The following is a 57,671-nucleotide window of genomic DNA, read 5'->3' on the forward strand; positions in this document are numbered from 1 at the left end:
CGCAGCTCGCCGGCCTGTTCGTCGTCGAGTGCCGCGAAGAGTGCGGCGCGCCGCAGAACGTCGTCCACGTGCTTCCTCCTTCTCGGCCGCCCGGCGATCAAGCCGGTCGGCGCAAGTTCCGTACAGTGCTCTGCATCACCAAGCATGGCGCATGTCGCTCCGATCATATGAGGAGGGGGTGCGCCGAGGTGTGCTGCGCGGGGCCATTCGTACCGCCGGAGCGGCCTGCGGGCGGCTCGTGCGGGCGCGCGGAGCGGCGTGGCGGGCGGTGCCGGCGACCCGTGCGGCCGGTGTCCGGGTCCGGCGCGGTGGTCTCGCGGTGTTCGCAGGTCAGCCGGGACGCGCGCGGTCCGGTGCGCGGGGGCGCCGGGACGGGGGCGCCGAGGTCCATGAGGTGATCGGGGCGGTCGCGGGCCGCCAGGATTCGGCTCCGGCTTAATCAGTGGAGCACGGGCGGCCGGGGGCGCAGGATCCGGTCCTGACGAGTCCATGAGTCCACGAGTCCACGGCCCGAAAGACGGTGACCCCGTATGTCCGCCTCCCAGTCCACCGGCACCCCCACCCCCGAGCTTCGCGAGCGGGCCCTGCGGCTGCGGGCGCTCGTGGCCGACGGGGTGCTCGTCCTGCCGAACGCCTGGGACGCCGGCAGCGCCGCCGTGATCGCCTCCGCCGGGGCCGCGGCGATCGCCACCACCAGCGGCGGCGTCTCCTGGTCGCTCGGTCGCGGCGACGGCCAGCAGCTCGGCCGGGCGGACATGGCCGAGGCCGCCCGCCGGATCGCCTCCGTCGTCGACCTGCCGGTCACGGTCGATGCCGAGGGCGGCTACGGGGCGGCCCCCGCCGAGGTGGCCGAAACCGTGCGGGTGCTGGTCGGGGCCGGCGCGGCCGGGATCAACCTGGAGGACTCGGCGGCGGCCGGCGGCCCGCTCTTCCCGGTGGCCGAGCAGGCCGCGCGGCTGGCCGCCGCCCGGGCGGCGGCCGCGGCGGCGGGCCTGCCCGAGCTGCTGGTCAACGCCCGGACGGACGTCTTCCTGTTCGGGATCGGCCCGGAGGAGGGCCGGCTGGACGAGGTGCTGGTTCGCGCGGCGGCGTACGCGCGGGCGGGTGCGGACGGCCTCTTCGTCCCCGGCCTGCTGGACCTCGACGCGTTGGCCCGGCTCTGCGCCGCGTCCCCGCTGCCGGTGAACGCGATGACGGGGCCGGGCGGGCCGACGGTCGCCGAGCTCGCCGCCACCGGCGTCCGGCGGATCAGCGTCGGCACCGGGCTGGCCGAGGCCGCGTACAGCGCCGCCCACCGCGCCGCCGCCGAACTGCTCGGTACGGGCGCCGTGACCGGGGCGCCCGGCGCGCTGGGCTACGGGGAGCTGGACGCGCTGTACCGGCGCTGACCGGCAGGAGCTCACCGGCACGCACAGGGGAGGTGCCGGTGGCCCGGGCCGGGCGGCCTCAGTGGTCGTCCGGCTCCGGGAGCGGGGCCAGCTCGGGCGGCCCGTCGACCGCGGCGGGCAGCCCGAGCAGGCGCCGCATCGCCCGCCGGGTGCGGGCGGCCGCGGCCGCGTCCCGGTAGAGCCGGCGGGCGTGGTTGAGCGCCAGGACCTGCCCGGTCAGTTCGAAGACCACCTGCTCGGCGTCCGGCTCGGCGGGCAGCTGACCGGCGGCGATCGCCAGCTCGGTCTGCCGGCGCAGCTCGCGCTGCCAGACGGCGTTCCGGGCGGCCACCGCAGACCGGACCGGCCCGCGCTCCCGGTCGTCGAACTCGGAGGTCACGGCGGTGAAGAAGCACCCGCCGGGCAGCAGGTCGCGCTCCAGGTAGGAGACCCAGGCCTCGCACTGGACGAGCAGCCGCGGCAGCCCGGGCTCCGCGCCTGCGGCCGCCGCGCGCTGCACCACCTCGCGGACGAACAGGGCGACGGCCTCGTCGACCACGGCGAGCTGCAGGGTCTCCTTGGTGCCGAAGTGGCCGAGGACGCCGGACTTGCTCATCGACAGGTCGGTGGCGAGCCGGCCGATGGTCAGCCCCTCCAGGCCCTCGACCGAGGCGAGGTCCAGCCCCCGGCGCAGGATCGCGGTGCGGGTCCGGCGGGCGTCGGCGACGGATCTTCTCGGGCTCACCGGGCCAGTGTAGCCAGCCCCGGGCCTTTAGAGTCCGACCGTTCGGACGCTATAGTCCCGGCGTGACACCCCCTCACGGAGGAGCAGACATGTCGGGATCCCGGATCGCGGCCCTGGGCCACCACCAGCCCGCCCGAGTCCTCACCAACGACGACCTCGCCCGGCTGGTCGACACCAGCGACGCATGGATCCGGCAGCGCACCGGCATCGTCACCCGGCGAATCGCCGACACGGAGTCCGTCACCGACCTCGCCTCCGCCGCCGCCGGCAAGGCCCTCGCCTCGGCGGGCCTGGCGCCGGAGGAGATCGACATGGTGGTGGTCGCCACCTGCTCGGCCAGGGACCGCTGCCCGAGCATCGCCACCCAGGTCGCCGGCCGGCTGGGCATCCCCTCGGCCGTCGGCTTCGACGTCAACAACGGCTGCGCGGGCTTCTGCACCGCGCTGGCCACCGCCGACCACGCCGTCCGGGCCGGGGCCGCCCGGCACGCCCTGGTGATCGGCGCCGAGCGGATGAGCGACGTCACCGACTGGACGGACCGCTCCAGCTGCGTCCTGCTCGGCGACGGCGCCGGTGCGGCGGTCCTCAGCCACGATCCGACCGGTCGGGGCGTCGGGCCGGTGGTCTGGGGCTCCGACCCGACCCGGGGCCACGCCGTCCGGCTGGACGACGGCTGGCAGCCGAAATTCCGTCAGGAGGGCCAGACCGTCTACCGCTGGGCCACCACCGCGCTGGCCCCGATCGCCGAGGAGGCCTGCCGGCGGGCCGGGATCACCCCCGCGGACCTCGGCGCGGTGGTCACCCACCAGGCCAACCTGCGCATCATCGAGGCGGTGGTGGACCGGCTCGGCGTGCCCGGCGCGGTGGTCGCCCGCGACGTCGTCGAGTCCGGCAACACCTCGGCCGCCTCCGTCCCGCTCGCGCTGTCCAAGCTGGTCGAGCGCGGCGAGGTGCCCGCGGGCACCCCCACCCTGCTGCTCGGTTTCGGCGGCGGCCTCTCCTGGGCCGGCCAGGTCGTCGGCTGCCCCTGACCGCGATGGTGGCGGCCGTCCGGAGCGGCCGATACGGATCTTACGAACGGGCCGGTTCGGGCCTACGGTCCGTCATATGACCTCGACGGCACCCTCCCGGACCGCGCCCGGCACCCGCCCCCGGCTGGTCACCCGGCCGCTGCTGCTGCGCTTCGTGTCGATCCTCGGCGCTTCGACCGGGTTCAACCTGCTGCTCTCCGTCGTCCCGCTCTACGCCGAGGAGTCCACCGGGGGCGGCAACGCGGCCGGGCTCGCGACCGGCGCGCTGATGCTGACGACCGTCCTGGGCGAACTGGCCACACCCCGGCTGGTGGTCCGCTTCGGCTACCGCTCGGTGCTGGCGGTCGGCCTGTTGCTGCTCGGAGCGCCCGCGCTGGTGCTGACCGCCGTCGACGGCGGCCTCGTCTGGATCACGGCGGTCTGCCTGGTGCGCGGGCTGGGCTTCGCCTTCACCATCGTCGCCGGCGGCGCGCTGACGGCGGCCCTGATCCCGGCCGAGCGGCGTGGTGAGGGGCTGGCGCTGGTCGGCGTGGTCTCGGGCGTGCCGTCGCTGCTGGGCCTGCCGCTGGGCGTCTGGCTGGCGGCCCACGTGGGCTACACCCCGGTGGCCGTGACCGCCGGCGCCGTGGCGCTGGCCGCGATCGCCGCCGTCCCCGGCTTGCCGGACCGCGAACCGTCCGCCGAGCCGGCGGTGGGGGTGGTGGCCGGCTTCCGGTCGGCCGGGCTGCGCCGCCCGACCGTGGTCTTCGGCGCCACCGCGCTGGCCGCCGGGATCATCGTGACCTTCCTGCCGCTGGCCGTCCCGGCCGGGTCCGCGGGCCTCGCCGCGGTGGCCCTGTTCGTCCAGCCGGCCTCGGCGACGGCGGCCCGCTGGGCGGCGGGCCGGTACGGCGACCGGCACGGACCGGAGCGGCTCGTGCTGCCCGCGCTGCTGCTCTGCGCCGCGGGCACCCTGCTGATCGCGCTGACCGGCAGCGCGGTCGCCGTGGTGGCCGGCGCGGCGGTGTTCGGCATCGGCTTCGGCGCGGCCCAGAACGCCACCCTGACCATGATGTACGCGAGGGTCTCCAAGGCCGGCTTCGGCGCCGTCACCGCGTTGTGGAACGTCGCCTTCGACGCGGGGATGGGCGTCGGCGCGGTGGCCTTCGGCGTCCTCGCCGGTCCGCTGGGCTACCCGTCCGCCTTCGCCGTGACGGCCGTGGTGATGCTCGGCGCCCTCGCCCCCGCCCGCCGCGACCGCCGCGCCGCACCGGCCGTGGCGGCCGCACCGGCGGGGCCCGCGGTGCCTCCCGCGCCCACGGCGTCGCCGGCGCCGCGCACGCCGGCGGACCAGCCCTGCGGGCCGTCCTGACCGGGCGCCGCGCAGGGGGCGTCCGAACCGTCCGCGGCCCTGCGTCGATGGCTGATCGTCCGCGGCCCCGCGTCGATGGCTGATCGCCCGCGGGGTCAGGGCTGTTCGGCGTAGCCTTCCTGCATGGCAGAGAGCAAGGTCCGGAAGGCCGCAGCCAAGCCGGCGGTGAAGGTGGCTGTGAAGCCGAGGAAGCCGGAGTCGAAGCTGGCGATGGTGCGGCGGGCCCGGAGGATCAACCGGGAACTGGCGGAGCTGTACCCCTACGCGCACCCCGAGCTGGACTTCGACAACCCGTTCGAGCTGCTGGTGGCCACCGTGCTGTCGGCGCAGACGACGGACCTGCGGGTGAACCAGACGACGCCCGCGCTGTTCGCGAAGTACCCGACGCCGGAGGACATGGCGGCGGCGGTGCCGGAGGAGCTGGAGGAGGTCATCCGGCCGACCGGGTTCTTCCGCAACAAGGCGAAGTCGCTGATCGGGCTCTCGATCGCGCTGCGGGACGAGTTCGGCGGCGAGGTCCCGGGCCGGCTGGCCGACCTGGTCACCCTCCCCGGGGTGGGGCGCAAGACGGCGAACGTGGTGCTCGGCAACGCGTTCGGCGTGCCCGGGATCACCGTGGACACCCACTTCGGGCGGCTGGCCCGGCGGTTCGGGTGGACGGCGGAGGAGGACCCGGTCAAGGTCGAGGCGGCCGTCGCGGAGATCTTCCCGAAGTCGGAGTGGACGATGCTCTCGCACCGGGTGGTCTTCCACGGGCGGCGGATCTGCCACTCCCAGAAGCCGGCCTGCGGGGCCTGCCCGATCGCGCCGCTCTGCCCCTCCTACGGGGAGGGCGAGACGGATCCGGAGAAGGCGAAGAAGCTGCTCAAGTACGAGATGGGCGGCCACCCCGGCCAGCGGCTGAGGCCGCCCGCGGACTACCCGGGCGAGGCGGCGGCGCGGGCCGACGCCGTCGCCCACCAGGGCAAGGTCGCGGACCTGGCGGTGGCCGAGTGACGGCGCACGGCCACGACCGGGGGCCCGGGCAGGCCCTGCCGGGACGGATCGAGCGGGACGGCCTGCCGTCCTGGCTGGAGCCGGTCCGGGACGCCGCCGAGCGGGTCCTGCCCGAGCAGCTGAGCCGCTTCCTGCCGCCCGCCGAGGGCGGTCGCGCCGCGGCCGTCCTGATGCTCTTCGGCGAGGGCGGGACCGGCCCCGACGTGCTGCTGATCGAACGGGCCCGGTCGCTGCGCTCGCACGCCGGGCAGCCCTCCTTCCCCGGGGGCGCGCTGGACCCGGAGGACGGCGACCCCGAGGGCTCCGGCCCGGTCGCGGCGGCGCTGCGGGAGGCCTGGGAGGAGACCGGCCTGGACCCGTCCGGGGTGCAGGTCTTCGCCGCCCTGCCCGCCCTCTACATCCCGGTCAGCCGCTTCGTGGTCACCCCCGTGCTCGGCTGGTGGCGCGAGGAGTCACCGGTCCGTCCGGTGGACGCGGGCGAGACCGGCGCGGTGTTCCGGGTGCCGATCGCCGAGCTGACCGACCCGGCCAACCGGGTCCGGCTGCGCCACCCGTCCGGACACCTGGGGCCGGCCTTCGCGGTCGGCGGCCGGCTGGTCTGGGGCTTCACCGCCGGGGTGATCGACCGGGTGCTGCACCACAGCGGCCTGGAGCTGCCCTGGGACCAGACCCGGATCGTCGACCTCTCGGACGAGGCGCTGGCGCTGGTGCAGGGTGACCGCGACCGCTCCCGTGCGCTGCTGAGCGGCGACGCCAGGACCACGTGAACGCCCGACTGTGTGGCCCCGGCGCCCGCCGTGGGAGGGTGTCGGAGTGAACGTCCTGGATCTGCTGCTGATCGCCGCCGCCGTGGGATTCGCCGTGTCGGGCTACCGGCAGGGCTTCGTGGTCGGCGTGATGTCGGTCCTCGGCTTCCTCGGCGGCGGCCTGATCGCCGTCCAGCTGCTCCCGCTGCTGCTCGACCACCTCAGCCCCGGCACCACCGCCTCGGTGGTGGCCGTCGTGGTGGTCATCGTGCTCGCGGCGGTCGGCCAGGCGGTCACCACCCACTTCGGCTGGAAGCTGCGCGGCCACATCGACCGCCGGCCGGCGAAGGCGCTGGACGCCGCCGGCGGCGCGGTGGTCAACGTGATCTCGATGCTGCTGGTGGCCTGGCTGATCGGCTCGGCGCTCGCCGGCACCTCCCTGCCCACGGTCTCCAAGCAGGTCCGCACCTCGGCGATCCTCGGCGGCGTCCAGGACACGCTGCCCTCGGACGCGCCGAACTGGTTCTCCGACTTCTCCAAGGTGCTCGCCCGCAACGGCTTCCCGCAGGTCTTCAACCCCTTCGAGCACGAGCCGATCACCCAGGTCGACACCCCCGATCCGGCGCTGGCCGCCAGCCCGGCCGTGGCCAGGGCCAAGCAGAGCCTGGTCAAAGTGGTCGGCACCGCCACCGCCTGCAGCAAGACCCTGGAGGGCAGCGGCTTCGTCTTCGCGCCGCACCGGGTGATGACCAACGCCCACGTGGTCGGCGGGGTCGACGAGCCCACCGTGCAGATCGGCGGCGTCGGCCAGCTCTACGACGCCACCGTCGTCCGCTACGACTGGCAGCGCGACATCGCGATCCTGGACGTGCCGAAGCTGAACGCTCCCGCGCTCTCCTTCGCGGGCGAGGCGAAGACCAACGACAACGCGATCGTGGCCGGCTTCCCCGAGAACGGCGCCTTCAACGTCCAGCCGGCCCGTATCCGCGGCCGGATCCAGGCCAACGGCCCGGACATCTACCACCGCGGCCAGGTCGTCCGCGACGTCTACTCGGTGCGCTCGCTGGTCCGCCAGGGCAACAGCGGCGGCCCGCTGCTCACCCCGGACGGCCAGGTCTTCGGCGTGGTCTTCGCCAAGTCGCTGGACAGCGCGGACACCGGGTACGTGCTGACCGCGGCCGAGGTGCGCGAGGACGCCGAGAAGGGCAGCACCGCGGCGACCCGGGTGGACACCCAGGGCTGCGCGCTCTGACGCGGCCGGCCGTCGCCCTCGTGTCGGCCGGTCAGGACCTGCCCGCTGCGATCCGGCCGGTCCGACCTGGCTGATCCGATCCGGCCGGTCAGGACCTGCCCGCTCCGACCTGGCCGATCCGATCCGGCCGGTCCGACCTGGCTGTGGGCCACCGGTGTGTCCGATGTCCGCCACGTCGTCGGCCCCGGCTGGTAGCGTCGGCCGCGCTCACCCGTTCGGCTCAACCGGGTGCCGTCCCGGGGTGGGCCGAGCGGAGGTCGGCGGCGTCCGATGATGGGTCACTCGCACGCGGTCAGCGGGGCGATGCTGTACGCGGCCTCGGCACCGTTCCTGCCGCCGCTGCTGCTCGACACCGCCCTGCAGCCGGCGGACATCCTGATGGGCACGGTGCTCTGCGCCGGCGCCGCCCTGCTCCCCGACCTCGACCACCACGACGGGACGATCGCCAACTTCCTCGGCCCGGTCTCCCGGCTGCTCTGCCGCCTCGTGGCCTGGATCTCCGGCGGACACCGGCACGCCACCCACTCGCTGCTGTTCGTCGCGCTGATGGGGGGCGGCACCTGGGCCGGCGTCACCTACCTGGGCCGGAACTTCACCCTGGGCATGACGTTCTTCCTCCTGGCGCTCGCGATCCGCGCCCTGCGGCTGCACCCGCCGGGCGACGGCCCGACGGCGTGGATCACCATCATCGGCCTCGCCGCGCTGGGCACCGCCGGGATGAACAGCTGGATGCCGAACGCCCCCGGCTGGCTGCCGTACGCGGTGGCGCTGGGCGCGCTGGCGCACCTGCTGGGCGACTGCCTGACGAAGAAGGGCGCGCCGCTGCTCTGGCCGCACAAGGAGCGCTACGAGGTGGTGCTGATCAAGCGCAGCGGCAACAGCGTCGAGACGAAGGTGCTGGTGCCGATCATGTCGGTGGCGACCTTCGTGCTGCTCTGGTTCACCGCGGTGTCACCGACGTGGGTGAACTGACCCGGGTGGGCCGACCGCCGCGCCGGTCCGGTCGCTGAACCGGACCGGCCGCGGGGTCGCCGGTCGCTCGGACTGTCGGATCGGGCCGGGCCGCGTCCGGCCCCGGTTCTCGTTCGCGCCGCCCCGGCGCGGAGGCTCAGCTCTCGCGCCGTAGCCGCGCGCCCACCCAGCGGGCGCGGCGGCCGAGGATGCGCGGGATGCCGAGCTGCCGCTGCGCCGTGCTCCGGCGGCGGTCGGTGCCGTCGTGACCCAGGTCGTCCGCCCAGTCGGGGCGGTGGCCGGACCTCTGCGAGCTGTTGTGGCGTCGGCTGCGCGGAGCGCTGCCGTGATCGGGCATCCAGGTCATACCGCAATGGATGCCCCTGGGTCGGCCGGGATAACCGCCCGGGGTGTCGTCAACATGGCCTATGCGTTTGTCATATGAGCGCAATATGAAGGGAGTTGGGCTCCGCTTCCGCGTCCGGATGCGGAGGCTCTCAGTCCTTGTGGCGGCCGATCCAGTCCAGTAGCTCGGCGGTGAACTGCTCCGGCGCCTCCTCGTGCGGGAAGTGCCCGATCCCGGGCAGCAGCCGCCACCGGTACGGAGCGGCCACGTACTCGCCGCCGCCCAGCGCGGTGTGCGACAGCAGCACCGGGTCGGCGGCGCCCTGGACGTGCAGGGTGGGCGCGGTGATCGGCTTCTTCATCCGGCGGGCGAACTGGATGCCGTCCGGGCGGGCCATCGACCGCAGCAGCCAGCGGTACGGCTCGATCGAGCAGTGCGCGGTGCTGGGGATCTGGATCGCCTGCCGGTACGCGGCCACCGCCGTCCGGTCCAGCTGGTTCGGTCCCGTCCAGGCGTCCAGGTAGCGGCCCACCAGCGCGGCGTCGTCGGCGACCAGGCGGCGTTCCGGTATCCACGGCCGCTGGAAGCCCAGCACGTGCTCGAAGGCGGCCATCTGGCGGCGGTCCGTCAGCAGCGCCCGGCGGAGGTCCCGGGGGTGCGCGGCCGAGACCACGGTGAGGCTCTGGATCACCGACGGCCGCATCACCGCCGCCACCCAGGAGAGCGTGCCGCCGGAGGCGTGGCCCACCAGGTGCGCCCGGCGCTCGCCGAGCGAGCGGATCACGCCGGTGATGTCCAGCGCGAGGTTGCCCGGGTCGTAGCCGCGGGGGGTGCGGTCGCTGCCGCCGATGCCCCGCAGGTCCAGCGCGACGGCCCGGTAGCCGGCCTCGGCGAGCGCGGTCAGCTGGTGGCGCCAGGCCCACCAGTACTCGGGCCAGCCGTGCACCAGCAGGACCAGCGGGCCCTCGCCCAGCTCGGCGATGTGGAACCGGGCGCCGTTGGCCGCCAGGTCGCGGTGCTTCCACGGACCCGCCTGCCGGACGTCCCAGGGCGCCGCTGGCACGGCCCCGGTGGGGCCGTCCTCGCCCGCCCCTGGCGCGTCGACCGCCTCCTCGGCGGCGTCCTGACCGTGGTCGACGCCGTCCTGACCGGGCGTGCGGTCGGGGCCGGAGCTGGCGGACGGCTGCGCGGGCACGGGCTTCTGGTCGAGCGGCATACCGAGAGCGTGTCACATCGGCGCGCCGGGTACGTGGTCGGCACTCGCTCCCGGGGCGTCCCGACCGCACCGGACGGGACCGGAGCGGAGCGAACCGGACGCGCCCCGGCCACCGGGCGCGGGGTGGATGAGCGCGAGGTGGCCGGGGGCGCGGGGCGTTTCGGTCGGTGCCTACGGGATGCGGCCGAGGGCCCGGTCGATCTCCTCCTGGGTGGCCGGGCGGGGGCGGGCGTTCTTGAGCACGTCCGCGGTCTTCTGGGCGCCCTCGATGGTGCGGTGCGGCTTCTCGATCCGCTTGAACGAACGCAGCGCCAGCAGCCCGAGCAGCAGCGCCAGCAGCAGGTACGCGCCGGCCACGATCAGGAACGACCAGCCGAGCGACAGGCCCAGGGCGTGGATCCCGTACGCCGCCGCCGCGCTCAGCATCGGCACCGCGGCCAGCGCCACCACGCCGGCGACCGTCAGCGACACACCCCCGGAGACGCCGCGCTTGACGTCCGCGCGGAGCTCCGCTTTCGCGAGCGCGATCTCGTCGTGGACCAGGGCGGACAGGTCGGTGGTGGCCGCCGCGAACAGCTGCCCCACCGAACGCTCGCCCTCGTAGGGCGCCCGGCCGTTGCTGGACGGGTCTGCGGCTCCTGCGGGCATCAGCGGTTCTCCTCTGCGGCTGTGCGGCACGACGCCGCCGGGCGGTGCGGCTCCCGGTCGTTCCGGGGGCCGTCATCGGGGACCGCTCCGGGGATCGGGGCGGCCGGCGGCGTCTGTGGACTGTCGACAGCTCAGAATCATGCCCCTACCGGTCAGTCGCACACCACTCCGGGGCCCCGCCCGGGGTACGTGTCCCGTTCGGGGAGAGCGCGCCCGGCCGTGGCGGGCGCGCTCCGTCGGGCGGGGCGGGCCGCCGCAGTGATGCCGGGGGCCACCGCCTTCGGCCCCCGCCGCCTCGCACCCGTCGGCGGACCGTCAGCGGGCGGGCCCGGAGCCGGGTCCCGGTCCGGTGCCGCCGGGGCCGCTCTCGGCCGACCGGCGGGCCGCCTCCGCCACCCGGGCCTGCCAGGCCGGATCGTCCTGCTGGTAGACGTCGGGGATGCCGTCGCCGTCCACGTCGCGGTCCTCCTCCTCACAGAGTTCCCGGTAGTGCCGGTTGCGCAGCTTCAGCAGCACGGTGGCGACCAGCGCGCAGAGCAGCGAGCCCACCAGCACGGCAGCCTTGGAGAGGTCGGCGAGGTCGGCGTCGTCGGGGAAGGCCAACTCGCTGATCAGCAGGGACACGGTGAAGCCGATCCCCGCGAGCACCGAGACCGCGAACATGTCGGCCCACTTGAGCTGCGGATTCAGCTCGGCCCGGGTGAAGCGGGCGGCCAGCCAGGTGCCGCCGAAGATGCCGACGGTCTTGCCGACCAGCAGACCGAGGACGATCCCGAGCGGGGTGGCCTGCGTGAACACGTCGGCGAGGGCCGACCCGGAAATCGCCACCCCTGCCGCGAACAGCGCGAACACGGGGACGGCGAACCCGGCCGAGAGCGGTCGGACGAGGTGCTCGATGTGCTCGCCGGGGGAGTACTTCTCGTCGCCCACCCGGTGGCAGCGCAGGATCAGGCCCATCGCGACGCCCGCCACCGTGGCGTGCACGCCGCTCTCGTGCATCAGCGCCCAGATCACGAAGGCGAGCGGGACGAACAGGTACCAGCCGTGCACACCGCGCCGGTGCAGGAACCAGAACAGGACCAGGCCGGCGAAGGCCAGCCCCAGCGCCCAGAACTTGATGCCGGAGCTGTAGAAGACGGCGATGATCAGGATCGCGATCAGGTCGTCCACCACGGCGAGGGTGAGCAGGAAGGCCCGCAGCGCGGAGGGCAGATGGGTGCCGACCACGGCCAGCACGCCGAGTGCGAAGGCGATGTCGGTCGCGGTCGGGATCGCCCAGCCGCCCGGGTGGCCGCCACTGCCGGAGTTGGCGAGGGCGAAGATGATCGCGGGCAGGGCGACGCCGCAGACCGCGGCTATGACCGGCAGCATCGCGGCACTGGGACTGCGCAGCTCGCCAGCCACGAACTCGCGCTTGAGCTCGATGCCGGCGACGAAGAAGAAGATGGTCAGCAGACCGTCCTTGGCCCAGGAACCCAGGCTGAGGTCCAGGTGGAGCGGCGTGGACGGCCCGATCGTGTAGTCGAGGACGCTCTCGTACGCGGCCGGCCAGACGTTGGCCCAGATCAGTGCGACGACGGCAGCGATCAGCAGCAGCACGCCACCGACGGTCTCGGTGCGCAGGGCGTCGGCGATGTAGGTCCGCTCGGGGAGGGGAAGTCTGCCGAGGAACTGGCGTCGCCGGGTCGGCTCGTTGACGGGCTGCTGGTCGGTCACGCGGGGACCTCCTCGGGCGGGGGAACGGTGTACGGATGCACCTGTGGTGCAGTGCCGACCAGACTTCCCGGCGCGCCCTGTGACGCGACCGATTCCCGGAGGAGATCTTGTTGCGTCTTTGACAGTCTAGCCGGAACCGGAGTGGGATATCCGCATTGTCATAATTCAGGACGTAGGCCTTGGTGTCCCGTGCTGCACTCGGCCGCGGCACCCGAATGGAGTCGGCCGCGTGCAGACGGGTGAACGCCTTCCTGTCGTCGATCGCAGTGCCACCCGATCGGGTGGCGCGACTCCCCGTTGCCCTCCTGTGGGACCTGACGATGCCCAGACCGCCCCTCTTACTGGCCCCTGCCGTCCGACCGACCGCTCCGCAGGAGCGCTGACCGGTGAACGGCTCCACGTACGCCCCCGGGCGCCGCCGACCCCGTTGTCGCCGCCGCTGCTCCGGCCACCGCCACCGCCACCGTCACCGAGCCCGGCCCCGAACTCGGTCGTCTGCTCCGCCCGTTGTTCCGTGCCACCGCTCCGGGCAGCGGCTCCGCCGTCGTGGTGATCCGCGGCGATGAACGGACCGTCGCCTGTCGCGGCCACTCCGACCGCTCCGACCGCTCCAGCGAGCGCCCCGTCCGTGCCGACACCCGCTTCGCGCTCGGCTCCGTCACCAGGACCTTCACCGGACTGCTGCTCGCCGAGATGGCCACCCGCGGCGAGGTCGGCTACGACGACCCGATCGACCGCTACCTCCCCGCCGGCGCCGCGCCCGGGTACCCGCGCGAGCGGCCGATCACCCTGCTCCACCCGGCCACCCACACCTCGGGACTGCCCCGGCTGCCGGTCGGACTGCTGCCGGCGATGGCCCCCCGGTGGTTCACCAGCCCCTACGCCACGTTCGGCCCGGCCCACCTGCTCGGGGCGCTGCCCCGCACCCCGGTCCGCGGTACTCCGGGCGCGCAGGTGCGCTACTCGAACCTCGGCTTCGGGCTGCTCGGACTGCTGCTGGCCAACGCGGCCGGGCAGCGCTACGAGGACCTGCTGGAGGCCAGGGTCTGCGGGCCGCTCGGCCTGGTGGACACCTCCTGCGGCCCGGGCCGCGAGGACGCCGCCGGATACCGGCGCGGCCGGCGTGTCCCGTCCTTCCGGCTGCCCGCGCTGCCCGGCGCCTCGGCGCTGCGCTCCACGGTGGACGACATGCTCCGCTATCTGCAGGCGCATCTGGCGCTGGACGCCGTCTCGCTGCCCGCCCGGGCCGACGCTTCGGTGCTGCGGAGGGCGCTGGGCGAGGTCCGGCGCCCGCGAGTGGATCGACGGCGGGGAGGGGCACGGATCTGCCTGGGCTGGAACCACCGCTCGGTCCCGACGGCTCCGGAAGCGGGCCGCCCGGCGGCCGAACCGGCCGGCAGCCCGCTGGGCGACGACCTGCGTGACGGTCTGCGCGGCGTCACGGGTGGTGGCGTCGGTGGTGTCGGTGGTGTCGGCGACGGTATCGGTGCCATGGTGGCTGTTGCCTCGGGTGGCACCGGCCGGGAGTTCGACGACGAGGTGGCCGATCACGCCGGAGTCACCCGGGGGTTCACCACCTTCGTCGGATTCAGCCCGCGTGCGCAGGTGGGACTGGCGGTGATGGCCGACACGCTGCCGCTGCGCAGCCGGAGCTTCGCCCAGAGCGCGTACGACACCCTGCGCACGCTGGTCACCGAGCGCCGGTCGCAGGGGGAGTGATCCCGCCGAAGCGGATCCGCGCGAAGCGCCGGGAGGTGCGGGAGGCTCCGCGCCGCCGGTAGCGGACAGCGGTGCCCCGGGTGGTCACGATCGCCCGGGGCACCGCATCGTTCGACGGGGTGTCAGCCCTCGCTGCCTGCGGGCGGCAGCTGGGACTGGATCAGGCTCATCACCGAGCTGTCGGCCAGCGTGGTGGTGTCGCCGACCTCGCGGCCCTCGGCGATGTCGCGCAGCAGGCGGCGCATGATCTTGCCGGAGCGGGTCTTCGGCAGCTCGCCGACGACCTTGATCTGCTTCGGCTTGGCGATCGGGCCGAGCGTGCGGCCGACGTGCGCGCGCAGTTCCTCGACCAGTTCGGCGCTGTCGGTGGCGGTGCCGCGCAGGATGACGAAGGCGACGATGGCCTGGCCGGTGGTGGCGTCGGCGGCGCCGACCACGGCGGACTCGGCGACGGCCGGGTGGCCGACCAGGGCCGACTCGACCTCGGTGGTCGAGATGTTGTGGCCGGAGACGAGCATGACGTCGTCGACCCGGCCGAGCAGCCAGATGTCGCCGTCCTCGTCCTTCTTGGCGCCGTCACCGGCGAAGTACCGGCCCTGGAAGCGCGACCAGTAGGTGTCGATGTAGCGCTGGTCGTCGCCCCAGATGGTGCGCAGCATGGACGGCCACGGCTCGGTGAGCACCAGGTAGCCGCCGGATCCGTTGGGGACCTCGTTGGCCTCGTCGTCGACGACGGTGGCGGCGATGCCCGGCAGGGCGCGCTGGGCGGAGCCCGGCTTGGTCTCGGTGACGCCCGGCAGCGGGCTGATCATCATGGCGCCGGTCTCGGTCTGCCACCAGGTGTCCACGATGGGAGCCTTGCCGCCGCCGATGTGCTCGCGGTACCAGACCCAGGCCTCGGGGTTGATCGGCTCGCCGACGCTGCCCAGCACCCGCAGCGAGGAGAGGTCGAACTTCGCGGGGATGTCGTCGCCCCACTTCATGAAGGTCCGGATCGCGGTGGGCGCGGTGTAGAGGATGGTCACGCCGTACTTCTGGACGATCTCCCAGAACCGGCCCTGGTGGGGGGTGTCCGGGGTGCCCTCGTAGATGACCTGGGTGGCGCCGTTGGAGAGCGGGCCGTAGACGATGTAGGAGTGTCCGGTGACCCAGCCGATGTCGGCGGTGCACCAGTAGACGTCGGTCTCCGGCTTGAGGTCGAAGACGGCGTGGTGGGTGTAGCTGGCCTGGGTGAGGTAGCCGCCCGAGGTGTGCAGGATGCCCTTGGGCTTCCCGGTGGTGCCCGAGGTGTAGAGGATGAAGAGCGGGTGCTCGGCGTCGTGCGCCTCGGGGGTGTGCTCGGTGGACTGACGCCCGGTGATCTCGTGCCACCAGACGTCGCGGCCCTCGGTCCAGGAGACCTCCTGGCCGGTGCGGCGGATCACCAGGACGTGCTCGACGCCGTCGGCCTTGGTCAGCGCCTCGTCGATGGCGGGCTTGAGCGCGGACGGCTTGCCGCGGCGGTAGCCGCCGTCGGCGGTGATGACCAGCTTGGCCTGGGCGTCCTGGATCCGGGAGGCGACGGCGTCGGCCGAGAAGCCGCCGAAGACCACGGAGTGGGTGGCGCCGATCCGGGCGCAGGCCAGGATCGCGACGACCGCCTCGGCGATCATCGGCAGATAGATCGCCACCCGGTCGCCCTTGGCGACGCCGAGCTCCAGCAGCGCGTTGGCGGCCTGCGAGACCTCGTCCTTGAGCTGGGCGTAGGTGATCGAGCGGCTGTCGCCGGGCTCGCCCTCGAAGTGGATCGCGACCCGGTCGCCGTTGCCCGCCTCGACGTGGCGGTCGACGCAGTTGTACGCGACGTCGAGCTTGCCGTCCGCGAACCACTTGGCGAACGGCGGGTTGGACCAGTCGAGCGTCTCGGTGGGCTCCACGGCCCAGGTGAGGCGGCGGGCCTGCTCGGCCCAGAAGCCCAGGCGGTCCTCGGAGGCCTGCGCGTACGCGGCCGCGGTGACGTTGGCGGCTGCGGCGAGCTCTGCCGGCGGGGCGAAGCGCCGCTCCTCCTTGAGCAGGTTGGCCAGGCTCTCGTTGCTCAACGCGCACTCCTCATCGAGTCATGATCGGGGTCAATCCCGTGCGTGGGGATTGTCCCGTGTGTCCCAGCGCACAGCTCACCAGGCGAAGTGGTCGGTTGACAAGAGGCGCCGGGTAATTGGTGTAGACCTTTGACCGAGAGTCGAACAGTAGGCCGAAGGAGGAGAGCCTCGGTGGCGGTACGGAGAACTGGGCCCGTGCCCCGGCCCGCCCCGGCGGGACACGGGCCCGGCTCTCAGGCGGCCAGCCGGGGGTCGCCCCCGGTGACGGCTGCCGTGGCGAGGTCCGCGCCGGGGGCGGAGACCTCTTCGATTTCACTCATTCGCCCGGGCGTGTCGCAGGGTGCCGGGCCCGCCGTGCCGCCCAGGGCCTCGACCGGACTGAACCGGCCGCTCTCCCGGTCGAGCACGTAGGCCTGGGCGGTGGCGAAGTCGAAGTACATCCCCACCAGCCGCAGGCTCCCCTCGGCGACCCGGCGCTCCACGGCGGGGTTCGCCATCAGCTGGTCCAGCTGCTGGACCACGTTGGTGATGCAGAGCTGCTCCACCACGTCGGCCACCGGGCGGCTGGCGAACTCGGCGGGCACGCGGCGCAGCCGGTCGAGCGAGCCGCGGCCGTTGCGCAGCCAGCGGGTGAGCGCGGTCGGCGGCCCGGGGCGGTCGTGGACGCCGTCCAGCAGGGCCTTCATGGCCCCGCAGCCGGAGTGCCCGCAGATCGTGATGGAGCGCACCTCCAGTACCTCGACGGCGTACTGCACCGCGGCGGCCACCGAGTCGTCGGCGGCGCCCGGCTCGAACGGCGCCGGTACGAGGTTGCCCACGTTGCGAACGGTGAACAGGTCGCCGGGCCCACTGTTGGTGATCATGCTGGTGACCAGGCGCGAGTCGGAGCAGGTCAGGAACAGCTGGGAGGGCGTCTGGCCTTCGCGGGCGAGCCGGGCGAGCTCGGGGCGGACCAGCGGAGCGGTGTGCAGCTGGAACACCCGGACGCCGTCCAGGAGCCGGCCGTGCGGATCCTCCTGCTGGTCGATGCAGTGGTGGCCGACCCAGGGCGTCCAGGCGCGGCAGCGGTGCGGGCCGGAGGAACTGCCCGCCCGGACGGTGCCGTCGGGATCGAGGACCTCGTCGTCCTGGCGCCGCGTCACCATGGACACCTGGCCGCCGGCCGCCTGGCGGCCCGTCCGCCAGCTGTGCAGCGTCTCGTACGCGGCGTGGTCCAGGAAGGAGCCGTCGTGGACGACCGCCACGTCGGCGGCGGCGGGGATACCGGCCAGCGCGCGGCTCAGCCGGGGCACGGCGGTGAAGGTGAGCGGCCCGTGCGTCTGCACCGTGAAGGAGCCGTCGGGGCCGGCCAGGACGTCCACATGGGCGCGGGTCAGGCGGTAGAGCGCGAGCAGGACGGCCGTCGCGGCGCCCAGCGCCACCCCGGGCAGGACGCCGAGCAGCACCACGCCGAGCACGGTGGCGAGGTAGACCGGGAACTCGCGGTGCCGGTGCACCTTGCGGATGTGCGCGAAGCTGACCATCTGCAGGCCGACCACCAGCACGAGCGCGGCCAGCGCGGCGAGCGGGATCCGGCGGAGCCCGCCGGTGAGCGCCAGCGCGGCCGCGAGCACCCAGACGCCGTGCAGGATCGAGGACCACCTGGTCTGTGCGCCGGCCCGGACGTTGGCCGTGCTGCGCACCGCGCCGCCGGCGATCGGCAGCCCGCCGAGCAGGCCGCTGATCATGTTGGCGAGGCCCTGGCCCCGCAGCTCGCGGTCGAGGTCCCCGGTGCGGTGGGCCATCCGGTCGATGGCGACGGCGGAGAGCAGCGACTCGACGCTCGCCACGGCGGTGACGGTCAGCACGGCGGCCAGGATCGCGGCGATCGGCCCGTGCGGCAGGTCGGGGACGAGGTCGTGCGGCTCCCAGGCGGGCAGTTCGACCCGGGCGAGCTGCAGCCCGAGGGCCATCGCGAGCGCGGTGGCGGCGCCGACGGCGACCAGCGGGCCCGGCACCTTGGTCAGCCGGGCACCGAACGCCCCGGCCCTGCCGGGGAGTCGGCCGAGCCTGGGCCAGCCGAGCAGGACGGCGGCGGTGACCGTGCCGACGACCAGCGCGGACGGGTGCGGGCCCGCCAACTGGCTCGGCAGCGCGCGCAGATTGGCCAGTGCGGAGCTCTGCGGGGATCCCCCGAGGACGACGTGCAACTGGGCGATGGCGATGGTGAGGCCGACGCCGGCCAGCATGCCGTGCACGATGGCGGGCGAGACGGCGAGCGCCGTCCGGGCCACCCGGCGGACGCCGAGCAGGAGCTGGAGCAGCCCGGCGGCGAGCGTGATGGCGCAGGTGGCCTGCCAGCCGTACTGGGTGATCAGCCCGGCGGTGATCACGGTCAGCGCGGCGGAGGGGCCGCTGACCTGGAGGGGAGTGCCGCCGAAGAAGCCGACCACGATGCCGCCGACGGCGGCCGCGGCGAGCCCGGCGGTGAGCGGGGCGCCGGTGGCCAGGGCGATGCCGAGGGAGAACGGCACCGCGATCAGGAAGACCACCAGGGAGGCGGAGAGGTCCTGCGTCCAGTGACCGCGAGAGGGCGGTCCGGGCGGGGCGTGGTCCTTGGTGTCGGAGGCGATGGGTGCGCTGGAGATGTCGAGGGTCATTGTCTTCCCGTCTGTCCGGGGGAACGAACGCAGTCAGGTCCGGTGGTGAGTCCGGTTGTGGGGGCTCGGGGAGTCGGATCGGCTGTCGTGGGTCGCGACGGTGTGGCGGGATGGCGTGGGGCGCGGCGGGGATTGCGGGTGTCACCGGCCGGGCCGTGGACCATCAAGGGGCCTCGAAGAAGCCGGGGAGGACCAGGCCGCAGAGAGGACCATCAAGACTCGGTAAACCGAGAGTAATGAAAGCTTTGCACAGCGTCATCTCGGGCGGTAGGTCCAGCGCCCTTGATTCACCCCATTGGGTGGTGTTCGAACGGGCGGAAATCTGCTGGTGGCGCCCGTGGCGGCATCGAACACGCGCAAATGGGCCGTGGCTTCCCCGGGGACGGGGGGAAGCCACGGCCCATGGGCGGCGGCGGGGCGGGCGTGCGACCGGGACGCGCTCCGGCGCGGCGTCCGAGGGTGGGGCGGGATCGGCCGTCAGGCGTGGGCGCCGGCCGGGGCGGGCCGCCGGCCGCCGAGCACGAAGTCGCCGTCCACCTGGGTGGCGAGGTCGATGCCGACCTTGGCGTTGGCCCAGCTCTCCGCGTTGCGGAGGTGGAAGAGGACGGCCTGCTCGGTGTAGCGGAGGGCGTCCCGCCGCTCGTGGGCGGCGTCGGCCTCGGCGCGCAGCTGCTCCAGCACGGCGCGGTTGCCCGGCTCCAGGGCGCGCAGCGGAGGCTCGGCGCCGCGCTCCAGCCGGCGCACCCAGTCGGACTGCCCGAAGGTGGTCAGCAGGTCGTCGCCGACCTCGGCGCGCAGGAACTCCAGGTCCTCGGCGCTCTGCACCTTGTTGCCGACCACGCGCAGGCGGACGCCGAAGTCCCGGGCGTAGTCCTTGTACTGGCGGTACACCGAGACGCCCTTGCGGGTCGGCTCGGCCACCAGGAAGGTCAGGTCGAAGCGGGTGAACAGCCCGGAGGCGAACGAGTCCGAGCCCGCCGTCATATCGGTGACCAGGTACTCGTCCCGGCCGTCCACCAGGTGGTTGAGCAGCAGCTCGACCGCGCCGACCTTGGAGTGGTAGCAGGCCACCCCGAGGTCCTCCTCCGTGAAGGCGCCGGTGGCCAGCAGTCGTACGGATCCCTCGTCGAGCGCGATCGGACGGGCGCAGGCCGCGTACACCGGGTTCTCCTCGACGATCCGCAGCAGGCGCGAACCGCGGCCGGGCGGCGTGGTCTTGATCATCTCCTCGGCGGACCGGATCAGCGGATTGTCGCCGCGCAGGTACTCCTTGATCTCCGGCAGGTGGGCGCCGAGCGACGGCAGCTCCGCCGCCTGAGCGTCCGTCAGGCCGAGGGCGGGGCCGAGGTGCTGGTTGATGTCGGCGTCGACGGCGATGACCGGGCGCCCCGCGGCGGCCAGGTGGCGGATGAACAGCGAGGACAGCGTGGTCTTGCCGCTGCCGCCCTTGCCGACGAAGGCGATCTTCAACTGGGACTCCCGCTCTCGCTCTGGGGCCCGATCTCGGGGCCGCCTGCTCGGGGCCTCTGCCGGGCCGCTCCGCGCGCCCCTTCCGGGTCGCGTCCGCGCTGCGCCGAGGCCGACGATCTCCTGAATTGGAAATCGTTATCGTCTCCGATAGTGGTCATGTTATCCGTGGTTTCGGGTTCACCGGCGGAGGGAAGTGAGGATTGCCTCGAACGGGTGATGCGGGGTTGCTGTTCCGGGAGGGGGCCCTCGTTCATTACTCTCGGGTAGGTGAGCACAGGAACAGATCCCCTCGCCCCGCTGGCCCAGCTCCCCGGGGTGCCCGACGCGGTGGCCGAGGTGCGCAAGGCCGTCGACCGGCTCTACGGCCACCGGGTGATGCGCCGCCGCGCGGCCGAGGTCACCTCCGAAGCCGCGCTGCGCGGGGCCCGCGCCTCGGCGGCGCTGGCCGGGGCGGACTGGCCGCTGGAGGAGGTCCGGCGCCGCAGCGACTTCAGCGCCGACGAGGAGTCCCGCACCGTCGGCGCCGCGCTGCGGATCGCGGCCGAGGCCGGTCAGCTGCTGAGCATCTGGCGGCACTCGCCGCTCCAGGTGCTGGCCCGGCTGCACCTGCTGGCGGTCGGGGACGCCGACCCTGCGGCGGGTCGGCCGAGGCGGGCCGGGGAGGGCGTGGAAGACCTGTTCCCGCTGGAACTCAAGCCGGTGGAGAGCGTCGAGATGGAGGCGGCTCCGGCCGGGCCGGCGGTCGAACCGCCACCGGCGCCCGGGGCCGAGGAGGTCGCCGCCCGGCTGGACCAGCTCTCCCGCCTGCTGATCGCCCGCGCCGAGGGCCAGGGCGTCGGGACGCCGGCCCTGGTGGTGGCCGCGGTGGTGCACGGGGAGCTGTTGGCGCTGCGTCCGTTCGGCTCGTACAACGGTGTGATCGCGCGCGCCGCGCAGCGGATCGTCCTGATCGCCGAGGGGCTCGACCCGAAGTCGATCTGCCCGGCCGAGGTCGGTTTCGCGGAACTCGGCACGGACACCTACCGGCGCGCGCTGGCCGGCTACCTGGCGGGCACGCCGGACGGCCTGGCGGCCTGGATCGGCCACTGCGGCCGAGCGCTGCGGCTGGGCGTGCGGGAGAGCACGGCGGTCTGCGAGGCGATGCAGCGCGGCATGGTCTGACCGGTTCGGGGGCGTGGTCCGGCCGGGCGCGTCCTGGGCCGGACCCGGCGGGGTCGGCCGGCTTCGGCGACGCGGGCGGTTCGGCGGGCGGTGGGAGCAAGGATGCGGCGGCACCCGATCCTGCCTGGGTGCCGCCGCTGGTACAGGTGCCGGGTGACCATGCATGCACCGGAAGTGCCCATCAGACGGGGATCCTGCCCGTTCGTCTGGTGCGGCGGCCCGACAGCGGGTCGGCTGCATGTGGGTGCCCGACTATCTGTACGTGCGGTCCGTGGGGCCTGAACTGCGTTGTCGGTTTGACCTCTTCGGTCCTGTACCGGGTCTCGCGGGCCGTGCTTCCTTTGTATCGCGTTTCGGGGGAAAGGGGAACCCGAATCGAGAAGTCTTCGGCTTTTGCCCGTTCTATCCGAAGGGCCCGGGTAAGTACCTCTTTGGGGGGAGCTACTTTCGGCAGGCCGGGACGGCGTGAGCGGCAGGCGCCCGGCGCACGGGCCGAGTGTCAGCCCACCCGGTGCGCCGGCCGCCGGCCACGCGCCCTCAGGCCGCCGGACGGCGGCGGCGCGCCACGTACCAGATCACACCGGCGGTCAGCGCCGCGGCGCCGACCGCCACCGCCGTCAGCACCGAGCCGCTCGGCGCGGAGAATTCCGGGAGCCGGCGCCGCAGTTCCACCGGACGGTCGAAGACCAGCACCGGCCACTCGCGGGCCACCGCCTCCTTGCGCAGTGCCCGGTCCGGGTTGACGGCGGACGGGTGGCCCACGGCCTCCAACAGCGGCAGGTCCGTCGAGGAGTCGCTGTAGGCGTAGCACTGGGCGAGGTCGTACCCCTCGACCTCGGCCAACTCCCGGATGGCGGCGGCCTTGTTCTCGGCATAGGCGTAGTAGTCGATCTCGCCGGTGTACCGGCCGTCCTCGATCTTCAGCCGGGTGGCGATCACGTGGTCCGCGCCGAGCAGTGCGCCGATCGGCTCGACCACCTCGGAGCCGGAGCTGCTGACGATGACCACGTCGCGCCCGGCGGCATGGTGCTGCTCGATCAGCGAGGCGGCCTCGTCGTAGATGATCGGGTCGATGAGGTTGTGCAGGGTCTCGGCGACGATCTCGCGGACCTGCTGGACGTTCCAGCCCCGGGTGAGCGCGGAGAGGTACTCGCGCATCTTCTCCATCTGGTCGTGGTCCGCGCCGCCGACCAGGAAGACGAACTGGGCGTAAGCACTGCGCAGGACGGCCCGACGGTTGATCAGACCGCCCTGGTAGAAGGGCCGGCTGAAGGCCAGGGCACTCGACTTGGCGATGATGGTCTTGTCGAGGTCGAAGAAGGCGGCAGTCCTGGGGCCTGTCGGGCGCGTGCGGGTGACCGGCAGGCCGGCCGCCGCGGGAGCGCCGGGCTCCTCGGCCGCGGTGGCGCCGTCCTGCTCGGCCGCCGCGACCATCGAGGCCGCCGCGGCCCCGGTCGTCCGGGTCGTCCCGGCGGACTCCGCGGCCTCCGCGGTCTCGATGGTCTCGGCGATCCCGGCAGTCTCGGCAGTCTCGGCGGTGGAGTCCGGGGACTCGTCGGCGTACTCGTCGGCGTTCTCGGTGGTGTCCACGGGAACCGAGGATAGAGGGCGCTGGAAAACAGCCCGCCATTCGGCGTACTCATGGCCGCGCGGGTTTGTGTTTCTGGCCGCTCGGGTACACCATGGAAGTCACGGATCGTTCGCGACCGTGCTAACCCGGTCCGGCTCCTCCCCCCCGAGTCGGGCTGTGGATAGACGACCCCCGCTCTCCCCCCCGGCGGGGGTCGTCGCACGTCCGGGGCCATTTTCAGGGCTTGAACGGCTGCTGCGGAGGATTCCGCGCCCGGCCCGGTGGCGATCTACAAGGGGTGTCGGATCGAGGATGCACCGGTCCGCTTTCATCACTCTCGGTAGCCAGTTGCTCAGGTTGCCGTGCGCCGGCACCCTGCCGACGAAGACGCCCTCGGGATGCTTCGAAGAGCGCGCGAAGAACCCCGGAGCGTGTTCGGGAGGCCTCGATGGAGGCCGGGTCGATCAGCCTCGGCGTGATGTTCCGACTCTTCTCGGTGAGCCCGTTTCGTCAATTCATTGCTCAATAGCCCCCTGTCCGAGTGAACGAAGTTATCCACAGGGAATCGGAACGGGGCTGACGGAATCCGGATCACCCCCCACCGTGATGCACGGCAGCGGTTGCCGGTCGGGCCCCATGGGGCCGGCCGCGCGGTCGCCCGCCGCGTCCATCCGGATGCGCGCCCGTACCGCTCAGCGCGAGCGGTACGGGCGCCGTACAGGGGAGACCGTCATGTCGACACCACTCACCGACCACGCCGCTGCGGACGGCCCGGCGACCACCGGCCCGCTCGTCGTCACCGAGGACGACGGCCTGGCCGAGCACCTGCTGCGGCTGTGCGCGGCCGCAGGTACCGAGCCGCAGCTGATCCGGGGTGCCCCGCCGACGCGCGGGCTCTGGGAGAGCACACCGCTCGTACTCGTCGGGGACGACCAGGCCGAGCGCTGTGCCGGGCTCCCCCGCCGCACCGGGGTACTGCTGCTCGGGCTCGACCTGGACGACCCGGGCATCTGGGTCAGGGCCGTCCAACTCGGCGCCGAGCACGTGCTGTTCCTGCCGGACGCCGAAGCCTGGCTGCTCGACCGGATCGCGGACGCCACCGAGGGCATCGGCACCTCGGCGCTCACCGTCGCCGTCCTCGGCGGCCGGGGTGGGGCCGGTGCCTCCACCCTGGCCTGCGCGCTCGCGGTCACAGCCGCCCGCACGGGCCGGCGGACCATGCTCGTCGACGGCGATCCGCTGGGCGGCGGCCTCGACATCCTGCTCGGCGGTGAGACGGCCGGCGGCCTGCGCTGGCCCGACCTGGCCGGTTCGCGGGGCCGGGTCAGCGGCGCCGAACTCGCGAAGGCGCTTCCGGTGCTCAAACGGCTGACCTCGCTCTCCTGCCTGTCCTGGGACCGCGGCGACACGCTCGCCGTGCCGCCCGAAGCCATGCGCAGCGTGCTGGCCGCCGCCCGGCGCAGGGGCGGGCTGGTCGTGGTCGACGTGCCGCGCCGGCTCGACCCGGCCGCCGGCCAGGCGCTGGAGCAGTCCGACCTGGCGCTCCTGGTGGTGCCGGCCGAACTGCGCGCGGTCGCGGCCGCCGACCGGGTCGCGGCATCCGTCCGGATGCGGCTCCACGACGTACGGGCCGTGGTGCGCCCGCTGCGGCCCTTCGGGCTCCCGGCCCACCGGATCGCGCAGGGGCTGCGGCTCCACCTGGCGGGGGAGTTGGAGCCGGAGCCCGGGCTGGCCGCCGACGCCGAGCAGGGCGTACCGCCGGGGATCCGTACGGAGGGCCCGCTGGCGCGTTTCTGCGAGACCTTCCTGGACGAGGTGCTGCCGCCGGTGCCGGCGGTGGGCGGAGGTGTGTACTGATGGTTCGTCTCGGAGGTACGGGAAGGGCGAACGCCACCGGGCGCGGCCTCGGTGCGCGGGAGCGCCGGCCGCTGCGCAGCGTGGTGACGGCGGCCGGGCCGGCGGAGACCGGCCGGCAGCCCGAGCCGCCCCCCTACGGGCGGACGGCTCGGGAGGAGCGGACGGCGGCGCTGGTCGACGCGGTGCGGCTCAGGTTGGCCGAGTCGGGCGCCGCGCCGACCGCCGGGTCCGTCGCGGCGGTGCTCCGGGCGACCCGGCCGCCGCTCGGCGGAGACGAAGTCCTCGACACCGTGCGCTCGCTGTGCGCCGAGCTGGTGGGTGCGGGCCCGCTGGACCGGCTGCTGTCGGCGCCCGATGTCACGGACGTACTCGTCAACGGGCCGGACGAGGTCTGGGTCGACCGGGGCGGCGGTCTGCGCAGGGCCACCGGTGTCCGCTTCGCCGACGCCGAAGCGGTCCGTCGGCTGGCCCACCGGCTCGCCACGGCGGCCGGGCGCAGGCTCGACGACGCGCGGCCCTGGGTGGACGCCCGCTTGCCGGACGGCACCCGGTTGCACGCGGTGCTGCCGCCGATCGCGGCCGGGTGCACCCACATCTCGCTGCGGGTCTGCCGGCCCCGCCCGTTCACGCTCGACGAGTTGGTGGCCGGTGGTGCGCTTCCCGCCGCCGGGGCCGAACTGCTGGCAGGCATCCTGCGGGCCCGGCTCTCCCTGCTGATCAGTGGCGGAACCGGCACGGGCAAGACCACGCTGCTGGCGGCGTTGCTCGGGCTGGCCGGGCCCGGCGAGCGCATCGTCGTCGTCGAGGACTCCGCCGAGCTGCGACCGGCCCATCCGCATGTGGTCCGGCTGCAGAGCCGACCGCCCAACCAGGAGGGGCTCGGTGAGCTGACCCTGCGGGATCTGGTCCGCCAGGCGTTGCGGATGCGGCCCGACCGACTGGTGGTGGGGGAGGTGCGCGGAGCCGAAGTATCCGACCTGCTGGCCGCCTTGAATACCGGACACGAAGGTGGCTGCGGCACTGTGCACGCGAACGCCGCGGCGGACGTCCCGGTCAGGCTGGAGGCGCTCGGCTCGCTCGCGGGGCTGGACCGGGCGGCGCTGCACAGCCAACTCCGGGCCGCGCTGGACGTGGTGGTGCACCTGGTGCGGGAGCCGGCCTCCGGGAGGCGCCGGGTCGCCGAGATCCACACGCTGTCCGGTGACCGCGACGGGCTGGCCGTCACCACTGCGGCGGTGGCGTTCACGGCGGGCGGGGCCACCGTGCCCGGAGCCGGCCGGGACCGGCTTCTGCGGCTGCTCGCGGCCCGCGGGGTGGCGGTGGGCGCGGCACTCGCGGGAGGACCGTCGTGATCCCGGGGGCGGTCGAGGTGGCGTTCGGCCTGCTGGTCTGCGGGTGCGCGGTGGGTGCGGCCGGGCTACTGGGGTTGTGGCGCGGCAAGGGTGAACGGCGAAAGGAGTGAGCGGGATGACGAGAGATCAGATCGAGCTGTGCTGGGTGGCGATGCTCTGTGTGGTGGCCACGGTGGGGTGGAGCGCTCTCCAGCGCCAGGTGGTGGGAGTCAGGCGGTCCAGGCTCCTGTTCGTCGGTGGGACGGGTGGGGGAGGGGGTGGGAGCGATGGCGTGCCGATGCCCCGGTGGCGGTGGCCCTGGTCGAGCCCCGAGGCGGTCGGATCCGGTTCGGCCGCGCGGCCGCGACGGCCGGAGTGGCTGACGCCGGAGTTGCTCCTCCTGCCCGGCGGGCTGGGAGTCGCCCAGGTGACGGCTTCGCCCGTGCCAGCGCTGGTCGCGGGCTTGGCCTTCCTTCCCTTGCGGCGCCGACGGCTGCGTCGCGCGGTGGAGGCGGAGGCCGGTCGGCGGGCCGCCGCAGTGGTGGACCTCTGCGCGGCACTGGCCGGGGAGTTGCGCAGCGGCGCCACGCCCGAGCAGGCGCTCCACCTGGTGACCACGCGAATCGCCGAGGACGACGAGGCCCTGCACCGGATCGGCCTGGAGCCGGTGGCCCGGCTCGCGGCCGGCCGGTACGGCGGAGATGTGCCCGGTGCCTTCGAGTCGCTGGCGGAGTTGCCGGGCGGCCGCGGGGCGACCGCGATCGCCGCCTGCTGGCGCGTCACGTCCGACGGCGGCGCGGGGCTGGCCGCCGGGCTGGACGGGGTCGCCGAGGCACTGCGGGCCGAACGGGCGTTGGCAGAGGAGATCGCGGCCGAGCTGGCCGCGCCGAGGACGACGATCGCCGTCCTGGCGGCGCTGCCCGTCGCCGGGTTGCTGCTCGGCGCGGCGCTCGGGGCCCGGCCGCTGACCGTCCTGCTGCACACTCCGGCCGGGCTCGCCTGCCTGGCGGGCGGCGCGGCGCTGGAGGGGCTCGGCGCGGCCTGGACGGCCCGGATCGTCCGGGCCGCCTCCCGGGGCGCCCTGGAGGGCCCGCTGGGCGACGGAGGCACGGCCGCCGGGGCCACGGTCGGGTCCGGGGCCGTGGCCGAGCCTGGAGGTGGCGGCGCAGTCGGCGGCCGGCCGGACGGTGGGTGGCGGTGCGGCATCTCCCGTACGCGGGCCCGGCCCGGTCGGCCGAGCGGTTCGTTCCGTGCCGAGGCGGCTTCGGCGTGACGCTCGGTACCGAGCGGCTCGCCCTCCTGGCAGGGCTGGGAGCGGGAGCGCTGTTTCTGCGGCGGTGGTCGAGGGGGCGGACCGGCCGCCGGAGGGCGGTCGCGCTGCTCCGTTCCGGCGGCTTCCGGTCCAGTGCTCGCTCCCGGCCCGGTCGGCCGAGCCGGCCTACGGCGCGGGGGCATCGGCCGACCTGGGCCGGGCGGCCGACCTTGCCCGGGCGGCCGGCCGGCGGGGGAGAGGGCCACCTCCGGAGCGCCGGGTCCGCCGCACCGGGCATCGCCGCGATGGTGCGTGCGCAACGGGCCGTGGTGGCGGCCTGCGCCGGGACGGTCATGGCCGCCGTGCTCGGCGGTGGGTCAGGCCTGGGGGCAGGCGTCCTGCTGGCCGTGGGTCTGCACCGGTGGCTGACCAGGGCGCGGTCCCCGGCGGAGCGGCTGTCCGCGTGGGAGGAGGAACAGCTCGCCCGGCAACTCCCGTTCGCGGCGGAGTTGCTCGCGGCCTGCCTCGGGTCGGCCGCCTCGCCCGCCGCGGCGGTGGCGGCGGTCGGCCGGAGCGTCGCCGCGCCGATGGGGCCACGGTTGGTGACGATCGCGGCCGAACTTGCTCTGGGGGCACCGCCGGAGCTCTGCTGGAGACGATTGGGTGAGGAGCACCCGGCCTTGGCGCCGCTGGCGCGCTGCCTGGTCCGGACGAGTCTGAGCGGAACCCCGGCGGCCGGTCCGCTGGTCGGGCTGGCGCACGCCCGTCGGACCGCCGCCGCCCGCACGGCGCACGCCAGCGTCCGCCGTGCCGGAGTGCTCGCCACGGCGCCGCTGGGGCTCTGCTTCCTCCCCGCGTTCGTGCTGATCAGCGTGGTCCCGGTGGTCATGGGGCTCACCGCCGGCTTCGCCCGGTCGATCTGAATCGACGACCTCAAAACCTCCGCTGTCGAACTCGAAGCACCGCCCGGGCCGCGAGTCGGTCCTGAGCGGCAAGGAACCCAAGGAGAGAATCCATGACTGCAGTGATCGCGCACCGGCCCGCCGACAACGGCCGACCGTACCGGCGCCTGCTCGGGGTGTGTCGCCGGCGGAGTCGCTGGGCGGCCGTCCGGATCCGACGGGCAGCTCGCGCCCGGGGCAGGTCGGACGCCGGAATGACCACCGCCGAATACGCCGTGGGCACGGTCGCCGCGTGCGCGCTGGCCGCCGTGCTGTACAAGGTGGTGACGAGCACGGCCATCGTCGAAGCTCTGACCGAGGTCATCACCCGGGCGCTCCATGCGTCGTGACGGCCGGCGGGCCGGCAGGCCTCCCGGGGCATTCGGGGCAGCCAGGACGTCTGGGGCAGCCGGGGTGACCCCGCTCCGTCGCCGGGACGCGGGCTTCGTCACCGCCGAGACGGCGGTGGCGATGCCGGCCCTGGTCCTGCTCGCCGTGATGCTGATCTGGGGAGTGCTCGCGGCGGCCGCGCAGATCCGCTGCGTCGACGCGGCGCGGGTGGGCGCCCGCGCGGCCGCGCGTGGCGAGGTGGACGCTGCCGCGATCGCCCAGGCGGCGGCCCCGCCCGGGGCTGCTGTGCGGGTGGCCGTCGAGGCGGACACGGTTCGGGTCACGGTGGACGCGCCCTCGGTGGCCCCGGGCCGGCTCGCCGGCCTGCTCTCGGTACGGCTCGGCGCGGCCGCGGTGGCGGCGCGGGAGGACACCCTGACGGGCGGCGGGGGTGCGGGTCCATGGCCCTCCTGATCCCTGGGGCGGCCGTGATGGGCAGGGTGGCCAGAGTCCGGGGCGCCCGTGCAGCCGTCGGGCGCCCGAGCGACGGCGGATCCGCGACGGTCTGGCTGGTCGCGTTCGCGGTGCTCGGCTGCACGACGTTCGCCGCGGTCCTCTCGGTCGGCGCGGTGGTGGGCGCCCGCCACCGCGCCGAGTCCGCCGCCGACCTGGCGGCCCTCGCGGCGGCCGACCGGCTGCTGCTGGACCTGGACGGCGGGTGCGCCCGGGCCGCCGGGATCGCACGGGCACAGGCGGCCGCCCTGGTGTCCTGCACGGTGGACCGGGAGGCGGACGCCGTCGAGGTGGTGGCGGAGGTGTCGATCGGCCGCCTTCCGGTGGATCTGCCGATCGGGCCCGCGCGGGCCCGTTCCCGAGCCGGGCCGATCCGTGCCGCGGCTGCTGCTACGGCTGCTGCTACGACTGCTGCCGCGGACGGGGGCGCCAGTGCGACGGCAGGCGGCTCATGAGCCCCCGGCGGACGGCTCGGCCGTCCCGGCCCCGGCCTCGGGGCCGCCGTCGCCCTGAGGCTCGTGAGGCGTCCGGTCCCCGTCCCCGTCTCCGTCCCCGTCCCCGTCCCCGTCCCCGCTTGGGGCCCCGGCCCCGTCGGCCGCCGGTGCTCCGGCGAGCAGGATGTCCAGCAGTCGGACGGCGGCCGCCTTGTCCAGCGGTTCGTTGCCGTTGCCGCACTTGGGCGACTGCACGCAGGACGGGCAGCCGCGTTCGCACTCGCAGGCGGCGATCGCCTCCCGGGTGGCCGTCAGCCACTGGACGGCGCGCTGGAAGCCGCGTTCGGCGAACCCGGCCCCGCCCGCGTGGCCGTCGTAGACGAAGACCGTCGGCAGCTCGGTGTCGGGGTGCAGCGGCACCGAGACACCGCCGATGTCCCAGCGGTCGCAGGTGGCGAAGAGCGGCAGCAGGCCGATGGAGGCGTGTTCGGCGGCGTGGGCGGCCCCGGGCAACTGGTCGAGCGGGATGTCCGCGTCGAGCAGCTGGTCCTCGGTGACGGACCACCAGACCGCCCGGGTCCGCAGGGTCCGGGGCGGCAGGTCGAGTTTGGTCTCGCCCATGATCTCCCCGGTGGAGATCCGTTTGCGGAGGTAGCCGACCACCTGGTTGACGACCTCCACCGAACCGAAGCTGAGCCGGCCCTCGCCCCAGGCGTGGGAGGTGTCGGTGGAGAGCACCGAGATGGAGGTGATGTCCCGGGCGGCCGTCGTGTACGGCGGGTCGGCCGGGTCGACCAGGGCGACGGAGCTGTCCAGGTCGAAGTCCCGGACGAGGTAGCTGCGTCCCCGGTGGATGTGGACGGCCCCGGTGTGGACGGTGGTGTGGGCGGCGGAGGCGTCCACGGTGCCCAGCAGCCGGCCGGTCGGGGCCTCGACGATCTGCACCGGGTTGCCACCGCTGCCACGCAGGTCGACGGCGTCGGCGGCGCGTTCGCGGCGGGTCCAGTACCAACCGCCCCCGCGGCGGCGGAGCAGCCCGCGCCGCTCCAGGACGGGCAGCAGCGGGCCCGCGGAGGGGCCGAACAGGTCCAGGTCGCTGTCCGTGAGTGGGAGTTCGGCGGCCGCCGCGCACAGGTGCGGGGCGAGGACGTGCGGATTGTCGGGGTCGAGCACGGTGGCTTCGACGGGCGTGGCGAAGAGCGCCTCCGGGTGGTGCACCAGGTAGGTGTCCAGCGGGTCGTCGCGGGCGATCAGGACGGCCAGGGCGCCCTGGGCCTCGCGCCCGGCCCGCCCGGCCTGCTGCCAGAGCGAGGCCCGGGTGCCGGGGTACCCGGCCATCAGGACGGCGTCCAGACCCGAGATGTCGACGCCCAGTTCGAGAGCGGAGGTGGAGGCGACGCCGAGCAGCCGGCCGGACTGCAGATCGCGTTCGAGGGCCCGGCGCTCGTCGGCGAGGTAGCCACCGCGGTAGGCGGCGACCCGTTCGGCGAGCGGTCGGCCGAGCTGGTCCTGGGCCTGGAGCGCGACGAGTTCGGCCGCCCGGCGGGAGCGGACGAACACGACGGTGCGGGTCTGCCGTTCGACGAGGTCGGTCAGCAGGTGGGCGGCCTCGGCGGTGGCCGTCCTGCGGACCGGGGCCCCGTGCTCGCCGACGTTCTCGGTGAGCGGCGGCTCCCAGAGCCCGAACACCATCGGACCGCGCGGCGAGGCGTCCTCGGTGACGGCTTCGGCGGGCAGCCCGGTGAGCAGCCGGGCGGTGGCGGCCGGGTCGGCGGTGGTGGCCGAGGCCAGCAGGAAGGTCGGGGAGGAGCCGTACCGGGCACAGATCCGGCGCAGTCGGCGCAGCACCTGGGCGACGTGCGAGCCGAACACGCCCCGGTAGCTGTGGCACTCGTCGACCACCACGTAGCGCAGCGTCTTGAGGAAGGAGGACCAGCGCGCGTGCGCGGGCAGGATGCCGCGGTGCAGCATGTCGGGATTGGTGAGCACGTAGGAGGCGTACTGGCGGACCCACTCGCGTTCCTCGGGCGGGGTGTCGCCGTCGTAGAGGGCGGGCCGGACCCTGGGCGGGGCGAGTTCGGCGGCCCGTCGCCGCTGGTCGGCGGCGAGCGCCTTCGTCGGGGCCAGGTAGAGCGCGGTGGCGCCACGGCCGTTGCGGGCCTCGGTCCCGTCCAGCAGGTCGCTGAGCACCGGCGCCAGATAGCCGAGCGACTTGCCCGAGGCGGTTCCTGTGGCGATCACCACAGTATGGCCGCTTTTGGCCAGGTTCATCGCTTCTGCCTGATGGGCCCAAGGACGTTCCACGCCCAGCTCCCGGGCGGAGGCGACGATCTCGGGTCGGATCGAGTCGGGCCAGGGTGAATAACGTGCTGGTCGGGCGGGAAGGTGCTCCGTATGGGTGAGCCGGTCCGACCGCCCCCGGGTGGTGGACAGGGTCGTGAGCAGTGCCTCGGGCAGGCTGTGACGGGGCGGCATGAGGACCCAGTGTGTCACCGGCGTGACGGAGAATCGTCGTAAGCCATCGTGCGGTCATGGTCGCAGGTGGTTGAATGTGGCCGTGACGGCCGTACGGCCGGGGGTCGCAGCGCTGAGGCTCGCCACGCGTGATTGGGCGCGTCCGGGGTACGCGACCATGCGGTGACGGCCGTCCGGCCGAAGATCGCAATGACGTAGCAAGGCAAGGTGCTGGAGGTTCCGTGGACCTGTCCCTGTCGACCCGTACAGTCGGCGATCGCACGGTCGTCGAGGTTGGCGGCGAGATCGATGTGTACACCGCCCCGAAGCTGCGTGAGCAGTTGGTCGAGCTCGTCAACGACGGCAATTACCACCTCGTCGTCGACATGGAGGGCGTGGACTTCCTCGACTCGACCGGTCTGGGCGTGCTGGTGGGCGGTCTGAAGCGAGTGCGGGCCCATGAGGGCTCGCTGCGCCTGGTGTGCAACCAGGAGCGCATTCTGAAGATCTTCCGCATCACCGGCCTGACCAAGGTCTTCCCGATCCACACCTCGGTGGACGACGCGGTCAACTCGACCGACTGACCAGGCCGGGCCGGCCTCGTGTCGACCCGTCCGATCCACGTGTCCGGCGTGCCGGGGCCCCCGTGTGGCCCCGGCCCGTCCGGGCCCGCCCCGGAGCCGGTGGGACCGGTTAGCAGGGGCCCGCATGCCCGGCCTCGGCCGGACACCCCGAGGGGGAGAGATGGCAACCGTCGAACTTCGATTCAGCGCGCTTCCCGAGCATGTCCGTACGGCCCGGCTGGTCGCCGCGGCTGTGGCAAGACGAGCCGGGGTCGACGAGTCGGTGCTCGACGAGGTCCGGCTCGCCGTGGGTGAGGCGTGCTCCCGTGCGGTCGGCCTGCACCAGCGCGGTGGCATCACCGGTGCGGTGAGGGTCGCTCTCACGGACCAGGAGAAGCGTTTCCTCATCGAGGTCGAGGACGAGGCGGGCCCCGCCACCGTGCCGGCCCCGGGTGCTGCCGAAGGCGATCCGGACGAGGACACCCTGGGTCTCGCCGTGATCACCGGACTGGTGGAGGAGCTGGAGGTCACCAGCGGAGCGAGCGGTGGCCTGATCCGGATGAGCTGGCCGGTCTCGGTCGACGCGATGGCACTCTGACCGGCGACTGCCGACGGTCGACTGCCGACGGCCGACCGGGCCCTCCCGTCCGGCCGGTTCCTGCTGCCCGCCGACCACGGCGGTGGCCGCTGTCGTGGTCCTCGCGCGCCGTTGCGGCCGCGCCGCCGTCGTGACGGCCGACCGGTTGCCGCACACGTCCCTCGCGCGACGCCACGGCCGCAGCCGGGGAGTCCACCTGGCGGGAGCGCATTGACAAACTGTTGAATCCGACGGTTCCCTGCTCTCGGCACGACCGGCCCCGATCGGTGATCGGGTCTGTCGTAGAAGAGGGAACCCATGCGGATTCGCATCCTGTGGCCCGCCGGTCAGGCGCTCGCCACGCTCACGGCCACCCCCACCGCCCAGGCGCTCTGGGGTGCGTTGCCGATCAGCTCGTCGGCCAGTACCTGGGGCGAGGAGGTGTACTTCGGGACGCCGGTCAGCGTGCCCCGGGAGGACGACGCCCGGCAGGTCGTCGAGCCGGGCACCGTGGCGTTCTGGACGGACGGTGACAGCCTCGCGCTGCCCTTCGGGCCGACGCCGATCTCCCGGGACGGCGAGTGCCGGCTGGCCAGCCCCTGCAACATCCTCGGCTCCCTGGACGGGGATCCCGAAGTGCTGCGCACCGTCCGCCCGAACGACCCGGTCAGGGTCGAGCGGGCCTGAACCCGGTCGGCCTGAGTCCATATCCCCGGCCCGGTACGCCTCCCGCCGTGAGGGCCCCCGAGGCCGGGGAAAGCCGTCCGAAGGAGAGGAGCGACCGGTCCAGGCCGGGGAGACCGACGGAGCCGGTACGGGCGGGAACCGGGGGCCGGGTGGCGGCCGTGTAGGTTCGCAGTTCGACGACCGAAACCGAAAGGGCTTCTCCCGGTGAACAAGCGACTGCTGGCCGTACCCGCGCTCGGCGCGCTGCTGGCGTTCGGCGCCGTCGGCTGCGGCGACGACAACAGCAAGCAGCTGGAGTCCTGGGCGGCGAACGTCTGCGGCGCGGCCAAGGACCCGATCGCCCAGGCGCAGACCGCTCTGGCGGACACCGGCCAGGTGAAGACCGGTGAGGCCCCGGCCGATCTGCAGAAGCGCCTCTCCGCCGACATCGGGCGGCTGGCCAAGACCAACCAGGAGATCGCCGCCGCCATCGACTCCGCCGGTGCGCCCAAGGTCGACGAGGGCGGGAACCTCCAGAAGGACACCGTCTCCGAGCTCAACAAGGCGGCCGACCTGTACCTCGACGTCCAGAAGAAGCTGGACGCGCTGCCCAACGACGAACAGGCGAAGTTCGCCGACGGGCTGCGCAGCGTCGCCGACCAGGTGCAGAAGCTGGCCTCGCTCTCCACCCAGGCACAGGCCAAGCTGCAGCGCGGCGACCTCGGTGCCGCGATGGCCAAGCAGGAGGGCTGCAAGCCGGGCTCGGCCGCCGCGGCGCCGACCGCCGGAGCGAGCGGGACGCCGACGGCCGGCGGCAGCACCGGCACCCCCGCGCCCGGGGCGACCGACGGCGCGACCGACGGTGCGAGCCCGGCGGGCAGCCAGGCCGCGACGGACCCGGCCGCGACCTCGGCCCCGCCCGCCCCCGCCGCGTCCAGCCCCGCGCCCTCGGCGAGCTGACCCGACCGGTCCGGAGCCGACCCGGTCCGGAGCCTCGTCCCCGTCCGGAGCCGGTCCCGCCCGGCCGTGCTCGGCGCGGGCGGGTCGGCGGCCCGGCCCCGGCACGGGCGGCCCCGGCGGGGAGCGGGCCCGGCGGCCGGGGGGACAATGGCGGGGTGATCAGTAGCCCCGTTCTCGACCCGACCCGCCTCCCCAAGTTCCGTGAGGCGCTGCTCGCCGCCGCGTACACCGCCGACGGCTGCCTCGACCTGCTCGGGCCCACCGGCTACGCGGCGCTGGCGCGCAGCGAGGCCGTCCCGGCGCTGCGCGCGACCCGTGGCGGCAGCCCGCTGGAGACGCTGGTGCGGCTGTTCCTGCTGCAGCAGCCCGTGCCGTACAAGGCGGCCGCCGCCGCGCTGCCGGTCGAGGACTGTCTGACCGACGGCTGGCTGCGCGCGGACGGGGAGCAGGTGCGCGCCACCGTGGACGTCCGCCCGTACGCCAACGAGGTCTCCGGTCTGCCCAGTTCGGACGCCTGGGTGGTCTCCGACCTGGGCTGCGCGGTCGGCGGCGCGGGCGGGATCGGCTCCGGCGAGACCGCGCACGGCGTGGCCCGCAAGGACCTGGTGCTCGGGGTGGGGGGCGCCTCCACGACGCTGGCCAACATCACGGTGCGCCGCTCGGTCCGGGCCGCCCTGGACCTCGGCTCGGGCTCCGGGGTGCAGGCCCTGCACGCGGCCCGGCACGCGCAGCGGGTCACCGCCACCGACCTCAATCCGCGGGCGCTGAGGTTCACCGAGCTGACGCTCGCGCTCTCCGGCTTCGACAACACCGACGCCGCCGCCGGCAGCCTCTTCGAGCCGGTCGGGGAGCGGAAGTTCGACCTGATCGTCTCCAACCCGCCGTTCGTGATCTCGCCCACCGGCCGCTTCACCTACCGCGACGGCGGCATGGCCGGCGACGACCTCTGCCGCAGTCTGGTCCGCTCCGCCGCCGCGCACCTGGAGCCGGGCGGCTACTGCCAGTTGCTCGCCAACTGGCAGCACGTCAAGGGCGAGGACTGGCACGACCGGCTGGCCGGCTGGGTGGCGGGCACCGGCCTGGACGCCTGGGTCGTCCAGCGGGAGGTCCAGGACGTCGCCCAGTACGCCGAGTTGTGGCTGCGCGACGGCGGTGACCACCGCGGCGCCGGCGGTGACTACCAGGCCCGGTACGGCGAGTGGCTGGATGCCTTCGAGGCGGGCCGGGTCGAGGGCATCGGCTTCGGCTGGATCACGCTGCGGGCGAGCGGCGCCGAGCGGCCGACCGTCCGGGTGGAGGAGTGGCCGCACCCGGTCGAGCAGCCGCTCGGCCCGCACATCGAGGAGTGGTTCGACCGGCAGGACTACCTGCGCACGCACGACGACGCGGGGCTGCTCGCGGCCCGGTACGTGCTGGCCGACGAGGTGGTCCAGGAGCAGGTCGGCGCACCCGGGGCGGAGGACCCGGAGCACGTGATCCTGCGCCACAACCGCGGCATGCGGCGGGCCACCAAGGTGGACACGGTGGGAGCCGGGTTCGCCGGGGTCTGCGACGGGACGCTGTCGGCCGGCGAGATCGTGGACGCCATCGCGCAGCTGCTCGGCGAGGACCGGGTGGTCCTGCGGGACCGGGTGCCGGAGTCCTTGCGGCTCCTCACCGAGCAGGGGTTCATCCGACCGGTCGAGTAACGGCCCCGGAGCCGCCCCGCGGGCCCGCGGGCCTGCTGCCCCGCTGCCCCGCAGGCCGGCCGCCCTGCGGGTCCGCCGCCCCCGGCGCCCGGTCGGCCGCCCACCCGCGGCCGACACCCGGTGTCCGTCCGCCACCCGCCGGTGCCCTCGTTCGTTCGGCTCGCGTCGAAGCCCGAAGGCGGCCCCGCCGCGGCCTGCCGTGGCTCGAAACGGCCTGCCGTGACCCGGCACGGCCCGGCGCGGTCCGACGGCCCGCCACGGCTCGGTCCGGCACGACCCGATCCGGTCCGAACGGGCCGGGTCGAGCCCCTGCCGGTTCATCTCCCGGTGTCTCCTGGTTCGCCCGCCGGCCGCCGAACGGCTGTCCCGCGTTGGCCCCGGGCTGTGAAGCTCTGTCCACAGGCTGTGGACAGAGCTGGGGGCAAGGGGTGGACACGACGACGGCCACGGCGGGCGGCGCGGTGCTCGCGCTCTTCGGCGGCGCACTGCTGCTCTGGTGCGCGTCCGAAGTGCGCCTTCGCCACCTGGTGCGGCGCCGTGGCGTGCCGACGGTGGCCACGGTGGTCGCCGAGGCCGACGCCCACGGTGAGCTGGACAGCGCACCGCTGCTCTCCTTCTCCGCACCGGCCGTCACCGGCGCCTCCGGCCCGGGGCGATGCGCCGAGCTGGTGATCACCCGCCCGCGCGGCCACACCCCGCTGCGCCGGCCGGCCCGCTTCGCGCCCGGGGCGTCCGTCCGTATCTCCTACGATCCTCGGCGGCCGAGCCGCGCGGTCCTGGCTGCGGCGGAAACCGGCCGGGCGGCGGTGGCCGATCTGCTCTGGACCTCGCTCGGCACCGGCTGTGTGGCCGCGGGGGCGGTACTGATCGCCGCCGGCCTCACGGGCTGAGCCCCGTCCCCGCCGCCGCTCCGCCCGCCGCGAGGTGTCGATTCTCCGTTGACAGATCTTGAAATCCGTCATTCCATCCTTCGAAACCCGCCGAAGCCCCCCTCCACGGGGCGCGATCCTCCATCATCGGGTTACCGTTCGAGTGGCGTCGGTCGGCCTTGCCGGTGAAAAAGCAGGATCCTTCCGTTTGACAAGGGTGGCCGGGGTACGGTCACACTCCGCTGGTGGGGTCGTCGTGCAGCGGCGCCCCCGGGACGGTGGAGGGGTCGGGCGGAGCGCAGCCTGTGCTGCCGGCGCCGACCAGCTCACGTAACGACCGGGAGAGAAGAGCGAAGGTGTCCCCGAGCAGCGAGACCGCGCACGGACAGCGACTCGTCATTGTCGAGTCGCCGGCCAAGGCGAAGACGATCAAGGGCTACCTTGGCCCCGGCTACATCGTCGAGGCGAGCGTCGGGCACATCCGGGACCTGCCCAGCACAGCGGCCGAGGTCCCGGACAAGTACACCGGCGAGGTGCGCCGCCTCGGCGTCGATGTCGACCACGACTTCGCGCCCATCTACGTGGTGAACGCGGACAAGAAGTCGCAGGTCAGCAAGTTGAAGTCGCTGCTGGCCGAGTCCGACGAACTCTTCCTCGCCACCGATGAGGACCGCGAGGGCGAGGCCATCGCGTGGCACCTCCAGCAGGTCCTGAAGCCCAAGGTGCCGGTGCACCGGATGGTGTTCCACGAGATCACCAAGACCGCGATCCAGGAGGCGGTGGCCAACCCGCGCGAGCTGAACCAGCGCCTGGTCGACGCCCAGGAGACCCGCCGCATCCTCGACCGCCTCTACGGCTTCGAGGTCTCGCCGGTGCTCTGGAAGAAGGTCATGCCGAAGCTGTCGGCCGGCCGCGTCCAGTCCGTCGCGACCCGCCTGGTGGTCGAGCGGGAGCGCGAGCGGATCGCCTTCCGCAGCGCCTCCTACTGGGACCTGGTCGCCACCTTCGGCACCGGCCGCACCCCGGCCGACGCCGCCAACCCGGAGACCTTCGGCGCCCGGCTCTCGGCCGTCGACGGCAAGCGGATCGCCAGCGGCCGCGACTTCGGTTCGGACGGCCGGCTGAAGGCCGGCAGCGTCAACACCCTGCACCTGGACGAGCAGGCCGCCCGCGCGCTGGCCGCCGCCCTGGAGCAGACCTCGTTCGGTGTCCGCAGCGTCGAGTCCAAGCCGTACCGCCGCTCGCCGTACGCGCCGTTCCGCACCACCACGCTCCAGCAGGAGGCCAGCCGCAAGCTGGGCTTCGGTGCCAAGCGGACCATGCAGGTGGCCCAGAAGCTGTACGAGAACGGCTTCATCACCTATATGCGTACCGACTCCACCACGCTGTCGGAGACCGCGATCTCGGCCGCCCGGGCGCAGGTCACCCAGCTCTACGGGGCCGACTACCTGCCGGACGCGCCGCGCACGTACGCCAGCAAGGTCAAGAACGCCCAGGAGGCGCACGAGGCCGTCCGCCCCTCTGGCGACCGCTTCCGCACCCCGGCCGAGACCGGCCTGAGCGGCGACGACTTCCGGCTCTACGAGCTGATCTGGATGCGCACCGTCGCCTCCCAGATGAAGGACGCGGTCGGCCAGTCGGTGACCGTGAAGGTCGGCGGCCGTTCCGCGGACGGCCGGGACGCCGAGTTCTCCGCCTCGGGCAAGATCATCACCTTCCACGGCTTCCTCAAGGCCTACGTCGAGGGCGCCGACGACCCGAACGCCGAGCTGGACGACCGCGAGCGCCGGCTGCCGCAGGTGACCGAGGGCGACCCGCTGTCCGCCGAGCAGCTCACCCCGGAGGGCCACGCCACCAAGCCGCCGGCCCGCTACACCGAGGCCTCGCTGGTCAAGGAGCTGGAGGACCGGGAGATCGGCCGCCCGTCCACCTACGCCTCGATCATCGACACCATCATCGGGCGCCGCTACGTCTTCAAGAAGGGGACGGCGCTGGTGCCGTCGTTCCTCTCCTTCGCCGTGGTCAACCTGCTGGAGAAGCACTTCGGCCGGCTGGTCGACTACGACTTCACCGCGCGGATGGAGGACGACCTCGACCGCATCGCCGCGGGCGAGGCGCAGTCCGTGCCGTGGCTGAAGCGCTTCTACTTCGGTGAGGGCGAGGGCCACGCCACCGGCGGCGCCGCCGAGGCCGGCAACGGCGACGGCGACCACCTGGGCGGTCTGAAGGAACTGGTCACCGACCTCGGCGCGATCGATGCCCGGGAGATCAGCTCGTTCCGGATCAGCGACGACCTCACCCTGCGGGTCGGCCGTTACGGCCCGTACGTCGAGCGCGCCTCCACTGTGGAGGGCGAGCCCGGCCGGCGCGCCGACATCCCGGACGAGCTGCCGCCGGACGAGCTCACCGTCGAGCTGGCCGAGGAGCTGCTGGCCAAGCCCAGCGGCGACTTCGAGCTCGGCCAGGACCCGGTCAGCGGCAACCAGCTGGTCGCCAAGGACGGCCGGTACGGCCCCTACGTGACCGAGATCCTGCCCGAGGGCACGCCGAAGACCGGCAAGAACGCCGTGAAGCCGCGGACCGCGTCGCTGCTCCAGTCGATGTCGCTGGACACCGTCACGCTCGACGACGCGCTGAAGCTGCTGTCCCTGCCGCGCGTGGTCGGTCTCGACCAGGAGGGCGTGGAGATCACCGCGCAGAACGGCCGCTACGGGCCGTACCTCAAGCGCGGCACCGACTCCCGCTCGCTCACCAGCGAGGAGCAGATGTTCACGGTCACCCTGGAGGAGGCCCTGGCCATCTACGCCCAGCCCAAGCAGCGCGGCCGGGCCGCGGCCGCGCCGCCGCTCAAGGAGCTGGGCACCGACCCGGTCAGCGAGCGTCCGGTGGTGGTCAAGGACGGCCGGTTCGGCCCGTACGTCACCGACGGCGAGACCAACGCGACGCTGCGCAAGGACGACGAGGTCGAGACCATCACTCCCGAGCGCGGCTACGAGCTGCTGGCGGAGAAGCGGGCCCGCGGGCCGGTGAAGAAGACGGCCAAGAAGGCCCCGGCGAAGAAGGCGGCGGCCAAGAAGACCGCCACCAAGAAGACCACCACCACCACCAAGACGGCCGCGGCCAAGACCACGGCCAAGAAGACGACGACCAAGGCCGCCGCGAAGAAGACGGCGACCAAGAAGGCCGCCGCGAGCAGGACCGCCGCCGTCGACGAGGGCTGACCCTCCACCAGCGGCACCGGGCCCGCGCCCTCTTCGGAGGCGCGGGCCCGAGGTCTGTGGGCGACCGGTGCGCGAGCACCTCCGGCGCGGGGTGGCGAGCGTGTGCGCGGCGCGTCACAACCCTGCAATGACGGGCATCCGGAAGCCCGCACCCCTCTTTTCCGACCGGTGCCGACCGCTACGCTGACCGTATGACGAGCGAGGAGCAGCCCACCCCCGGCACCGGCGGTGCCGCCAGAGCCGGCACGCCCGACCTGCCGGAGGTCGCGCCCGCCGGAACCCCCGGTGAGCGCGCCCGGGCACTGTTGCGGCTGCGCCCCTACCGCCGCCTCTGGACCACCCAGCTGATCGGCGGCACCGCCGACCGGCTCGGGCTGCTGGTGCTGCTCGCGCTGACGGTGATCGCGGCCGCCCTCGGCGGGCAGTTCGGCGACCTGCCGCGCAGCCTCGCCTTCGCCGTCGCCGCGGTCTTCGCGGCCCGGCTGGCCGCCACCCTGCTGGTCGGCGCCGCCCTGCTCGGCCCGGTGCACGGGCTGCTCAGCGGCCGCCTGGACCGGCGCTGGACGCTGCTCGGCGCCGACGCGCTGCGGGCCGTGCTGATCGGCGCCGCGCCCTGGTGGATCGTCTGGCTGGGCTCCGACGCCGGGCCCTCCGGCGCCGCGACCTACGTACTGCTCGCCACCGTCTTCGTGACCGGTGCGGCCGAGCGGGTCTGGGCGATCGCCAAGGGCGCCGCCGTACCCGGCCTGCTGCCGCCGGCCAACCCCTTCGCGCCCCCCGGGGAGCAGCGTCCGTCCGCGGCCAACCTGGAGAGCGTGCGGACGCTGGACCGCCGCACCGGCTGGGCCACCGTGCCGCTCGCGGCAGCCGCGCTGGTCGCGCTCACCCTGGTCAACAACGTCTTCGCGGCCCTCGGCTCGGACTGGCTGCGCGTCCACCAGACCACCTTCGCGGCGCTCGGCGCGGCCGCCCTGTTCACGGTCTCGGCCGTCCGGGCGTACCTCCAGCAGCTGCCCGGCGGTCCGACGGTGGCCCCTCCGCACTCCCCGCTGCGGAGCCTGCGCGCGCCGACCGACGCCACGCCCGGCCCCGCGCTGAGCAAGGGCCGCACCGGCGCCGCCCCCTACTTCACCTTCTCGGTCGCCGCCGCCTTCGCCTCGATGGCGGGCGTCGCGGCGCTCGCGCTGCTGACCGCCGCCGAGCACCGGGCCGGGCCGATCGGCTACGGCCTGCTGGTGCTCGCCGCCGTCGGCACCCCGGCGCTCGGCTCCCGGCTCACCCGGGCCACCCTGCCCGCGCTCTCCCGCCGCCGGCTGCTCGCACTGGCGCTGCTGACCGAGGGCGTCGCGCTGATCCTGGCCGGCCTGGTGCTGGACTTCGTCCTGGTGCTGCTGCTGACCGTGCTGGCCGGCCTGGCCGCCGGGATCGTCGTCTCGGCCGGGCGCTCGCTGCTCGCCCAGGAGGTCGAGGAGGCGCGGCTCCCGAAGGTCGACGAGCACCTGTACGCGGTGCTGCGGGCCGTGGTGGGCGGCGCGCTGATCCTCGTCCCGCTGATCGCCGCGGCCTACGGCGAGGTCGAGTACGGCACGGTCGAGCCCGGCTCGTTCACCTTCATCCACGGCGGCGCGGCCCTCGCGGTGGCCACCGCCGGGCTGCTGACGCTGGTGCTCGCGGCCGTCGTGCTGCTCAAGACCGACGACCGGCGGGGCACCGCCCCGTTCGGCCGCGACCTCGTCGACGCCGTGCGCGGCGCCGCCGGTCCGGCCCCGCACCGCACCACCGGTACCGGCTTCTTCATCGCCCTGGAGGGCGGCGACGGCGCCGGCAAGTCCACCCAGGCCCAGGCGCTCGCCGAGTGGATCCGGGGCAAGGGCCACGAGGTGGTGCTCACCCGTGAGCCCGGCGGCAGCCCGGTCGGGCAGCGGCTGCGCGGTCTCGTCCTGGACGTCGGCAACACCGGTCTGTCGCACCGCGCCGAGGCGCTGATCTACGCCGCCGACCGGGCCGAGCACGTCGAGAACGTCATCCGCCCGGCGCTGGCCCGCGGCGCGGTGGTCATCACCGACCGCTACATGGACTCCTCGATCGCCTACCAGGGCGCCGGGCGCGACCTGGCCGCCACCGAGGTGGCCCGGATCTCGCGCTGGGCGACCGGCGGGCTGGTGCCCGACCTGACCGTCGTCCTGGACGTCGACCCGACCAGGGCCCGGGAGCGGTTCACCGAGGCGCTGGACCGGCTGGAGTCCGAGCCGACCGAGTTCCACCAGCGGGTCCGGTCCGGCTTCCTCTCGCTGGCCGCCGCCGACCCGGCCCGGTACCTGGTCGTGGACGGCAGCCAGCAGCCCGGCTTCGTCACCACCGCGATCCGCCACCGGCTCGACCGCGAGCTGCCGCTCTCCGAGCAGGAGAAGGCCGCCCGGGTCGAGCAGGAGCGGCTGGCCCGCGAGGAGGCCGAGCGCCGCGCCGCCGAGGAGGCCCGCCGGCGCGCGGCCGAGGCGGAGGCCGAGCGCAAGCGGTTGGAGCTGCTGGAGCAGCTCCGCGCCGAACAGGCGGAGAAGGAGCGGCTGGCCAAGGAGGAGGCCGAGCGGGTCGCCGCCGAGGCGGCGCGCAAGGCGGCCGAGGAGGCCCGGCGCAAGGCGGAGGAGGAAGCCCGCCGGCGGGCCGAGGAGGAGGCCAGGCAGCGTGCGGCCGAGGAGGCCCGGCTCGCCGCCGAGGCCGCCGAGCGCCGGCGGCTCGCCGAGGAGGCGGCCGCCCAGGCGGAGCTCCAGCGGCAGCGTGAGCTGCAGCGCGAGGAGCAGCGCCGGCGCGCGGAGGAGGCGCTGCAGCGGGCCGAGGAGGCCCGGCTGGCGCAGGCCGCCGCGCTCGCCGCGGCCGCTGCCGCCGCCGAGAGCGCGGCGGACCGGGCGGACCGGCCCGCTCCGCCGGCCGACGACGTGACCACCGAGCTGCGGATCGTGCCGGAGCCCGAGGACGCGACCCAGGAGATCTCCGAGCGGGACCGCCGGGCGGCCGTCCGGGCGGCCGAGGCGGCCGGCGCCGCGGGGGCCGGTGGCGCTTCCGCGTTCCGGGCTCCGGAGGCCGACGCGACGGCGAAGCTGCCGGTCGTCCCCACCGCTCCGGCGGACGAGACGGCGGTGCTGCCCCGAGTCCCTTCGGCGGACCCCGACCGGTCGGGTGCCGGGCGGCGCGACCACGCCGACCGGACGGAGGTGCTGCCGCGGGTCGAGCCGACCCGTCCGGCGGACCGAACGGAGGTGCTGCCGCGGGTCGAGCCGACCCGTCCGGCCGGACCGGCCGGACCGGCCGGGCGGGAGACGCCGGTCGACAGCACCCGCGAGCTTCCGGCGGTGGAGGAGCAGCCCGCCGCCGAACCGCGCCCCCGGCCCTCCTGGGCCGAGGAGACGCCGATGGACGACCTGCCGAGCCTCACCGACACCCTGCTGGGCTCGCGCGACGAGTGGGCCCGCTGGGAGCAGGGCGGCCCCGCCGACCCGGCGCCGCAGGACCCGCGCGGTGGCGCGGCCGCTCCTCCGGCCGGCCCCGGCGGGCCGGAGAGCCGTGGCAGGGCGGACGCCCAGGGCGGGTCGGGCGACCGGGGCGACGGCAAGGGCAAGGGCCGGCGCTGGGGGCGCCGGAGCTGACTCGGTCCCGGCCCGCGCGGTCCCACGCGGTCCACGCGGTCCACATGGCCCACTCGGCCTGGTGGGCCGACTCGGCCGGGGCGGGGCAGGGGCCTGAAGGACGGGGGGCGGTGCGGCCGGGGCGGTGCTCCGGCGGCACCGCCCGCCGTCGTACCGGGCACGTATGCTCGACTCCGGGAAACCGTGCCCGGAGCGCCGTCCGCCGTCCGGGTGACGGGCGCCGGCGCAGTCCGTACCGAGCTTGGGAGCAGCAGTGGCCGTCTGGGACGACCTGGTGGGCCAGGAGCGGGTGGTCGAGCAGCTGAGCGCCGCGGCCCGGGCGGCCTGGGCGACGGCCGCCGCCGGTCGCGGGGCCGCGCCGGAGCCGGGCGGCAACGCCTCGCTGATGACGCACGCCTGGCTGTTCACCGGCCCCCCCGGAGCCGGCCAGATCACCGCGGCCCGCGCCTTCGCCGCCGCCCTCCAGTGCACCAGCCCGGATCTCGCGCTCGGCGGTACGCCCGGCTGCGGGTTCTGCGACGGCTGCCACACCGTGCTCGCGGGCAGCCACGCGGACGTGAAGTACGTGCGCACCGACGGCCTGTCGATCGGCGTCGGCGACATGCGCGCCCTCGTGCTGCGGGCGTCCAGCTACCCGACCGGCGGCCGCTGGTCGGTGATCCTGGTCGACGCCGCCCACCGGCTCACCGAGGCCGCCGCCAACGCCCTGCTCAAGGGGGTGGAGGAGCCCTCCCCGCGCACCGTCTGGCTGCTCTGCGCGCCCTCCGTGCAGGACGTCCTGCCCACCATCCGCTCGCGCTGCCGCCTGCTGGTGCTGCGCCAGCCCGCCGCCGAGGCCGTCGCCGACATGCTGGTGAACCGCGACGGTGTCGACCCCACGACGGCCCGGATGGCCGCGCTCGCCGGCCAGGGGGACATCGAGCGCTCCCGTCGGCTGGCCGTCGACGACCAGGCCCGCACCCGGCGCACGGACGTGCTGCGGATCCCGCTGGAGGTCGGTGACATCGGTGGTTGCCTGGCCGCCGCCCAGCGGCTGGTCGACACCGCGAAGGCCGATGCCGAGGCGCTCGCCGAGACCCAGGACGCCAAGGAGACCGGCGACCTCAGGGCCGCGTACGGCGCGGCCGAGGGCAGCAAGGCTCCGCGGGGCATGGCCGGCGCGGTCAAGGAACTGGAGAAGCGCCAGAAGAGCCGGGCCACCCGGACCCGCCGGGAGACGCTCGGCGTCGCCCTGCTCGACCTGCTGAGCTTCTACCGGGACGTGCTCGCCCTCCAGCTGGGCTCCACCGGCGCGCTCTCCAACGAGGACCAGCGGCAGGCCCTGAACCGGGTCGCCCAGGCCGGCCCGCCGGAGGGCACGCTGCGGCGGATCGAGGCGGTGCTCGCCTGCCGGCAGGCGCTGGACCGCAACGTCGACCCGCTGCTCGCCGTCGAGGCGATGACCGTCGCCCTGCGCGCGGGCTGAGTCGGCGGACGCGGATGGCGGCCGGGGCGGGGCCGTCACCGGTAGGACCGCCGGTGGGGCCGCCGTAGGGCCTCCCGCGCTACCCGGGTGTCCCACCTTCGAGTGAACGGGCCGTACGCGCCGGGGACACCTGCGTGTGACGGCCGGATCGCCCTGCACGCTGGGGCCGACTGCGCCCCGACGCCGGGGCCGTCGCGTCCCGTCCGGCACCGGCCCCCACCGGTCGTCCGGCCCTCCTCCCGAGGCGGTGCGTCCCATGGTCCGTTCGCTCCTCGTCGTCCCCCTGCTGGCAGCCGCCTCGGGCGGGATCTGGCTCGCCCGAGGCGCCCTGCTGCGCTGGCGCGACCTGCGGTCCGCCGAGACCTACGAGCTGACCGGTGATCAGCGGCCGATGCTGCTGCGCGCGGCCGGCGCGATGGTCTGCGGCATCTGCGTGACGGCACTGACCGTGTTGACGGCCCTGGGCACCTTCGGCACCTTCGGCGGACCGGCCTCGCGGTCCGACTCCGCGGAGCTCACCGCCGACAGCACGGGCCAGGGCGGGAGCCGGCAGGCCGCGCCGCCCGCCGACGAGGCACCCGCTCCGGTCGCCCCGGCTGTCGCGCCCGCGCCCGCTCCTGCTCCCGCCCCCGCGCCGGCACCGGCCGCCAGCCGGTTCGACAGCGTCGGCCACCCGGGCGGTGGCGAGCTGCTGCAGTCCGCCGTCCCCGGCCCGGACGGCCACCCCCGCAACGTCCGGGTCTGGCTGCCCGCCCAGTACGCCAAGGACCCGAACGCCCGCTTCCCGGTGGTCGTGATGCACGCGGCCACTCCCCGGATGACCGCCGACACCGAAGTCCCGGACGTCTTCGAGGGCCTCGGCTCCGCCGTCCAGACCGGCAAGGCCCGCCCGTTCATCCTGGTGGCCCCCGAGGCGCCGAACGGCACCGCGCACCCGTGCGAGCTGGTCGCCGCCGCCCCCCAGGCCATCGCCGACGACGCCGCGCTGCGCACCACCATCGCGGCCACCTTCCGCACCCTGCCGCCCGGCCCGGCCTCCTGGGGCACGCTCGGCGTCGAGGCGGGCGCGCCCTGCGCGGTGGCCGCCGGGCTGGCCCGCCCCGACCTGTACGGCGCGGCCGCCGCGGTCTCCGGCCGGTACGACACCGTCGCGCTGACCCGGACGGGGGCCGAGGCCCCCGCCAACGCCGCCCCGAAGCTGCTCCTGGCCGCCGCCAAGGCCGACGCCGCGGGCCTGGACGCGGCCCGCAAGCTGCAGACCGCGCTGCACGGCGGCGCCGGCGCGTCGGCCCGTGCCGACGTCCGGATCTCCGAGAACGTGCAGGACTACACGGCCGACCGGGAGCGGCTGCGGCTGGTCCGCCAGGCGGTCCAGTACCTGGCCGAGACGCTGGCGAAGGCGTCCTGACCAGGGTGTCCGCGGAGGCTACGCTTCGCGGTACCCAGGGCGCCGGCAGCGGCCGCGCCCCAGCACCTGAGAGGGACCGGATGAGGTCGGAGCGGGGCATGCGGGCGCGGGTGGTGGCCGCGGCACTGGCGGTCGCGGGGTTGTTGGTCGGCGGGTGCAGCTCCTCCTCGTCCACCCCCGGGGCGGCCTCCTCGGACACCGCCGCGCCCGGCGCCGCCCCGTCCGGCGCCCTCGCCTCCGGGGGGCCGGCGGCGGCCGACGCCCGTCCCGGTGTCACACCGCTGGAGCCGCTCCCGGCCGCCGTTCCCGCCGCGCTGGCGCCGTACTACGGCCAGCGGCCCGCCTGGCAGCCCTGCGACGACGGCTTCGAGTGCACCACCTTCACGGTGCCGCTGGACTACGACCGCCCGGGCGGCGGCGACCTCACCCTCTCGGCGGTCCGGGCCGTCGCCGTCCCGGCGGACCCGGACCAGGGCGGGGCCCCCGGCGCGGCCGGCGGCCGGCTCGGGTCGCTGCTGCTCAACCCCGGCGGCCCCGGCGGCTCGGCGGTCGAATACGTGGAGGCCGTCGCGAAGACCTACGACAGCGCCGTGCGCGCCCGGTACGACCTGGTCGGGCTCGACCCGCGCGGCGTCGGCCGCAGCAGCCCGGTGACCTGTCTGACCGGGGAGCGGATGGACGCGTACACCGCCGCCGACATCACCCCCGACGACCAGGCCGAGATCGACGCCCTGGTGGCCGCGGACCGGGAGTTCGCGGAGGGCTGCCGGCAGCAGGCCGGCGACCGGCTCGGTCACCTCGGCACCGTCGAGGCGGCCCGCGACATGGACGTCCTGCGGGCGCTGCTCGGCGACGAACGGCTCAACTACGTGGGCAAGTCCTACGGCACCTTCCTCGGCGCCACCTACGCCGGTCTCTTCCCCGGCCGGACCGGCCGGATCGTGCTGGACGGCGCGATGGACCCGTCACTCGACTCGATCAGCGGCAACCGCACCCAGGCCGGCGGCTTCGAAACCGCCTGGGCGGCCTTCGCCAAGGACTGCGTCAAGCGCGGGGACTGCCCGCTCGGCCGCACCGAGCAGCAGGCGGGCGAGCAGCTCAGCGCCCTGTTCGCGGCCATCGACGCCAAGCCGCTGACCACCGTCGACGGCGCCCGCCGGCTCACCGAGTCCCAGGCGACGACCGGCGTCATCCAGGCCATGTACGCCGACTTCCTCTGGCCCAAGCTGCGCACCTCGCTCGCCGACGCCAAGGCCGGTGACGGCACCGGCCTGCTCAAGCTGTCGGACTCGTACTACGAACGCGGTCCGGACGGCTCGTACCCGAACCTCATGTTCGCCAACATGGCGGTGAACTGCCTGGACCTGCCCGCGCCGTTCACCGGCCCGGCCGACGTCCAGCGGGCCGTGCCGGACTTCGAGCGGACCTCGCCCCGCTTCGGCCGCGACATGGCCTGGATGGCGCTGACCTGCAGCTACTGGCCGGTCCGGGCCACCGGCGCCGCGCACACCGTCCGGGCCGCCGGCGCCGCTCCGATCGTGGTCATCGGCACCACCCGCGATCCGGCCACCCCGTACGCCTGGGCGCGGTCCCTCGCCGGGCAGCTGGAGTCCGGGCGGCTGCTGACCTTCGACGGCGACGGCCACACCGCGTACGGACGGCACGACGAGTGCGTCGACGGGGCGGTCAACGCGTACCTGCTGGGCGGTCCGGCGCCGGAGCAGGGCAAGCGCTGCGGCGCGTAGAAGGGGAGGGGATCGGCGGGTAATTTCGGCTTCAACCGCCGACCGGTGCGACGTTACGATGAGCGCCCCGCAGCCCCTGCCACCCCCACCGGAGCCCACCGTGCTCGGAGTCAACGACCTGGCGACGTACATCCTCGGCGCCCTCGTGATCATCCTCCTCCCCGGCCCCAACTCCCTGTACGTGCTGTCCGTCGCCGCCCGCAAGGGCGTCCGGACCGGCTACACCGCCGCCGCCGGCGTCTTCGTCGGTGACTTCACCCTGATCAGCCTCACCTCGCTGGGCGCCGCCTCGCTGCTGGAGGCCAACCCCGCGGTCTTCGCCGTGGTGAAGTTCGGCGGCGCCGCCTACCTGCTCTGGATCGGCGTCGGCATGCTCCGCGCCGCCCGCCAGCTCTGGCGCGAGCACCGCGCCGCCGCGGCCGCCCCCGATACCGCCGCGGCCGCCGTCCCGGACTCCACCGAGCGCCCGTTCCGCCGCGCCCTGGTGATCAGCCTGCTGAACCCGAAGGCGATCCTCTTCCTGCTCTCCTTCTTCACCCAGTTCGTGGACCCGTCCTACGGACAGCCGGCCCTCTCCTTCGCCCTGCTCGGCGGCATCCTGCAGACCTTCAGCCTGCTCTACCTCTCCATGCTGATCTTCGCGGGCACCACCCTCGCCACCGCCTTCCGCCGCCGCAAGCGCCTCTCCGCCGGCCTCACCAGCGGCGTCGCCGTCCTCTTCGCCGGCTTCGCCGCCAAACTGGCCGTCTCCTCCGCCTGATCCACCGCCACGGAACCCCGTTACGGATCACCCGCGAACCTGTGTAGACTGGCCCGCGTTGCCACCACGTGCGGCAACGGTGCCGCCTTAGCTCAGTTGGCCAGAGCAACGCACTCGTAATGCGTAGGTCATGGGTTCGAATCCCATAGGCGGCTCTGTAGAAGCCCCAGGACTCACTCGCCGTGACCTGGGGCTTTTGCGTAGGCGGATGCCCTCGCGTCGACGGATGTCCGCGAACGGGTGTGCAGCGGTCCCGGTTCGAATCTCGGTCCGGAGGCGCCGGGTGGGCGTGGGTTCGGATTCCGCGGGGTGAACGTTGCGGTGGGGCCCGGTCGCTTGGAGCGGGCGGGTCCTTCGCGTTGTCCCGGGGGTGGCGGTAGGGGGTGGGTAGGGGTGGGGTGGGGGTGCGAGAGGGGGGACGGGCATCTGGTCGTGGTGGGGCGGCGGGGCTTGAATGGCAGCCAGGGTGGGCCGTCGTGGGTGGCCCCGGGGAGGGGGAGGGGATGGGAATGCCACGGTACGCAGCAGCGCCGGAGCGGAGCAGTCTCTGGATCCGGCGGTTCCAGCCGGCGCCCGCCGCGCCGGCGCAGTTGGTCTGCTTTCCGCACGCCGGGGGGTCGGCGGGGTACTTCCTGCCGGTGGCGCGGGCGATGCCCACCTCGGTGGACGTGCTCGCGGTGCAGTACCCGGGGCGGCAGGACCGGGCCGGGGAGGCCTGTGTCGAGGACGTGCACGCGCTCGCGGACCACGTGGTGCGGGAGTTGCTGGTGTGGGCGGACCGGCCGTTCACGCTGTTCGGGCACAGCCTCGGGGCGTCGGTGGCGTTCGAGGTGGCGGTCCGGATGGAGCGGGCCGGGATGGCGCTGCAGGGGGTGGTGGTCTCCGGGCGGCGGGCGCCCTCGCGGCCACGGGACACGGCGCAGGACGTGCACCGGTCGGACGACCGGGCGCTGATCCGGTCCCTGGAGCGGTTGAGCGGGACGGATCCGTTGATGCTGCGGGACCCGGAGTTCCTGGAGATGGTGCTGCCGTCGGTCCGCAGCGACTACAAGGCCGCCGAGACGTACCGCACCCGGCCCGGCCGGGACCGCATCGGGCAGCCCGTCCTGGTGCTGACCGGGGACGCGGATCCGCAGGTCACCGCGGCGGAGGCGGATGCCTGGGCCGAGCACACCACGGCGGGCTGCTCGGTGCGGACCTTCTCGGGCGGGCACTTCTTCCTCGACGACCACGCGCTGTCGGTGATCTCGGCGATCAGCGCGTTCGCCGCCGGTCGGCACCTTCCGGCCCGGCTCGGTTGACCGGGGCCGTGGGCCACTGATCGTCCGCCCGCCCGTCCCTCTCCGGAGGGGCGGGCGGTTCGCATTTCCGGGATCTTTATGACGGGCGGAAGAATCGTTTGGCCATCTATTATCTGACAAATTGCGGCGCTTGTGATTCTTTCCAAAAATGCCTCGCATCCCCTTCCGTGCACCGTTAGTATCAGAACGAATGCTTTCGGTGATCGTCCGAGCCGGCTCGCGAAGGGGGTAGCCATGGGTGAGCGGTTGCGCTCCGCGCTGCGTCACGTCGCCTACCCGTTCCTGCTGGTCACGCTCGTGTCGATAGCGGTCGCGGCCCTGCGTTGGCGCTGGGACCTCGGGCGGGTGAGCCAGTTCTTCCTGCTCGGCACGATCGGCTATCTGACGGTTCTGGAATGGCTGATCCCCTACGAACCGGAATGGCGGCCGAGCGTCGGCGAGTGGGGCTGGTACGGCGCCTATTTCGTGCTGACGATGATCGGTGGGGCACTGTCGCAGGTGCCGGTGTCGGCCATGGTCGGGTGGGCGGCTCCGCCGCATCCGGTGCTGCCGCTCTGGGTGGAGATCCCGGCGGCGCTGCTGCTCGGCTCGCTGGCCAACTACCTGATGCACCGCTGGAGCCACACCAATCGCTGGCTCTGGCGCCTGCACGGGGTGCACCACGTGCCCGACAAGGTCAATGTCGCCAACAACGGGGTCAACCACATCGTCGACGTGGTGCTCACCCAGGGCGCCGTGCAGCTCTCGCTCGCGTTGGCGGGGTTCTCGGCCGAATCGGTGTTCGTGGTGGGCCTGTTCGTGGTCGCTCAGGGCTATTTCGTGCACGCGAACGTCGATGTCCGGATCGGTGCGCTCAACCACGTCTTCGCCGGCCCGGAGCAACACCGGCTGCACCACAGCGTCGATCTGGCGGAGGCCGGGCACTACGGGTCCGACCTCTCGATCTGGGACCACGCCTTCGGGAGTTTCACCTGGCAACCGGGCCGCCGGCCGGCCGCGGTGGGGCTGCTGCGCCCGTCCGACTTCCCCCGGACGCGCGAGGTGCTCGCCAGTCATCTCCAGCCCTGGCGAAGGCCGGTGCGGGCCGACGACTTCCCGGCCTGACGCCTCGCCGACCCGGCCGGTCCGCCCGCCCGGCGCCCGCTGTCCGTCCGTTCCGACCTCTCGCCGACCGCTGCCTCCTCTTGTCCGCTGCGATCCCGAACCCGTTCCGGTGGCGTTGCCCCGCGACTCCGTAGTCCCTTGCCTCGCGTCCACCACCCGCCGCCCATTCCCCGCTCGCACTCCTCGCCGGCCCTCGGCCTGTCCCCTTCGGCCGGTCCGGTCTCCGGCCTGCCTGGAACCGGTCCGCAGCCGCCGTCCCCCGCCCGTGCGGTGCTCCCACGCCCGTGCCGCGCGCGCGAACGCAGCGACACAAGGACTCGACCATGACGGATTCATGCCTCGCCGCAGTTCCCGATCCCTCTGATTCCCCGACCGCCTCCGACACCCGCTACGCCACCGCCGCCGCTACCGCCGCCTCCGTGCCCGCCGCCGCTTCGGCCACGACCGCCGTCGTGCCCGCTCCCGCCGGGCCCGCCGACGGACCGGAGCGGATCGACGGACCGGGGCGGATCGCGATCATCGGGATCGGCTGCCGGTTCCCGGGCGGTGCCAGTGACCACCGGTCGTTCTGGCAGAACCTGGTCGACGGCAAGGACTGCATCACGCCGACGCCGCGCAGCCGGTACGACGTGGCCACTCTCGCCAGCCGGGACAAGGCCAAGCCGGGCCGGCTGGTCGGCGGCCGGGGCGGCTACATCGACGGCTTCGACGAGTTCGACCCGGCGTTCTTCGGGATCAGCGGCCGGGAGGCCGACCACATGGACCCGCAGCAGCGGAAGCTGCTGGAGGTGGCCTGGGAGGCGCTGGAGGATGGCGGGCAGAAGCCGGGTGAGCTGGCGGGGCGTGACGTCGGGGTCTACGTCGGCGCGTTCACCCTGGACTACAAGATCGTCCAGTTCTCGGACCTCTCCTTCGAGACCCTGGCCGCGCACACCGCCACCGGCACCATGATGACGATGGTGTCGAACCGGATCTCGCACTGCTTCGACTTCCGGGGGCCCAGCGTCTCGCTGGACACCGCCTGCAGTTCCTCGCTGGTCGCCGTCCACCTCGCCGCCCAGAGCCTGCTGCGCGGCGAGACCGACCTCGCGCTGGCCGGCGGCACCCTGCTGCACATCGCGCCGCAGTACACCATCGCCGAGACCAAGGGCGGCTTCCTCTCGCCGGAGGGCCGCTCGCGCACCTTCGACGCCTCGGCGGACGGCTACGTCCGGGCCGAGGGGGTCGCGGTCGTCGCGCTCAAGCGGCTCTCCGACGCCGTGCGCGACGGCGACCCGATCCACGCCGTGATCATCGGCAGCGGGGTCAACCAGGACGGCCGCACCAACGGGATCACGGTGCCCAACCCGGACGCCCAGGTGAGCCTGATCGAGCGGGTCTGCGCCGAAGCCGGCATCACGCCCGGCAGCCTCCAGTACGTCGAGGCGCACGGCACCTCCACCCCGGTCGGCGACCCGATCGAGGCGAACGCCCTGGCGCGGGCGCTGGCGGTCGGCCGCCGCCCCGGCGACAGGTGCTACGTGGGCTCGGTCAAGACCAACATCGGGCACACCGAGTCCGCCTCGGGCCTGGCCGGGCTGATCAAGTCGGCGCTGGCGCTGAAGCACCGCCTGATCCCGCCGCACATCAACCTGGAGCGGCTCAACCCGGCGATCGACCCTGCCACCCTGCCGTTCGAGATCCCGTCCGAGCCGACCCCCTGGCCGGACCACCGGGGCCCGGCCAGGGCCGGGGTCAACTCCTTCGGCTTCGGCGGCACCAACGCCCACGTCCTGCTGGAGGCCGCTCCCGAGCCGGCACCGGCCGAGGAGCCGTCCGAGCCGCCGGAGGGCCCGGCCGTCCTCCCGCTCACCGTCCTGCCGCTCACCGCCCGCGACGCCGCCGCCCTGCCCGAGCTGGCCGCCGGGATCCAGGGCGAGCTGGCCGGTGCGCGCGGCGGCACCCCCGCCCGACCGGCCGACCTCGGGCACACCCTGGCCCACCGCCGCCAGCACCTCGACTCCCGGCTCTCCGTGGTCTACGACTCGCGCGAATCGCTGGACGAGGCGCTCACCGCGTACCTGCGGGGCGAACCGCACCCCCGGGTGCTGACCGGCCAGCGGCGCGAGGCGCGGCACCGCCGGCTGGCCTGGGTCTTCACCGGCATGGGTCCGCAGTGGTGGGGGATGGGCCGCCGGCTCTTCGCGACCGAGCCGGTCTACCGCGAGGCCGTCGAGCGCTGCGCCGAGCACCTCGCCGAGCTCACCGGCTGGTCGCTGACCGACGAGCTGGCCGCCGACGAGGCGCACTCCCGGATGGCCGAGACCTGGCTCGCCCAGCCCGCCAACTTCGCCGTCCAGATCGGCCTCGCCGCGCTCTGGCGCAGCCGCGGGGTGCGTCCGGACGCCGTGGTCGGCCACAGCACCGGGGAGGTGGCCGCCTTCCACGAGGCCGGGGTCTACGACCTGGCCGACGCGGTCAAGGTGGTGGTGCACCGCAGCCGGCTCCAGCAGCGGCTGGCCGGTACCGGCGGCATGCTGGCGGTCTCCCTCACCGAGGCCGAGGCGGTCCGCCGGATCCGCCCGTACGGTGACGCGGTGTCGGTGGCCGCGATCAACAGTCCGACCTCGCTCACCCTCGCCGGGGACGAGACGGTGCTCGCCGAGCTGGCCGCCGCGCTCACCGCGGAGCAGGTCTTCGCCCGCCCGCTGACCGTCGAAGTGCCGTACCACAGCGCCCGGATGGAGTTGATCAAGGACGAGCTGCTGGAGTCGCTCGCCGACCTCAAGGCCCGCCCCGCCCAGGTACCGCTCTACCTCACCGGCCGGGAGGGCACCGCGCACGGCACCGAGCTGGACGCCGGCTACTGGTGGCACAACGTCCGCGACAGTGTCCGCTTCCAGCAGGCCGTGCAGCGGCTCGGGGACGACGGGTACAGCCTCTTCCTGGAGGTCGGACCGCACCCGGTGCTGGGCCGCTCGATCCAGGAGACGCTGGAGGCCCGGCCCGGCGGTGCCGACCGCCCCGACGTCCGGACGCTGCCCTCGATCCGCCGCCAGGAGGACGAGCGGACCACGTTCACCGCCTCGCTGGCCGCCCTGCACAACCTCGGGGTCGAGGTCGACTGGTCGGTTCTGCAGCCGACCGGGCGCCCGGTCCCGCTGCCGCGCTACCCGTTCAAGCGGGACCGGCACTGGGTCGAGCCCCGGGCGGTGGAGCAGGTCCGCCGGGGCCGGCAGGACCACCCGCTGCTCGGCCGCCGCCTCGCGGGGGGCGAGCCCGCCTGGGAGGCCCGGCTGGACGCCGAGGTGCTGCCGTACCTGGAGGACCACCGGATCCAGGGCCGGGTGCTCTTCCCCGCCGCGGGGTACCTGGAGATGGCCGTCCAGGCGGTCCGCGCGCTGACCGGCGGGGCGGACGCGGCGCTGGCCGGGATCGAGCTGCGCAAGGCGCTCTTCCTGCCCGACGAGGAGAGCCGCGCCGTCCAGCTCACCCTCTCCGCCGAGAACGGCTCGTTCACGATCACCACCGGCACGGCCGTCACCACCGGCTCGGCCGGGACGGACGGCGACGCCGACGGCCCCGGCGGGGCCGGGCCGGACCGCACCGTCCACGCCGTCGGCACCGTCCGCCCCGGCCAGCGCCGGCGGCCCGGCCACCGGCTGGACGCCGAGCCGATCCGTGAGCGCGCCGCCCGCCACCTGGCCGGCCCCGACTGCTACCGCGAGCTGGCCGGCCTCGGCTACCACTACGGGCCGGCGTTCCAGGGCATCGACGAGGTCTGGATCGGCCCCGGCGAGGCGCTGGCCGTCGTCCGGCCGACGGCGGCGATCGCAGGGCAGGGCGCCGGCCACCAGGTGCACCCGGTGCTGATGGACGCCTTCTTCCAGACCCTGCTGACCCCCCAGCTCCTGGTGGCGGCCGGCCCTGCCGGCACCGGCATCAAGCTGCCGCTCGCCATCGACGAGGTCCGGCTGGAGCCGGTCGGGGAGCAGCCGCTCTGGGTACACGCCACGGTGACCCGGGACGGCGGCGACGAGCTCGTCGGGGACATCGCCGTCTACGACGGGAGCGGCACCCCGCTCGGCGGGATCACCGGGTTCCGGGCCGCCGACGTGGAGAAGGCCTCCACCGCGGTCGGCCTCGCCACCATCGACGGCTGGCTGGTGGAGCCCTCCTGGTCGGAGCTGCCGGGCGCCTCGGACGCCCCCGACCTGCTGGCCGAGCACCCGGACCACTGGCTGCTGTTCGCCGATGCCGGCGGCGTCGCCGAGGAGCTGGCCGACCGGATCACCGAGCGCGGTGGCAGCTGCCACCTCGTCCGCCCGGGCAGCGGCTACCGGACCGCCGCGGACGGGCGGGAGTCCACCGTGGATCCCGGCTCCGCCGCGGACCTCGGCCGGCTGCTGGCCGACCGGCGGGCCGCCGGGGCCGCCGATCCGGCCGCCGTCGTCCACCTGTGGAACCTCGACCGGCCCGCGCTGGCGGGCGCCGACCACGCCACGGTGGCGGGTCACACCGGCGCCGGCGCCTACAGCCTGGTCACGCTGGCCGCCCTGCTCTCCGCCGAATTGCCCGACTGCAGACTGCACATCGTCACCCGGGCCGCTCAGGCCACCGCCCCCGACGAGCCGGTCGAGCCGCTCGGCGCGCCCGCCTGGGGGATCGGCCGGGTGCTGCGCCACCAGGAGCTGCCCGGCCACCCCGGCAAGCTGGTCGACCTCGGTCCGGCCGGCCCGGCCGGTGCGGAGGCGGCCGCGCTGCTGCGCGAGTTCGCGCTGGCCGACGAGGACGAGATCGCGCTGCGCGGCGGGCGCCGGCTGACCAACCGGCTGCGCCCCGCCGAAGGGCTGACCGGTCCGCTGCCGCCCAGCCTGCGCGCGGACGGCAGCTACCTGGTGACCGGAGCGTTCGGCGCCCTCGGCCGGCTGCTCTGCCGCACCCTGGTCCGTCGTGGCGCCCGCCGGCTGATCCTGGTCGGCCGCAGCCCGCTGCCCCCGCGCGAGCGGTGGCGCGGCCTCGACCCGGAGAGCCGGGCCGGTCGCGGTGTCGCCTTCCTGCGCGAGCTGGAGTCGCTCGGCGCCCAGCCCGTTCCGGTGTCGCTGGACATCACCGACGAACGCGCCCTCGCGGACTGGCTCGCGGAGTACCGGGCGCTGGAGTCGCCGCCCGTCCGGGGCGTCTTCCACCTGGCCGGGCAGGTCCGCGACACCCTGGTGGCGGAGCTGGACCGCGAGGTGTTCGACGCCGTTCACGGCCCCAAGGTGCTGGGCGCCTTCGCCCTGCACCGGCAGCTGGCCGACGAGCCGCTCGACCACTTCGTGCTGTTCGCCTCGATCGCCTCGTTGCTGACCACCGCCGGCCAGACCAACTACGCGGCCGGGAACGCCTTCCTGGACGCGCTGGCGCACCACCGCCGCGCCCTCGGCCTGCCCGCCCTCAGCCTGGACTGGGGCCCCTGGGCGACCGGCATGATCGAGGAGCTCGGCCTGGTCGAGCACTACCGCAACAGCCGCGGCATGAGCTCCCTCGCGCCCGAGAGCGGGATGGCCGTGCTGGAGCGGGTACTGGGCCAGGACCGCGCCCAGTTGCTGGTCGCCACCGTGATCG

At 74.4% G+C, this 57,671-nt stretch carries 42 protein-coding genes and 1 tRNA gene (2 of these 43 running past the window's edge); 32 read left to right on the top strand and 11 right to left on the bottom strand.

Going from position 1 to position 57,671, the window contains the following annotated elements; translation table 11 throughout:
• Positions 1-68, bottom strand: the beginning of a protein-coding gene (locus ABZ497_RS09320) for a Crp/Fnr family transcriptional regulator (RefSeq protein WP_030392646.1). 607 nt of this gene lie to the left of the window's left edge; the window shows 68 of its 675 coding nt (coding positions 1-68); it begins with the start codon at positions 66-68; its stop codon lies off the left edge, out of view.
• 462 nt (positions 69-530) lie between these two features.
• On the opposite strand from ABZ497_RS09320, the gene ABZ497_RS09325 reads away from it, so the two are divergent.
• Entirely contained in the window at positions 531-1,388 is an 858-nt protein-coding gene (locus ABZ497_RS09325) for an isocitrate lyase/phosphoenolpyruvate mutase family protein (RefSeq protein WP_359804122.1), read from the top strand.
• Between the two features lie 58 nt (positions 1,389-1,446).
• On the opposite strand, the gene ABZ497_RS09330 is transcribed toward ABZ497_RS09325, so the two are convergent.
• On the bottom strand, positions 1,447-2,112 hold the full coding sequence (locus ABZ497_RS09330) for a TetR/AcrR family transcriptional regulator (RefSeq protein WP_359804123.1): 666 nt from the start codon (positions 2,110-2,112) through the stop codon (positions 1,447-1,449).
• A gap of 89 nt (positions 2,113-2,201) precedes the next feature.
• On the opposite strand from ABZ497_RS09330, the gene ABZ497_RS09335 reads away from it, so the two are divergent.
• The 6 genes from ABZ497_RS09335 to ABZ497_RS09360 all read left to right on the top strand — a co-directional run bounded on the left by ABZ497_RS09335 (position 2,202) and on the right by ABZ497_RS09360 (position 8,460).
• Entirely contained in the window at positions 2,202-3,143 is a 942-nt protein-coding gene (locus ABZ497_RS09335; protein ID WP_359804124.1) for a beta-ketoacyl-ACP synthase III, read from the top strand.
• Between the two features lie 76 nt (positions 3,144-3,219).
• Positions 3,220-4,494, top strand: coding sequence for an MFS transporter (locus ABZ497_RS09340; RefSeq protein WP_329488521.1), 1,275 nt, complete (start codon positions 3,220-3,222; stop codon positions 4,492-4,494).
• A gap of 123 nt (positions 4,495-4,617) precedes the next feature.
• Positions 4,618-5,490, top strand: a complete 873-nt coding sequence (gene nth / locus ABZ497_RS09345) for an endonuclease III (protein WP_359804125.1) — start codon at positions 4,618-4,620, stop codon at positions 5,488-5,490.
• Entirely contained in the window at positions 5,487-6,257 is a 771-nt protein-coding gene (locus ABZ497_RS09350) for a CoA pyrophosphatase (RefSeq protein ID WP_359804126.1), read from the top strand. The genes nth and ABZ497_RS09350 overlap by 4 nt, the downstream gene beginning before the upstream one ends.
• Positions 6,258-6,303: 46 nt before the next feature.
• Entirely contained in the window at positions 6,304-7,488 is a 1,185-nt protein-coding gene (locus tag ABZ497_RS09355) for a MarP family serine protease (RefSeq protein ID WP_359804127.1), read from the top strand.
• Between the two features lie 270 nt (positions 7,489-7,758).
• The gene (locus ABZ497_RS09360; RefSeq protein WP_359804128.1) at positions 7,759-8,460 is read left to right on the top strand and encodes a metal-dependent hydrolase; all 702 of its coding nucleotides are present in this window, start codon (positions 7,759-7,761) and stop codon (positions 8,458-8,460) included.
• A gap of 136 nt (positions 8,461-8,596) precedes the next feature.
• Here the strand turns inward: ABZ497_RS09360 and ABZ497_RS09365 are convergent, their stop codons facing one another.
• The 4 genes from ABZ497_RS09365 to nhaA all read right to left on the bottom strand — a co-directional run bounded on the left by ABZ497_RS09365 (position 8,597) and on the right by nhaA (position 12,365).
• On the bottom strand, positions 8,597-8,806 hold the full coding sequence (locus tag ABZ497_RS09365; protein WP_329488515.1) for a hypothetical protein: 210 nt from the start codon (positions 8,804-8,806) through the stop codon (positions 8,597-8,599).
• Between the two features lie 130 nt (positions 8,807-8,936).
• The gene (locus ABZ497_RS09370) at positions 8,937-10,001 is read right to left on the bottom strand and encodes an alpha/beta hydrolase (RefSeq protein WP_359804129.1); all 1,065 of its coding nucleotides are present in this window, start codon (positions 9,999-10,001) and stop codon (positions 8,937-8,939) included.
• Between the two features lie 171 nt (positions 10,002-10,172).
• Positions 10,173-10,649 carry a phage holin family protein gene (locus tag ABZ497_RS09375; RefSeq protein ID WP_329488513.1) on the bottom strand — a complete coding sequence of 159 codons (477 nt, stop codon included), beginning with the start codon at positions 10,647-10,649 and terminating at the stop codon, positions 10,173-10,175.
• Between the two features lie 315 nt (positions 10,650-10,964).
• A complete protein-coding gene (nhaA, locus tag ABZ497_RS09380) occupies positions 10,965-12,365 on the bottom strand; it encodes a Na+/H+ antiporter NhaA (RefSeq protein ID WP_359804130.1) in 1,401 nt (466 codons plus the stop codon).
• Positions 12,366-12,872: 507 nt separating this feature from the next.
• Here nhaA and ABZ497_RS09385 point away from each other — a divergent pair.
• Positions 12,873-14,084, top strand: coding sequence for a serine hydrolase domain-containing protein (locus ABZ497_RS09385; RefSeq protein WP_359804131.1), 1,212 nt, complete (start codon positions 12,873-12,875; stop codon positions 14,082-14,084).
• A 122-nt stretch (positions 14,085-14,206) separates the two neighbouring features.
• On the opposite strand, the gene acs is transcribed toward ABZ497_RS09385, so the two are convergent.
• The 3 genes from acs to ABZ497_RS09400 all read right to left on the bottom strand — a co-directional run bounded on the left by acs (position 14,207) and on the right by ABZ497_RS09400 (position 20,271).
• A complete protein-coding gene (gene acs, locus ABZ497_RS09390) occupies positions 14,207-16,162 on the bottom strand; it encodes an acetate--CoA ligase (RefSeq protein ID WP_359804132.1) in 1,956 nt (651 codons plus the stop codon).
• A 233-nt stretch (positions 16,163-16,395) separates the two neighbouring features.
• Entirely contained in the window at positions 16,396-18,801 is a 2,406-nt protein-coding gene (locus tag ABZ497_RS09395; protein ID WP_359804133.1) for a SulP family inorganic anion transporter, read from the bottom strand.
• A gap of 477 nt (positions 18,802-19,278) precedes the next feature.
• Positions 19,279-20,271: an ATP-binding protein gene (locus tag ABZ497_RS09400; RefSeq protein WP_359804134.1), complete on the bottom strand. Its 993-nt coding sequence runs from the start codon at positions 20,269-20,271 to the stop codon at positions 19,279-19,281.
• A 267-nt stretch (positions 20,272-20,538) separates the two neighbouring features.
• On the opposite strand from ABZ497_RS09400, the gene ABZ497_RS09405 reads away from it, so the two are divergent.
• A complete protein-coding gene (locus tag ABZ497_RS09405; RefSeq protein ID WP_359804135.1) occupies positions 20,539-21,432 on the top strand; it encodes an oxidoreductase in 894 nt (297 codons plus the stop codon).
• 537 nt (positions 21,433-21,969) lie between these two features.
• Here ABZ497_RS09405 and ABZ497_RS09410 read toward each other — a convergent pair.
• Positions 21,970-22,797 carry an HAD-IB family hydrolase gene (locus ABZ497_RS09410; RefSeq protein ID WP_359804183.1) on the bottom strand — a complete coding sequence of 276 codons (828 nt, stop codon included), beginning with the start codon at positions 22,795-22,797 and terminating at the stop codon, positions 21,970-21,972.
• A 937-nt stretch (positions 22,798-23,734) separates the two neighbouring features.
• Here ABZ497_RS09410 and ssd point away from each other — a divergent pair.
• The 7 genes from ssd to ABZ497_RS09445 all read left to right on the top strand — a co-directional run bounded on the left by ssd (position 23,735) and on the right by ABZ497_RS09445 (position 29,681).
• Positions 23,735-24,859 carry a septum site-determining protein Ssd gene (ssd, locus tag ABZ497_RS09415; RefSeq protein ID WP_329488506.1) on the top strand — a complete coding sequence of 375 codons (1,125 nt, stop codon included), beginning with the start codon at positions 23,735-23,737 and terminating at the stop codon, positions 24,857-24,859.
• A complete protein-coding gene (locus ABZ497_RS09420; protein WP_359804136.1) occupies positions 24,859-26,211 on the top strand; it encodes a TadA family conjugal transfer-associated ATPase in 1,353 nt (450 codons plus the stop codon). Before ssd ends, ABZ497_RS09420 begins: the two co-directional genes overlap by 1 nt.
• A 442-nt stretch (positions 26,212-26,653) precedes the next feature.
• The gene (locus ABZ497_RS09425; RefSeq protein ID WP_359804137.1) at positions 26,654-27,463 is read left to right on the top strand and encodes a type II secretion system F family protein; all 810 of its coding nucleotides are present in this window, start codon (positions 26,654-26,656) and stop codon (positions 27,461-27,463) included.
• A gap of 284 nt (positions 27,464-27,747) precedes the next feature.
• On the top strand, positions 27,748-28,365 hold the full coding sequence (locus ABZ497_RS09430; RefSeq protein ID WP_359804138.1) for a type II secretion system F family protein: 618 nt from the start codon (positions 27,748-27,750) through the stop codon (positions 28,363-28,365).
• 191 nt (positions 28,366-28,556) lie between these two features.
• Complete coding sequence (locus tag ABZ497_RS09435) at positions 28,557-28,733, top strand: DUF4244 domain-containing protein (RefSeq protein WP_329492157.1); 177 nt, start codon at positions 28,557-28,559, stop codon at positions 28,731-28,733.
• A 64-nt stretch (positions 28,734-28,797) separates the two neighbouring features.
• Positions 28,798-29,187, top strand: a complete 390-nt coding sequence (locus ABZ497_RS09440; RefSeq protein WP_359804139.1) for a TadE family type IV pilus minor pilin — start codon at positions 28,798-28,800, stop codon at positions 29,185-29,187.
• Positions 29,175-29,681, top strand: coding sequence for an Rv3654c family TadE-like protein (locus ABZ497_RS09445; protein ID WP_359804140.1), 507 nt, complete (start codon positions 29,175-29,177; stop codon positions 29,679-29,681). Before ABZ497_RS09440 ends, ABZ497_RS09445 begins: the two co-directional genes overlap by 13 nt.
• Here ABZ497_RS09445 and ABZ497_RS09450 read toward each other — a convergent pair.
• Positions 29,676-32,135 (bottom strand): DEAD/DEAH box helicase, encoded by a 2,460-nt coding sequence (locus ABZ497_RS09450; protein ID WP_359804141.1) that lies wholly within the window; start codon positions 32,133-32,135, stop codon positions 29,676-29,678. The genes ABZ497_RS09445 and ABZ497_RS09450 overlap by 6 nt on opposite strands.
• 221 nt (positions 32,136-32,356) lie before the next feature.
• On the opposite strand from ABZ497_RS09450, the gene bldG reads away from it, so the two are divergent.
• The 16 genes from bldG to ABZ497_RS09530 form a co-directional block, all read left to right on the top strand.
• Positions 32,357-32,698, top strand: coding sequence for an anti-sigma factor antagonist BldG (gene bldG / locus ABZ497_RS09455; RefSeq protein ID WP_148644090.1), 342 nt, complete (start codon positions 32,357-32,359; stop codon positions 32,696-32,698).
• Positions 32,699-32,858: 160 nt separating this feature from the next.
• Positions 32,859-33,275 (top strand): ATP-binding protein, encoded by a 417-nt coding sequence (locus ABZ497_RS09460; RefSeq protein ID WP_329488498.1) that lies wholly within the window; start codon positions 32,859-32,861, stop codon positions 33,273-33,275.
• Between the two features lie 297 nt (positions 33,276-33,572).
• Positions 33,573-33,941 (top strand): cyclophilin-like fold protein, encoded by a 369-nt coding sequence (locus ABZ497_RS09465; RefSeq protein WP_352291048.1) that lies wholly within the window; start codon positions 33,573-33,575, stop codon positions 33,939-33,941.
• A gap of 204 nt (positions 33,942-34,145) precedes the next feature.
• A complete protein-coding gene (locus ABZ497_RS09470; protein ID WP_359804142.1) occupies positions 34,146-34,880 on the top strand; it encodes a small secreted protein in 735 nt (244 codons plus the stop codon).
• A gap of 155 nt (positions 34,881-35,035) precedes the next feature.
• Positions 35,036-36,568: a methyltransferase gene (locus ABZ497_RS09475; protein ID WP_359804143.1), complete on the top strand. Its 1,533-nt coding sequence runs from the start codon at positions 35,036-35,038 to the stop codon at positions 36,566-36,568.
• A 428-nt stretch (positions 36,569-36,996) separates the two neighbouring features.
• Positions 36,997-37,458, top strand: a complete 462-nt coding sequence (locus ABZ497_RS09480) for a DUF3592 domain-containing protein (protein WP_359804144.1) — start codon at positions 36,997-36,999, stop codon at positions 37,456-37,458.
• Positions 37,459-37,793: 335 nt separating this feature from the next.
• Complete coding sequence (topA, locus tag ABZ497_RS09485) at positions 37,794-40,658, top strand: type I DNA topoisomerase (RefSeq protein WP_359804145.1); 2,865 nt, start codon at positions 37,794-37,796, stop codon at positions 40,656-40,658.
• A gap of 191 nt (positions 40,659-40,849) precedes the next feature.
• Complete coding sequence (gene tmk, locus ABZ497_RS09490; protein ID WP_359804146.1) at positions 40,850-44,299, top strand: dTMP kinase; 3,450 nt, start codon at positions 40,850-40,852, stop codon at positions 44,297-44,299.
• A 253-nt stretch (positions 44,300-44,552) separates the two neighbouring features.
• The gene (locus ABZ497_RS09495) at positions 44,553-45,764 is read left to right on the top strand and encodes a DNA polymerase III subunit delta' (protein ID WP_329492156.1); all 1,212 of its coding nucleotides are present in this window, start codon (positions 44,553-44,555) and stop codon (positions 45,762-45,764) included.
• A gap of 256 nt (positions 45,765-46,020) precedes the next feature.
• Entirely contained in the window at positions 46,021-47,172 is a 1,152-nt protein-coding gene (locus ABZ497_RS09500) for a hypothetical protein (protein ID WP_359804147.1), read from the top strand.
• A gap of 80 nt (positions 47,173-47,252) precedes the next feature.
• Complete coding sequence (locus ABZ497_RS09505; protein ID WP_359804148.1) at positions 47,253-48,917, top strand: alpha/beta hydrolase; 1,665 nt, start codon at positions 47,253-47,255, stop codon at positions 48,915-48,917.
• 100 nt (positions 48,918-49,017) lie between these two features.
• The gene (gene leuE, locus ABZ497_RS09510) at positions 49,018-49,677 is read left to right on the top strand and encodes a leucine efflux protein LeuE (RefSeq protein ID WP_329488488.1); all 660 of its coding nucleotides are present in this window, start codon (positions 49,018-49,020) and stop codon (positions 49,675-49,677) included.
• 81 nt (positions 49,678-49,758) lie between these two features.
• Positions 49,759-49,832: transfer RNA gene (locus ABZ497_RS09515), tRNA-Thr, on the top strand.
• Between the two features lie 354 nt (positions 49,833-50,186).
• On the top strand, positions 50,187-50,978 hold the full coding sequence (locus ABZ497_RS09520) for an alpha/beta fold hydrolase (protein ID WP_359804149.1): 792 nt from the start codon (positions 50,187-50,189) through the stop codon (positions 50,976-50,978).
• 234 nt (positions 50,979-51,212) lie between these two features.
• The gene (locus ABZ497_RS09525) at positions 51,213-52,082 is read left to right on the top strand and encodes a sterol desaturase family protein (RefSeq protein WP_359804150.1); all 870 of its coding nucleotides are present in this window, start codon (positions 51,213-51,215) and stop codon (positions 52,080-52,082) included.
• Positions 52,083-52,405: 323 nt separating this feature from the next.
• Positions 52,406-57,671, top strand: partial view of an amino acid adenylation domain-containing protein gene (locus ABZ497_RS09530; protein ID WP_359804151.1) — the 5' portion only. The gene runs 4,424 nt beyond the window's last position; the window shows 5,266 of its 9,690 coding nt (coding positions 1-5,266); its start codon is at positions 52,406-52,408; its stop codon lies off the right edge, out of view.

The sequence above is a fragment of the Kitasatospora sp. NPDC005751 genome, from assembly GCF_040630835.1.
Taxonomy (GTDB): domain Bacteria; phylum Actinomycetota; class Actinomycetes; order Streptomycetales; family Streptomycetaceae; genus Kitasatospora.

Bases quoted from the DNA above. Each gene is read 5' to 3' on its own strand.
- nth (WP_359804125.1), top strand. From the start codon at position 4,618: ATGGCAGAGAGCAAGGTCCGGAAGGCCGCAGCCAAGCCGGCGGTGAAG.
- ABZ497_RS09525 (WP_359804150.1), top strand. From the start codon at position 51,213: ATGGGTGAGCGGTTGCGCTCCGCGCTGCGTCACGTCGCCTACCCGTTC.
- ABZ497_RS09335 (WP_359804124.1), top strand. From the start codon at position 2,202: ATGTCGGGATCCCGGATCGCGGCCCTGGGCCACCACCAGCCCGCCCGA.
- ABZ497_RS09395 (WP_359804133.1), bottom strand. From the start codon at position 18,801: ATGACCCTCGACATCTCCAGCGCACCCATCGCCTCCGACACCAAGGAC.
- ssd (WP_329488506.1), top strand. From the start codon at position 23,735: ATGTCGACACCACTCACCGACCACGCCGCTGCGGACGGCCCGGCGACC.
- ABZ497_RS09520 (WP_359804149.1), top strand. From the start codon at position 50,187: ATGCCACGGTACGCAGCAGCGCCGGAGCGGAGCAGTCTCTGGATCCGG.
- tmk (WP_359804146.1), top strand. From the start codon at position 40,850: ATGACGAGCGAGGAGCAGCCCACCCCCGGCACCGGCGGTGCCGCCAGA.
- ABZ497_RS09340 (WP_329488521.1), top strand. From the start codon at position 3,220: ATGACCTCGACGGCACCCTCCCGGACCGCGCCCGGCACCCGCCCCCGG.
- ABZ497_RS09505 (WP_359804148.1), top strand. From the start codon at position 47,253: ATGAGGTCGGAGCGGGGCATGCGGGCGCGGGTGGTGGCCGCGGCACTG.
- ABZ497_RS09420 (WP_359804136.1), top strand. From the start codon at position 24,859: ATGGTTCGTCTCGGAGGTACGGGAAGGGCGAACGCCACCGGGCGCGGC.
- ABZ497_RS09460 (WP_329488498.1), top strand. From the start codon at position 32,859: ATGGCAACCGTCGAACTTCGATTCAGCGCGCTTCCCGAGCATGTCCGT.
- ABZ497_RS09325 (WP_359804122.1), top strand. From the start codon at position 531: ATGTCCGCCTCCCAGTCCACCGGCACCCCCACCCCCGAGCTTCGCGAG.
- ABZ497_RS09370 (WP_359804129.1), bottom strand. From the start codon at position 10,001: ATGCCGCTCGACCAGAAGCCCGTGCCCGCGCAGCCGTCCGCCAGCTCC.
- ABZ497_RS09365 (WP_329488515.1), bottom strand. From the start codon at position 8,806: ATGACCTGGATGCCCGATCACGGCAGCGCTCCGCGCAGCCGACGCCAC.
- ABZ497_RS09500 (WP_359804147.1), top strand. From the start codon at position 46,021: ATGGTCCGTTCGCTCCTCGTCGTCCCCCTGCTGGCAGCCGCCTCGGGC.
- ABZ497_RS09445 (WP_359804140.1), top strand. From the start codon at position 29,175: ATGGCCCTCCTGATCCCTGGGGCGGCCGTGATGGGCAGGGTGGCCAGA.
- ABZ497_RS09450 (WP_359804141.1), bottom strand. From the start codon at position 32,135: ATGCCGCCCCGTCACAGCCTGCCCGAGGCACTGCTCACGACCCTGTCC.
- ABZ497_RS09375 (WP_329488513.1), bottom strand. From the start codon at position 10,649: ATGCCCGCAGGAGCCGCAGACCCGTCCAGCAACGGCCGGGCGCCCTAC.
- ABZ497_RS09360 (WP_359804128.1), top strand. From the start codon at position 7,759: ATGATGGGTCACTCGCACGCGGTCAGCGGGGCGATGCTGTACGCGGCC.
- ABZ497_RS09465 (WP_352291048.1), top strand. From the start codon at position 33,573: ATGCGGATTCGCATCCTGTGGCCCGCCGGTCAGGCGCTCGCCACGCTC.
- ABZ497_RS09430 (WP_359804138.1), top strand. From the start codon at position 27,748: ATGGTGCGTGCGCAACGGGCCGTGGTGGCGGCCTGCGCCGGGACGGTC.